General features: G+C 70.6%; 50 protein-coding genes and 2 tRNA genes (2 of these 52 only partly in view). 25 read left to right on the forward strand and 27 right to left on the reverse strand.

Annotated elements, in window-relative coordinates:
- Positions 1–119 carry the beginning of a 5-(carboxyamino)imidazole ribonucleotide mutase gene (gene purE, locus IE262_RS20585; RefSeq protein WP_134042731.1) on the reverse strand. Its footprint begins 421 nt before the window's first position, so the window shows 119 of its 540 coding nt (coding positions 1–119); the start codon lies at positions 117–119; the stop codon falls past the left edge of the window.
- The gene (locus IE262_RS20590; RefSeq protein ID WP_134042733.1) at positions 116–1258 is read right to left on the reverse strand and encodes a 5-(carboxyamino)imidazole ribonucleotide synthase; all 1143 of its coding nucleotides are present in this window, start codon (positions 1256–1258) and stop codon (positions 116–118) included. The genes purE and IE262_RS20590 overlap by 4 nt, the downstream gene beginning before the upstream one ends.
- 238 nt (positions 1259–1496) lie before the next feature.
- Here IE262_RS20590 and IE262_RS20595 point away from each other — a divergent pair, with 238 nt between their 5' ends.
- From IE262_RS20595 to IE262_RS20615, 5 genes are all read left to right on the forward strand, one after another.
- Positions 1497–2066 carry a GtrA family protein gene (locus IE262_RS20595; protein ID WP_134042735.1) on the forward strand — a complete coding sequence of 190 codons (570 nt, stop codon included), beginning with the start codon at positions 1497–1499 and terminating at the stop codon, positions 2064–2066.
- 206 nt (positions 2067–2272) lie between these two features.
- Entirely contained in the window at positions 2273–2788 is a 516-nt protein-coding gene (locus IE262_RS20600) for a toxin-antitoxin system HicB family antitoxin (RefSeq protein WP_134042737.1), read from the forward strand.
- 85 nt (positions 2789–2873) lie between these two features.
- On the forward strand, positions 2874–3716 hold the full coding sequence (locus IE262_RS20605) for a DUF4097 family beta strand repeat-containing protein (protein ID WP_189875492.1): 843 nt from the start codon (positions 2874–2876) through the stop codon (positions 3714–3716).
- A gap of 95 nt (positions 3717–3811) precedes the next feature.
- Positions 3812–4810, forward strand: coding sequence for an ATP-binding cassette domain-containing protein (locus IE262_RS20610; RefSeq protein WP_166681839.1), 999 nt, complete (start codon positions 3812–3814; stop codon positions 4808–4810).
- Positions 4807–5589, forward strand: coding sequence for an ABC transporter permease (locus IE262_RS20615; protein WP_189875494.1), 783 nt, complete (start codon positions 4807–4809; stop codon positions 5587–5589). Before IE262_RS20610 ends, IE262_RS20615 begins: the two co-directional genes overlap by 4 nt.
- Before the next feature lie 76 nt (positions 5590–5665).
- Here IE262_RS20615 and IE262_RS20620 read toward each other — a convergent pair whose 3' ends face one another.
- Positions 5666–6937 carry a sensor histidine kinase gene (locus IE262_RS20620; RefSeq protein ID WP_189875496.1) on the reverse strand — a complete coding sequence of 424 codons (1272 nt, stop codon included), beginning with the start codon at positions 6935–6937 and terminating at the stop codon, positions 5666–5668.
- Positions 6938–7108: 171 nt separating this feature from the next.
- Complete coding sequence (locus IE262_RS20625; protein ID WP_134038938.1) at positions 7109–7786, reverse strand: response regulator transcription factor; 678 nt, start codon at positions 7784–7786, stop codon at positions 7109–7111.
- A gap of 385 nt (positions 7787–8171) precedes the next feature.
- Between IE262_RS20625 and IE262_RS20630 the strand changes: the two genes are divergently transcribed.
- Positions 8172–9668, forward strand: a complete 1497-nt coding sequence (locus IE262_RS20630; protein ID WP_189875498.1) for an oligopeptide:H+ symporter — start codon at positions 8172–8174, stop codon at positions 9666–9668.
- 80 nt (positions 9669–9748) lie between these two features.
- On the opposite strand, the gene IE262_RS20635 is transcribed toward IE262_RS20630, so the two are convergent.
- From IE262_RS20635 to IE262_RS20660, 6 genes are all read right to left on the reverse strand, one after another.
- Complete coding sequence (locus IE262_RS20635) at positions 9749–11029, reverse strand: hypothetical protein (protein WP_189875839.1); 1281 nt, start codon at positions 11027–11029, stop codon at positions 9749–9751.
- 62 nt (positions 11030–11091) lie between these two features.
- Positions 11092–12288, reverse strand: a complete 1197-nt coding sequence (locus tag IE262_RS20640; protein WP_189875500.1) for a hypothetical protein — start codon at positions 12286–12288, stop codon at positions 11092–11094.
- Positions 12285–13142, reverse strand: coding sequence for a COG1470 family protein (locus IE262_RS20645; RefSeq protein ID WP_189875502.1), 858 nt, complete (start codon positions 13140–13142; stop codon positions 12285–12287). Before IE262_RS20645 ends, IE262_RS20640 begins: the two co-directional genes overlap by 4 nt.
- A gap of 66 nt (positions 13143–13208) precedes the next feature.
- Entirely contained in the window at positions 13209–13952 is a 744-nt protein-coding gene (locus IE262_RS20650; RefSeq protein WP_134038933.1) for an LPXTG cell wall anchor domain-containing protein, read from the reverse strand.
- Between the two features lie 245 nt (positions 13953–14197).
- A complete protein-coding gene (locus tag IE262_RS20655; protein ID WP_134038932.1) occupies positions 14198–14770 on the reverse strand; it encodes an ATP-binding protein in 573 nt (190 codons plus the stop codon).
- A gap of 276 nt (positions 14771–15046) precedes the next feature.
- Entirely contained in the window at positions 15047–15415 is a 369-nt protein-coding gene (locus IE262_RS20660; RefSeq protein WP_134038931.1) for an STAS domain-containing protein, read from the reverse strand.
- A gap of 247 nt (positions 15416–15662) precedes the next feature.
- On the opposite strand from IE262_RS20660, the gene IE262_RS20665 reads away from it, so the two are divergent.
- Entirely contained in the window at positions 15663–16565 is a 903-nt protein-coding gene (locus IE262_RS20665) for an RNA polymerase sigma factor SigF (protein ID WP_134038930.1), read from the forward strand.
- A 119-nt stretch (positions 16566–16684) separates the two neighbouring features.
- On the opposite strand, the gene hutI is transcribed toward IE262_RS20665, so the two are convergent.
- From hutI to hutU, 4 genes are all read right to left on the reverse strand, one after another.
- Positions 16685–17899 carry an imidazolonepropionase gene (gene hutI / locus IE262_RS20670; RefSeq protein ID WP_229877369.1) on the reverse strand — a complete coding sequence of 405 codons (1215 nt, stop codon included), beginning with the start codon at positions 17897–17899 and terminating at the stop codon, positions 16685–16687.
- A 68-nt stretch (positions 17900–17967) separates the two neighbouring features.
- Positions 17968–19305 (reverse strand): formimidoylglutamate deiminase, encoded by a 1338-nt coding sequence (locus IE262_RS20675; protein WP_189875504.1) that lies wholly within the window; start codon positions 19303–19305, stop codon positions 17968–17970.
- A complete protein-coding gene (locus IE262_RS20680) occupies positions 19302–20525 on the reverse strand; it encodes an allantoate amidohydrolase (protein WP_189875506.1) in 1224 nt (407 codons plus the stop codon). The genes IE262_RS20675 and IE262_RS20680 overlap by 4 nt, the downstream gene beginning before the upstream one ends.
- Positions 20522–22186: a urocanate hydratase gene (gene hutU / locus IE262_RS20685; RefSeq protein WP_189875508.1), complete on the reverse strand. Its 1665-nt coding sequence runs from the start codon at positions 22184–22186 to the stop codon at positions 20522–20524. Before hutU ends, IE262_RS20680 begins: the two co-directional genes overlap by 4 nt.
- Before the next feature lie 230 nt (positions 22187–22416).
- Here hutU and IE262_RS20690 point away from each other — a divergent pair, with 230 nt between their 5' ends.
- The 6 genes from IE262_RS20690 (at position 22417) to IE262_RS20715 (ending at position 28079) form a co-directional block, all read left to right on the forward strand.
- The gene (locus tag IE262_RS20690) at positions 22417–23811 is read left to right on the forward strand and encodes a type III PLP-dependent enzyme domain-containing protein (protein WP_189875510.1); all 1395 of its coding nucleotides are present in this window, start codon (positions 22417–22419) and stop codon (positions 23809–23811) included.
- A 324-nt stretch (positions 23812–24135) separates the two neighbouring features.
- On the forward strand, positions 24136–24534 hold the full coding sequence (locus tag IE262_RS20695) for a hypothetical protein (RefSeq protein WP_189875512.1): 399 nt from the start codon (positions 24136–24138) through the stop codon (positions 24532–24534).
- 80 nt (positions 24535–24614) lie between these two features.
- Positions 24615–25394, forward strand: coding sequence for a transcriptional regulator (locus IE262_RS20700; protein ID WP_373305095.1), 780 nt, complete (start codon positions 24615–24617; stop codon positions 25392–25394).
- Between the two features lie 38 nt (positions 25395–25432).
- Positions 25433–26083, forward strand: a complete 651-nt coding sequence (locus IE262_RS20705) for a roadblock/LC7 domain-containing protein (RefSeq protein WP_189875514.1) — start codon at positions 25433–25435, stop codon at positions 26081–26083.
- A 16-nt stretch (positions 26084–26099) separates the two neighbouring features.
- Positions 26100–26474, forward strand: a complete 375-nt coding sequence (locus IE262_RS20710; RefSeq protein WP_134038922.1) for a roadblock/LC7 domain-containing protein — start codon at positions 26100–26102, stop codon at positions 26472–26474.
- Positions 26475–26714: 240 nt separating this feature from the next.
- The gene (locus IE262_RS20715; protein WP_189875516.1) at positions 26715–28079 is read left to right on the forward strand and encodes an APC family permease; all 1365 of its coding nucleotides are present in this window, start codon (positions 26715–26717) and stop codon (positions 28077–28079) included.
- Positions 28080–28088: 9 nt separating this feature from the next.
- Here the strand turns inward: IE262_RS20715 and IE262_RS20720 are convergent, their stop codons facing one another.
- Positions 28089–29462: a lipase family alpha/beta hydrolase gene (locus IE262_RS20720; protein ID WP_134038920.1), complete on the reverse strand. Its 1374-nt coding sequence runs from the start codon at positions 29460–29462 to the stop codon at positions 28089–28091.
- Entirely contained in the window at positions 29459–33856 is a 4398-nt protein-coding gene (locus tag IE262_RS20725; RefSeq protein WP_189875518.1) for an NACHT domain-containing protein, read from the reverse strand. The genes IE262_RS20720 and IE262_RS20725 overlap by 4 nt, the downstream gene beginning before the upstream one ends.
- 155 nt (positions 33857–34011) lie before the next feature.
- Here IE262_RS20725 and IE262_RS20730 point away from each other — a divergent pair, with 155 nt between their 5' ends.
- On the forward strand, positions 34012–35031 hold the full coding sequence (locus IE262_RS20730; protein WP_189875520.1) for a translation initiation factor 2: 1020 nt from the start codon (positions 34012–34014) through the stop codon (positions 35029–35031).
- Between the two features lie 33 nt (positions 35032–35064).
- Here the strand turns inward: IE262_RS20730 and IE262_RS20735 are convergent, their stop codons facing one another.
- The 4 genes from IE262_RS20735 to IE262_RS20750 form a co-directional block, all read right to left on the reverse strand.
- Entirely contained in the window at positions 35065–35499 is a 435-nt protein-coding gene (locus IE262_RS20735) for a DUF4231 domain-containing protein (RefSeq protein ID WP_229877370.1), read from the reverse strand.
- A 108-nt stretch (positions 35500–35607) separates the two neighbouring features.
- The gene (locus IE262_RS20740; protein WP_189875522.1) at positions 35608–36213 is read right to left on the reverse strand and encodes a hypothetical protein; all 606 of its coding nucleotides are present in this window, start codon (positions 36211–36213) and stop codon (positions 35608–35610) included.
- A gap of 102 nt (positions 36214–36315) precedes the next feature.
- On the reverse strand, positions 36316–37158 hold the full coding sequence (locus tag IE262_RS20745) for a MurR/RpiR family transcriptional regulator (protein WP_189875524.1): 843 nt from the start codon (positions 37156–37158) through the stop codon (positions 36316–36318).
- Complete coding sequence (locus IE262_RS20750; protein ID WP_229877371.1) at positions 37155–38756, reverse strand: aromatic amino acid ammonia-lyase; 1602 nt, start codon at positions 38754–38756, stop codon at positions 37155–37157. Before IE262_RS20750 ends, IE262_RS20745 begins: the two co-directional genes overlap by 4 nt.
- A 142-nt stretch (positions 38757–38898) precedes the next feature.
- Here IE262_RS20750 and IE262_RS20755 point away from each other — a divergent pair, with 142 nt between their 5' ends.
- From IE262_RS20755 to IE262_RS20775, 5 genes are all read left to right on the forward strand, one after another.
- On the forward strand, positions 38899–40089 hold the full coding sequence (locus IE262_RS20755) for an ABC transporter ATP-binding protein (RefSeq protein WP_189875525.1): 1191 nt from the start codon (positions 38899–38901) through the stop codon (positions 40087–40089).
- Positions 40086–40730, forward strand: a complete 645-nt coding sequence (locus tag IE262_RS20760) for an ABC transporter permease (RefSeq protein ID WP_134038914.1) — start codon at positions 40086–40088, stop codon at positions 40728–40730. Before IE262_RS20755 ends, IE262_RS20760 begins: the two co-directional genes overlap by 4 nt.
- 4 nt (positions 40731–40734) lie before the next feature.
- Positions 40735–41433 carry an ABC transporter permease gene (locus IE262_RS20765; protein WP_134038966.1) on the forward strand — a complete coding sequence of 233 codons (699 nt, stop codon included), beginning with the start codon at positions 40735–40737 and terminating at the stop codon, positions 41431–41433.
- A gap of 62 nt (positions 41434–41495) precedes the next feature.
- Positions 41496–42428, forward strand: coding sequence for an ABC transporter substrate-binding protein (locus tag IE262_RS20770; protein WP_189875527.1), 933 nt, complete (start codon positions 41496–41498; stop codon positions 42426–42428).
- Positions 42429–42531: 103 nt separating this feature from the next.
- The gene (locus tag IE262_RS20775) at positions 42532–42984 is read left to right on the forward strand and encodes a hypothetical protein (RefSeq protein ID WP_189875529.1); all 453 of its coding nucleotides are present in this window, start codon (positions 42532–42534) and stop codon (positions 42982–42984) included.
- A gap of 351 nt (positions 42985–43335) precedes the next feature.
- Here IE262_RS20775 and IE262_RS20780 read toward each other — a convergent pair whose 3' ends face one another.
- On the reverse strand, positions 43336–44730 hold the full coding sequence (locus tag IE262_RS20780; RefSeq protein WP_134038911.1) for a cystathionine beta-synthase: 1395 nt from the start codon (positions 44728–44730) through the stop codon (positions 43336–43338).
- Between the two features lie 148 nt (positions 44731–44878).
- On the opposite strand from IE262_RS20780, the gene IE262_RS20785 reads away from it, so the two are divergent.
- The 3 genes from IE262_RS20785 to IE262_RS20795 all read left to right on the forward strand — a co-directional run bounded on the left by IE262_RS20785 (position 44879) and on the right by IE262_RS20795 (position 48971).
- The gene (locus tag IE262_RS20785; RefSeq protein ID WP_189875532.1) at positions 44879–45913 is read left to right on the forward strand and encodes an SGNH/GDSL hydrolase family protein; all 1035 of its coding nucleotides are present in this window, start codon (positions 44879–44881) and stop codon (positions 45911–45913) included.
- A 713-nt stretch (positions 45914–46626) separates the two neighbouring features.
- Positions 46627–47847 carry an acetyl-CoA C-acetyltransferase gene (locus tag IE262_RS20790; protein WP_189875534.1) on the forward strand — a complete coding sequence of 407 codons (1221 nt, stop codon included), beginning with the start codon at positions 46627–46629 and terminating at the stop codon, positions 47845–47847.
- 338 nt (positions 47848–48185) lie between these two features.
- The gene (locus IE262_RS20795; protein WP_189875844.1) at positions 48186–48971 is read left to right on the forward strand and encodes a hypothetical protein; all 786 of its coding nucleotides are present in this window, start codon (positions 48186–48188) and stop codon (positions 48969–48971) included.
- 71 nt (positions 48972–49042) lie between these two features.
- On the opposite strand, the gene IE262_RS20800 is transcribed toward IE262_RS20795, so the two are convergent.
- Positions 49043–49354, reverse strand: coding sequence for a hypothetical protein (locus tag IE262_RS20800; RefSeq protein ID WP_166681689.1), 312 nt, complete (start codon positions 49352–49354; stop codon positions 49043–49045).
- Between the two features lie 102 nt (positions 49355–49456).
- Here IE262_RS20800 and IE262_RS20805 point away from each other — a divergent pair, with 102 nt between their 5' ends.
- Positions 49457–49687, forward strand: a complete 231-nt coding sequence (locus IE262_RS20805) for a DUF4287 domain-containing protein (RefSeq protein ID WP_134038908.1) — start codon at positions 49457–49459, stop codon at positions 49685–49687.
- A gap of 117 nt (positions 49688–49804) precedes the next feature.
- Here IE262_RS20805 and IE262_RS20810 read toward each other — a convergent pair whose 3' ends face one another.
- The 3 genes from IE262_RS20810 to IE262_RS20820 all read right to left on the reverse strand — a co-directional run bounded on the left by IE262_RS20810 (position 49805) and on the right by IE262_RS20820 (position 51623).
- On the reverse strand, positions 49805–50686 hold the full coding sequence (locus IE262_RS20810; protein WP_134038907.1) for a Bax inhibitor-1/YccA family protein: 882 nt from the start codon (positions 50684–50686) through the stop codon (positions 49805–49807).
- 278 nt (positions 50687–50964) lie between these two features.
- Positions 50965–51038 (reverse strand) — tRNA-Leu (locus IE262_RS20815).
- Between the two features lie 502 nt (positions 51039–51540).
- Positions 51541–51623, reverse strand: a tRNA-Leu gene (locus IE262_RS20820).
- Positions 51624–52015: 392 nt separating this feature from the next.
- Between IE262_RS20820 and IE262_RS20825 the strand changes: the two genes are divergently transcribed.
- On the forward strand, positions 52016–52786 hold the full coding sequence (locus tag IE262_RS20825) for an ABC transporter ATP-binding protein (RefSeq protein WP_189875536.1): 771 nt from the start codon (positions 52016–52018) through the stop codon (positions 52784–52786).
- Positions 52787–52979: 193 nt separating this feature from the next.
- Positions 52980–55508: an ABC transporter permease gene (locus IE262_RS20830; protein ID WP_189875538.1), complete on the forward strand. Its 2529-nt coding sequence runs from the start codon at positions 52980–52982 to the stop codon at positions 55506–55508.
- A 125-nt stretch (positions 55509–55633) separates the two neighbouring features.
- On the opposite strand, the gene IE262_RS20835 is transcribed toward IE262_RS20830, so the two are convergent.
- Together IE262_RS20835 and IE262_RS20840 are read right to left on the reverse strand one after the other, a co-directional pair.
- Complete coding sequence (locus IE262_RS20835; protein WP_134038904.1) at positions 55634–56926, reverse strand: class I SAM-dependent methyltransferase; 1293 nt, start codon at positions 56924–56926, stop codon at positions 55634–55636.
- 205 nt (positions 56927–57131) lie between these two features.
- A protein-coding gene (locus IE262_RS20840; protein ID WP_134038903.1) for an NAD(P)/FAD-dependent oxidoreductase crosses the window boundary here: on the reverse strand, positions 57132–57360 show its end. It continues 1160 nt past the right edge of the window; only the last 229 of its 1389 coding nucleotides appear in the window; the start codon falls outside the window, past its right edge — the gene reads right to left on this strand; it ends in the stop codon at positions 57132–57134.

Below are 57360 nucleotides of genomic sequence, written 5' to 3' on the forward strand. Positions count from 1 at the left end.
TGCGCGGAGACGACGTCGACCTCGTACGCGATCTCGAACTCGTCGAGGGCCTGCGCGGCGGCCTCCATGACGGGCCAGTCGGAGTCCGACCCCATGACGATGCCTACAACTGGGCTCATTCGGTGATCGTCCCTCTCAGGTATCCGGCTGCGTGACGGGCGCGCTCCAGCACGTCGTCGAGGTCGTCGCCGTATGTGTTGACGTGGCCCACCTTGCGGCCGGGCTTCACGTCCTTGCCGTACATGTGGATCTTGAGCTGTGGGTCGCGGGCCATGCAGTGCAGGTACGCGGAGTACATGTCCGGGTAGTCGCCGCCGAGGACGTTCACCATGACCGTCCAGCGGGCACGCGGGCGCGGGTCGCCGAGCGGCAGGTCGAGCACGGCGCGCACATGGTTGGCGAACTGGGAGGTGATGGCGCCGTCCTGCGTCCAGTGGCCGGAGTTGTGCGGGCGCATGGCGAGTTCGTTGACGAGGATGCGGCCGTCGCGGGTCTCGAACAGCTCGACGGCCAGGTGGCCGACCACGCCGAGTTCCTTGGCGATCCGCAGCGCCATCTCCTCGGCCCGCAGGGCGAGGGCTTCGTCCAGCTCGGGTGCCGGGGCGATCACGGTGTCGCACACGCCGTCGACCTGCCGGGACTCCACCACGGGGTACGCGACGGCCTGGCCGTGCGGCGACCGTACGACGTTCGCGGCCAGTTCCCGTACGAAGTCGACCTTCTCCTCGGCGAGCACGGGGACACCGGCCCGGAAGGGGGCGGCGGCCTCCTCCTCGGACCGTACGATCCACACGCCCTTGCCGTCGTAGCCGCCGCGGACGGTTTTGAGGACGACCGGGAAGCCGTCCCCTTCCTCCTGCGCGAACGCCACCACGTCGGCGGGATCCGTCACGATCCGGTGCCTGGGGCACGGCACGCCGATGGCGTCCAGCTTCGCCCGCATGACGCCCTTGTCCTGGGCGTGCACGAGCGCCTCCGGGCCGGGGCGCACGGGGATGCCGTCCGCCTCCAGCGCGCGCAGGTGCTCGGTGGGCACGTGCTCGTGGTCGAAGGTGATCACGTCGCAGCCGCGTGCGAAGGCGCGCAGCGTGTCGAGGTCGCGATAGTCGCCCACGACGACATCGCCGACGACCTGCGCCGCGGAATCCTGCGGAGTGTCACTGAGGAGCTTGAACCTGATGCCCAACGGGATGCCCGCCTCGTGTGTCATACGAGCGAGCTGACCACCGCCGACCATGCCGACTACCGGGAACGTCACCCCACCAGGGTATCGGCCACCGCGTTGGGCCTTCCGGCGGCCGGTTCCCACACCTTGGCGACGCCTGTGAGGTCGTACACGGGCATCCCCAGGGACGCCTGGTTAGCATGGCGGAGTCGGCGCACCCTTCCGACGGACCGAGCGAAGAACCGAGCGACCAACCGAGCGACGGACCAACCGACTATTCCGACCCACGATTCCGACCTACGAAAACCGATACGACGGGGGCCCGCACACGATGGGCAGTATCTCCTCGGGGCCGAAAGCCGGTCCCGCCCGCGGCGTCCTGCGCCGGCAGTTCGAGCATCTCGCGCGTGAGATCGCCAAGTTCGGCGCGGTCGGCGGCACGGGGCTGCTGGTCAACCTCGGCGTGTTCAACCTGGTCCGGCAGGTCACCGACCTCCCGGTGGTGCGGGCCAGTGTCGTCTCCACGTTCGTCGCCATCGTGTTCAACTACGTCGGCTTCCGCTACTTCACGTACCGCGACCGCGACAAGAGCGGCCGGACGAAGGAGCTGACGCTCTTCCTGTTCTTCAGCGTGATCGGCCTCGTGATCGAGAACGGCGTCCTCTACACGGCGACCTACGGCTTCGGCTGGGACAGCCCCCTTCAGAGCAACGTCTTCAAGTTCCTCGGCATCGGCATCGCGACCCTCTTCCGCTTCTGGTCCTACCGCACCTGGGTCTTCCGCGCCCTTCCGGCGAAGGAGGCGGTGGCCAGCGCCGAGTCGTTCCTGGAGGGCGGCCCTCCGCACAGGCCGGCCCTGTCGGGCAGCACGGCGTACAGCCAGACGGACCGCCCCAAGTAGGGGAGACTCCCGGCTTGGCGCCATCTGGCGCCATCCGGCGCCACTCGGTGCCACTCGACGCCACTCAGTTGCCGCCTGGTGCCATCTGGTGCCACACGGCTCCACCGCAGCTGGCAGCCGCCCTGACCGCCGCGCCTTGAGTCTGCGCCAATCCATGACACCGCCAACGCTTGCACATGGCGCCATAGTGGTGCCACTATAGCGCCATGGACCTCACTCCGTATGTCGACACCCTGCGCCGCGAACTCGCGGTAGCCGCCGAAGCCGGCGGGGAGGACGCCCGCGAGCTGGCCGAGCGGCTCACCGCTCCGCTGGAGTCGGCGACCCGGCTGACCATGCTCCATGTGCTCTCCGCCGCGATGGACGAGATCACCCGCGAGCTCGCCCCCGGCTCGGTCGACGTACGGCTGCGCGGACTGGACCCCGACTTCGTGGTGACGCTGCCGTCCCGCGACGACGACCGTTTCGACGCGGTGGCCGCGCCCGCCGAACCGCTCGCGCCCCCGGCCCCCGTGGACGGCGACGAGGGCACCACTGCCCGGGTCAATCTGCGGCTCCCGGCCCACCTCAAGGCACGCGCCGAGGAGGCCGCGGCCCGCGAGGGCCTGTCGGTCAACGCCTGGCTGGTGCGCGCCGTGTCGGCCGCGGTCGACGGCGGCACCCTGCCCCGTACGCCACAGAAGACCCGCTCCGGACAGAGCTTCACGGGCTGGGTCCGCTGACCGCGCCCGACCCACACCACCTGCACCACCCACACCGCGTCCCACCTGCGGGGACGTCTCGACGAGTCATGAGGACGGTACAGCCATGCCTTCTTTCGACACCCCCGAACCGATCACCGTCACCGCCCACGTGGGCGCCGGCTCCCTCCGGTTCACCGCGAGCGACCGCAGCGAGACCACTGTCCAGGTACGGCCCGGCAACCCCAAGCGGGACAAGGACGTGCGGGCCGCCGAGCAGACCGAGGTCACGTACGCGAACGGCGTGCTGACCATCAGGACGAAGGAGCGCCGCTTCATCGGCCCCTCCGGCATCGTCGACGTGACGGTCGACCTGCCCGCGCACTCGGACATCGACGTCACCGGCTCCTGGGCCCACGTGGCCGCCGAGGGCCGGCTCGGCAAGGCGCAGGTCAAGACCTCGGGCGGCGACGTCCGCCTGGACACGACCGGACCGCTCCACCTGACCGTCTCCCACGGCTCGATCGTCGTCGACCGGGTCGAGGGCACGGCCGAGATCACCACCAGCTCCGGCAGCCTGCGCGTCGGCACCGTGGGCGGTCCGGCAATCCTGAAGAACTCGAACGGCTCCACGACCGTCGGCGCCGTGATCGGCGAGCTGCGGGTGAGCGGCGCCAATGGCGGCATCGACATCCAGCGCGCCGAGGGCTCGGTCACCGCGACCACCGCCCACGGCGCCGTACGCGTGGGCGACGTGGTCCGCGGCACCGTCCAACTGGAGACCTCCACCGGCTCCATCGATGTCGGCATCCGCGAGGGCACAGCCGCCTGGCTCGACGTCAGCTCGGGCAAGGGGCAGGTCCGCAACGCGCTCAGCTCGTCCGAGAGCCCGGAGCCGACAGAGGAAACGGTCGAGGTCCATGCCAGGACCCGCTGGGGCAACATCGACATCCGCCGCGTCAAGGCCTGACCTCCCCGCGCCCGTCGCCCCCTCCTTCTCTCCCCCTCCCTCTCTCCCAACTCCAGCACATCCCCACCACTTCACTCCTCAAGCCGGAGGACTCCATGGCTTCATCTGTCATGTCCACATCCAATACCGCCACGGCCTCCCCCGCCGTCTCCACCGCCGATCTGCGCAAGTCGTACGGCGACAAGACCGTGCTCGACGGCATCGATCTGCGTATCCCGGCCGGGACCGTGTTCGCGCTGCTCGGGCCGAACGGCGCCGGGAAGACGACGACCGTACAGATCCTGTCCACGCTGATCGCCGCCGACGGCGGCCGGGCCCAGGTCGCGGGCCACGATGTCGCCACGTCACCGGCCGGGGTGCGGGCCGCGATCGGCGTCACCGGGCAGTTCGCCGCGCTCGACGACCTGCTCACCGCCGAGGAGAACCTGCTCCTCATGGCCGACCTGCTGCGCCTCGGCAGGCGTGAAGGGCGCAAACGGGCCCAGGAGTTGCTGGAGCGGTTCGGCATCGCCGATGTCGCCAAGAACCGTGCCGCGACCTTCTCCGGCGGTATGCGGCGCCGGCTCGACATCGCCATGACGCTGGTCGGCGACCCGAAGGTGATCTTCCTGGACGAGCCGACGACCGGGCTCGACCCGCGCAGCCGCCGCACCATGTGGGAGACGGTGCGCTCGCTGGTCGCGGGCGGGGTCACCGTCTTCCTCACCACCCAGTACCTGGAAGAGGCCGACCAGTTGGCGGACCGGATCGCCGTGCTCGACGGCGGCCGGATCGTCGCCGAGGGCACCGCCGACGAGCTCAAGGCGCAGATCCCCGGCAGTCACGTACGACTGCGGTTCGACGACATCGACGAGTTCGAGCGCGCGGCCACCGCCTTCCCCGGCGCCGCCCGGGACGACGAGAACCTCGCCCTGCGGGTGGCGGGCGACGCCGGCATCGACGCGCTGCGCGCCCTGTTCGACCGGCTCGACGCGGCCGGAGTGCGGGCCGCCGACTTCTCCGTGCACACCCCCGACCTCGACGACGTGTTCCTCGCCCTGACCGGCGAAGGCACCTCCGCCCACCCGCTCCACGTCAAGGAGACCCTGCGATGAGCACCCTCACCTACGCCGTGCACGACTCGATGACGATGCTGCGGCGCAACCTCAAGCACGCGCTGCGCTATCCCGCCGTGTCGCTCGGGCCGGCCATGATGCCCATCCTGATGCTGCTGCTGTTCGTGTACGCCTTCGGGGACTCGATCGGCGCCGGTATGGGCGGCGGCCGGGACGCGTATCTGGAGTATCTGACGCCCGGTGTCATCATCATGGGCGTGGCGGCCGGAGCCATGTCGACCTCGATCGCGGTCTGCCAGGACATGACCGAGGGCATCATCAACCGCTTCCGGACCATGAACATCACGCGCTCGTCGTTCATGACGGGCCATGTCGTCGGCAGCGTCCTCACGACGGTGGTGAGCCTGGTCCTGGTGGTGGGCGTGGCGGTCGCGCTCGGCTTCCGCCCGGACGCGAACCCGCTTGAGTGGCTGGCGGTGGCCGGGCTGGTCGCGGCCATCGCGTTCGCGGTGGCCTGGCTGTCGGCGGCGCTCGGCCTGATCTCCAAGACCGTCGAGTCCGCGAGCAACAAGCCGCTGCTGATCCAGTTCCTGCCGTTCCTGGGCTCGGCGTTCGTGCCGGCCGACTCGATGGCCCCGGGCCTGCGCTGGTTCGCCGAGAACCAGCCGTTCACACCGATGACCGAGACGCTGCGCGGACTGCTCTCCGGCTCGGAGATCGGCAACAACGGCTGGATCTCGCTCGCCTGGTGCGCCGGCATCACCCTGGTGGGCTACGTCTGGTCGCGCTCGCTGTTCAACAGCACGACCAAGCGCTGAGAGACCGTCTCGCCGGCTACTGGTCCGTCCCGCTCCCGGCCCCGCGCCCGGCCCTTCCCGCGCCCGGTTCTTCCCGCTACCGAACCGTCCGCTCGTCCCCGGAGGCCGCCGACTTGAGTGGCGTACGGGACAGGAACAGCCCGAAAACCGGCGGCTGGAGCTGGAGCATCTCCAGCCGCCCACCGTCCGCCTCGGCCAGATCGCGGGCCACGGCCAGCCCGATCCCCGTCGAGTTGCGCCCGCTGATCGCCCGCTCGAAGATCCGCGCCCCCAGATCGGCGGGGACGCCGGGTCCTTCGTCGGTCACCTCGATCACCGCCTGGTTACCGGTCACGCGCGTCCGCAGCGCCACGGTCCCGCCCCCGTGCATGAGCGAGTTCTCGATGAGCGCCGCCAGCACCTGGGCCACCGCCCCCGGCGTCCCCACGGCTTGCAGATGCCGCTTTCCCGAGCTGACGATCGCACGGCCCGCGCTGCGGTAGGCCGGCCGCCACTCCTCCAGCTGCTGCTTGATCACCTCGTCGAGGTCGAACGAGACGGCGGAGCCGTTGCGGGGATCGCGGGAGTTGGTCAGCAGCCGCTCCACCACGTCGGTCAGCCGCTCGACCTGCGTCAACGCGATGGTGGCCTCCTCCTTCACCGTGTCCGGATCGTCGGTGAGGGTGATCTCCTCCAGCCGCATGGAGAGCGCCGTCAGCGGCGTACGGAGCTGGTGGGAGGCGTCGGCGGCCAGGCGCCGCTCGGCGGTGAGCATACGGCCGATGCGCTCGGCGGAGGCGTCGAGGACGTCCGCGACCCGGTCCAGCTCCGGGACGCCGTACCGCTTGTGGCGTGGCCGCGGGTCGCCCGAACCGAGGCGCTCCGCGGTCTCCGCGAGGTCGGTGAGGGGGGAGGCGAGACGGTTGGCCTGGCGCACGGCGAGGAGGACGGCCGCGATGACGGCGAGCAGCGCGACCAGGGCGATGATCAGCAGCGTGCGGCCGACCTCCCGGGTCACGGACGACCGCGGCTCCTCGACCGTGACCGTCTCGCCCTGGTCGCCGGTCTCCTCGGAGTGGATGACGTCACCGGTGGGCCGCTTGCCGATCTCGATCGGGGGCCGGCCCGGGATCTCGATGAGCGCGTACCGCCCGTCGGCTACCTGATCCCTGAGGACGCCCGCGCTGACCCGCTCGTCCCCGAGGATCCGGCTGTCGACGATGCTCACCAGGCGCACCGCCTCGGAGTCGACGCGCTCCTGGGCGCTGTTGCTGATCGTGCGCGTCTCGACGATCACCAGGGAGACCCCGAAGACCGCTATCACCACGAGCACGACGGCGAGCGTGGACTGAATGAGACGACGACGCACAGGTCCCTCCGGGCAGATGTCTTACGGGGACCAGTGTGCCGCGCCCCAAAGGGGCGCGGGGCTGTGTACCTATGCGGCTCCGCCGCGTGGGCGCGACCAGCCACAACGAACCCGCAGCCGCAGAGCCCACCGCAGATACAACGGCGGCGACGCGATCAGCGAGACGGCACGTCAACTCTTCTCGAACCGGAACCCGACACCCCGCACCGTGGCGATGTACCGCGGATTGGCCGCGTCGTCACCGAGCTTCTTCCGCAACCAGGAGATGTGCATGTCGAGGGTCTTGGTCGACGACCACCACGTCGTGTCCCAGACCTCCCGCATCAACTGGTCCCGGGTGACGACCCGCCCCGCGTCCCGCACGAGCACCCGCAGCAGGTCGAACTCCTTCGCCGTGAGCTGGAGCTCCTCCTCGCCCATCCACGCCCGGTGGGACTCGACGTCGATACGGACGCCGTGGGTGGCGGGCGGCTGCTGGGGCTCCGCGGCGCCGCGCCGCAGCAGGGCCCGCACGCGGGCGAGGAGCTCGGCGAGGCGGAACGGCTTGGTGACGTAGTCGTCGGCGCCCGCGTCGAGTCCGACGACGGTGTCCACCTCGTCGGCGCGCGCGGTCAGGATGAGGACCGGGATGGTGTGGCCCTCGGCGCGGAGTCTGCGGGCCACCTCCAGGCCGTCCATGCCGGGCAGGCCCAGGTCCAGGACGACCAGGTCGACGCCCCCCTGCATTCCGGCGTCCAGCGCGGTGGGGCCGTCCTCGCGGACCTCCACCTCGTACCCCTCCCGGCGCAGTGCGCGGGCCAGCGGCTCCGAGATGGACGCGTCGTCCTCGGCGAGCAGTACTCGGGTCATGGGGTGATGGTAGTCCGCCCCGGACGCGACCAGGAGGGTGATCGGCAACCGCGATTCATACCCTTCACACCCCGCGCTCTTACCTTCGCACGCGACGATCGCGCCGCGCTCCCGCCGCCGTGTCCCGCACTCTCCCACCCTCACCGTGACGCACAGTGATACTCCAGGAGTTGAGGCCTACGGCCATGCGATTCGATCTTCAGTGCGACCTTCGAATAAGAGGTCGAAGTTCCGTTCTTACCTGTGATTCACATCTCAGAGCGCCCAGGGCTGTCACTGGTTTGACGTATGGTGAAACAACGCCTGTAGCAGCACACGGGGACCTTCGGCGGACTTGACGCTGAAGGTCTCTTTTGTGTGCAGGAACCACCAGCAAGGAACGACCATGGCCCCCAGCCTGACGAAGGACTCGGTCTCCCCGGGCACCCCCGGTTCCGAGAGGACCTTCTTCGGCCAGCCCCGCGGGCTGGCCACCCTCTTCATGACCGAGATGTGGGAGAGGTTCTCCTACTACGGCATGCGGGCCCTGCTCCCGCTGTACCTCGTCGCCCCCGGCGGCCTGCACCTGAACGCGGCGGCCGCGACCGCGATCTACTCCGTCTACGTGTCGCTGGTGTACCTGCTCGCCATGCCGGGCGGCTGGTTCGGTGACCGGGTCTGGGGTCCGCGCAAGACCGTCGCCGTCGCCGGCGGCGTCATCATGCTGGGCCACCTCACGCTGGCCCTGCCGTTGTCCGGCACCTTCTACATGGGCCTCGGTCTCGTCGCGATCGGCTCAGGTCTGCTGAAGGCCAACATCTCGACGATGGTCGGCCACCTGTACGACGGCCCGGACGACCCGCGCCGCGACGGCGGCTTCACCGTCTTCTACATGGGCATCAACCTCGGCGCCTTCGCCGCGCCGCTGGTCATCGGCACCATCGGGGAGAACGTCAACTGGCACCTGGGCTTCGCGCTCGCCGCGCTCGGCATGGCGCTGGGCCTGGCCCAGTTCCTGATCGGCAGCCGCCACCTCGCCCCGCGCTCCAGCGTCGTCCCGACGCCGCTGTCCGCCGAGGAGAAGGTCTCGACGCTGCGCAAGGCCGCGATCTGGGCCGGCATCGCCGTCGTCTTCTACGCGATCGTCGGCTTCTCCGGCCACTACACGCTGAACTGGATCCTGGTCCCGCTCACCCTGCTCGGGGTGATCATCCCGACGATGGTGCTGGTCCGCATCAAGCGCGACAACAGCCTCGACCGCGTCGAGCAGTCGAAGATGTCCGCGTACATCTGGTTCTTCGTCGCCGCGGCCGTGTTCTGGATGATCTACGACCAGGGCGGCTCGACCCTGGCGATCTTCGCCGACTCGTCGGCCGAGAACAGCGTCTTCGGCTGGTCGTTCCCGGTCTCCTGGTACCAGTCGGTCAACCCGGTCCTGATCATGGCCCTGGCCCCGGTCTTCGCCTGGTTCTGGCTCGCGCTGAACCGGCGCGGCAAGGAGCCGAGCACGATCGTGAAGTTCGCCTCGGGTCTGGTCCTGGTCGGCGCGTCCTTCTTCCTCTTCCTGGCCCCGCTGTCGATCGCCGAGGGCGGTCACAAGGCGGCCGCGATGTGGCTGGTGGCGATCTACTTCGTCCAGACCGTCGGTGAGCTGCTGCTCTCGCCGGTCGGCCTGTCCGTCACCACGAAGATGGCCCCCGCCAAGTACGCCTCCCAGATGATGGGCGTCTGGTTCCTGGCCGTCACCGCCGGCGACGCGACCACGGGTCTGCTCTCCATCGCGGGCGTCGGCCTGAACGGCATGAACGTGGTCGCGCTTGAGGCCACGCTCGCGGTGGTCGCGGGTGTCGCGGTGTGGATGTACCGCAACCGGGTCAAGCAGTTGATGGGCGGCGTGCACTGACGGACATGCGCTGACGCAGAAGAGCCGGAGGGCCGCCCCACCGTCGCGGTGGGGCGGCCCTCCGGCTGTCCCCGGAAACGTCAGCGCATACGTCGACGCGGCAGGAACGTGAACACGGCGCCGCCCAGCAGCGTCACCGTCCCCGCGACCAGGCCCAGCGCCCTGAGCGAACCGTGGTCCTCGGCCCCCGTGTCGGCGAGACCGCCCGACGTGCCGCCGGAGCCCGACGCCGAGCCTCCCGCCGTCCCCCCGGCCGAGCCTCCCGCCGAACCGCCGCCCGAGGCACCGCCCGGCTGCTCCGTCGTGTCGAGAGTCAGCGACACCTCGCTCTTCGACGGAGTGCATGTCGTCGTGGTGCCCAGCGCCTCCACCGTCAGCACCCCCGGCGAGAGCGTCGACTCACCGGTGGCCCCCGGCTTGTACGTGCCCTTCAGATCGGGGACCTCGATCGGGTCACCGGACTTGATCGCCTCGGAGTTCGTCGGCCCCTCCACACGCACGGTGCCCTGGTCGGAACCGCCCAGGACCACCTCCATCGACGGCTTGACCGAGTCCGCGGGGATGTCCGCCGGACTGTCCATCACCGACTTCTTGAACTGCACGGTGAGGTCGTAACTCCCGCCGTTCTTCTTGGCGTTGATCTGCACGGGCGAGGTGGCGTCCTTGTCGCCGATCGGTGTCTTGCACTTGTAGGGGACCTGGACCTCCTTGCCGGTGAAGTCGGTCTGCCCGCCGTCGTCGCCTCCCGTGCTCCCGCCGCTCCCGGAACTGCCGCCGCCTCCGTTCGTGCCGGACGTCGGCGTGGGCGTCGGCGTCGCGGTCTGGGTCGGCGGCTGGGTCGGGGTCGACGTACCCCCGTTGCCCTCGGTCACGTTGATGGTGGCGGCGGACTTCACGGCCTCGGTCGGTGCGCACTTGGTGTCCGTCGACATGACGTTGATGGCGTACTTGTCCGGCGTCAGCGTCACCTGCCCGGCCTTCGTCAGCTTCAATTTCCCCTTCATGTCGGACAGCACCATGGCACCGCCCTTGGGAATGGGAGGGTTCTCCCGCGACCCCTGCATCGCGAGGTCGGCGGTCTGCGCCCCGGCCGCCTTGAGCGTGCCGCTCGGCTGGACGGAGTTCGCGGGCAGGTCGACGAGGTCGGGGTTCTTGGACGCCGCCTGGACGAACGTCCACACCACCTCGACCTCGTCCCCCACCTTCGCCGTGGCGGGCGCGGTCACCTCCACCTCGGTGGTGCCCTGGACGGGCGGCAGCCCCGAGATCGCGGGCGGCACGCACTCCGTCGCGTACGACACCTCCGCCGCCTGCGCCGGGACCGCGGCCACCCCGAGCAGGAGCCCGGCCCCGCCCAGCATCAGCGCCGCCCCGGCCGCGGTCGCTCTCCCACTCCGTACCGTGCGAACTCTCCGTTGCGCGCTCACGTGTGTCCCTTCCTGGTCGGAGTCGTCGAACCGTTCTCTTTCGGTGCGGAGAGCTGTCCGGCCGCCGCCGTCCCCGGGTCGGTGTCCGGCGAGAACCACGGCAGGGTCGAGGTCGTACGCGACGTCGCTCCGGCGGGGGACGCCGCTGAGGGCCTGGACGGCTCGGTCTGCTGCGCGGTCGACCCGGAGTCGGTCGCAGCGCGCCTAGGCACCGGCCCCAGCAGCCGTACGCGCAGTTCGGGCATCCGTAGCCCCCGGTGCCGCCCCGACACGCGGGCGCGCGGCCGGACATGGTCGACCACGGCCATCCCGACGCGGAACACCGCGGCCGGTACGACGACGGCGAGCAGGATCCAGAAGAGGGTCACGCCCCAGGGCCGCCCCACGCCCCAGGGCTGTTCCGCGAGCACCTTGCCGCCGTACTTGAGCGAGACGGTGTAGGCCCCGTGCGCACCGGCGGCCAGTTCGACCGGCAACGCGATCCGCGCCTTCTTGCCCGGCTCGACCGTGCCGCGCCACTGCTGCTCCTCCCACTCAGGGGCGAACACCCCGTGGGAGGTGCCCACCCGGAAGACGGGGTCCTTGACGGGAGACGTGCCGACGTTGCCGACGGTGAAGACGAGCCGACGCTGCGGCGGTGCCCCGAACCACGTCAGCAACCCGCTCGAACCGTCCAGCCGCGTGTCCGTGAGGACCGAGAGCCGCCCACCGGCCGTCTCGTCCGGCAGCGGCTCCACCGCATGCCCGGCCACCTGGAAGGCCGCGTCCGCCTCCGCCTTCTGGCCGGTCACCGTCGCGACGTGGACCACGCACGGGCACGGCACCGGCGGCTCCGCCACGGGCACCTTCTTGCTGAAGGCTCCCTTGTCGTCGGTGGTGACGGCCCGGCCGTCGGCGTTGGCGCAGGAGTTGGTCCCGCCGATCACCCCTCGGTCCGGTGTGGACTGACCGCAGATCAGCAGCATCAGCAGCGCCCCGGACCGCCATCCGCTGCCGCTCACGGTGATCGAACCACCGGTCCCCGCCTGGGGCTTGGACAGCTTGACGGTCGGTTCGGCGGTCGAAATAGCGGTTGATTTGGCGGGCGGTTTCTCCGCGCCCCACGCTGCCGTTCCCGTCCCCAGGCCCGCCAACGGGGCCAGGACGAGCGCGAGCACCGCCACCAGCGCCGAGATCCGCCCCTTGCCGCTCACGTCACCGCTCCCGCCATCTCGACTTCGCCACGCGGCGGTTCCTCCGCTCGCGGTGGTGCCCCTCGGCGCCGCCTCCACCGCCGTACGAGGAAGAAGGCGCCCACCGCCGCGCCCCCGCCCGCGATCCCGGCCACCGCCCGCCAGGGCACGAACCGCACCTCCACCGCCTCCGCGTCACGTGCCGCGCCGCCGCCCGCCGTGACCGTCAGCCGTAGGCCGACCGCGTCCAGCGCGGGCCGGTCGGGCCACGGTTCGGCGAGCCGTACGCGACGCCCCGGCGCCAGTTCGACCGGCAGGGCGCGGGGCGCCCGGTCGAGGAGGCGCCGGCCGAAGAGACCCTCGGCGCGCACCGCGAGGCTCGGGGTCAGCGTGGTGGTACCGCGGTTGACCAGCTCGTACGTGATGCGCTCGCCGCGCACCGCGACGCGCTCGACGGTGAGCGCGGGCAGTTCGGGTCCGCCGACCCGCAGTCGCAGCCGTACGGTCCTCGACCGGCCGTCGGACGAGCGGGCGGTGAGGGTGTCCGCGTGGTCACCGGGAGCGGCGCCGGCCGGGACGTTCACCGTGAACGGCACCTCCGCGCGCGTGCGGGCGGGCACCTCGACCGAGACCGTCCGCGCGGGCGCGCCCTCGCCCGCGAAGACCACCCAGTTCTCTCCGCTCAGCCGCACCCTGACCGGTTCGGCGGACGGATTGCGCACCGACACCGTGTCCTGGAGGACCGCTCCGGGCACGCCCTCCGCGTAGAAGGAAGGCCGCCCACCGCCCGACGGCACGACGGACCAGCCGTCGTCGGCCACGGCCACGGGCGCCGTGGCGGCCAGCAGGAGGGCAACGAGAAACAGGACACGCATCGGCGGCTCCAGCGGGACGGGTCGTACGACTCCGCGGCGGCTCCCGGCCGGGGGAATCGTCGACGGTCAGCGGCGTACCGTCTGGTTCCTGCGGGTCAGCCAGAGCACGCCCCCGGCGCCCACGAGCAGCACCGTGCCGCCGAGGGTGCCGAGCGCGACGGCCGAGTCCTCGGGGCCGGTCTGCGGGAGTTCGCTCCCCGAGCCGCCGGAGCCGCCCGCGCCGACGGACGCGGAAACGCCCTGGGAGGACCCGGCCGACGAACCCGAACCCCCGCCGGCCGCCGTGACGTCGAGCGTGAGCGCCGGTCCGGGGTTGTTGCCGGGCGTGCAGGTCGTGGTCGTGCCGAGCGCCTTGATGGTGAGCACGCCCGGTGTGAAGGTGACCTTGCCGGTCTTCTTCGGGCTGTACGTGCCGCTCAGGTCGCTGATCTTGATGGGTGTGTTGGCGGGGATGGCCTCCGCGTTGGCGGGACCGGTCACCGCCAGCGTGCCGCTTTCGGCGCCGCCCAGCTTGATGGTGGCGCTCGGGTTCATCGAGCCCTTGCCCAGCTCCACGGGGCTGGACGAGACGCCCTTCTGCCACGACATGGTGATCTTGTAGCCGCTGCCGCTCTTGACGCCCTTGATGTCGATCGGCGAGACGGCGGACTTGTCGCCGATCGGTGTCTTGCAGTTGTACTCGACGTCCACGACGTCGGCCTGGGCCGCGGGGGCGGCCATCAGCACCGCCGAGCCGGCCAGTGCCGCGGCGATCGCGAGCGCGGCGGTTCGTTTCTGGTACGTCCGGTACGACACCTCGGGACCCCACATTCTGACGCAACATCAGATTGGCGCCTCAAGGTACGCCCGCCCCCTTGTAGAGGGAAGACAAAGTGTGTGCCGGTTTCATGAGGAGGGGCAGCGCCCCACAGAAGGGGCGGGGCTCGTATCGACATGCGGCTCCCCCGCGATGGGGATCGCCCCTGTTCGAGCGAAGCGAGAACTTAGGGGCGCGGGGAACTGCGCGCCCAGCCACAACGCACCCGCAGTCAACCAACAACCCGCAGTCGTCCGGTTCAACCCAGCGGAGCGCCCGGCCCCCCGACCTCCGCCCACACCGTCTTCCCCGTGGCCCCGGACGTACGTATGACCCCCCAGTCCAGGCACAGCCGTTGGACGATGAACATCCCGTGCCCGCCGGGCCGCCCCGCGCGGTGCGGAGTGCGGGGTGCGGGCTCGCCCCCGCCGCGGTCGGAGACCTCGATGCGGAGCACCTTGTTGTCGCAGGTGATCCACAGCTCGTCCGGGCCCTCGGTGTGCAGGCAGGCGTTGGTCACGAGTTCGGAGACGACCAGCAGGACGTCCTCGGCCGCGGCCCGCTGGTCGGCGTTCGCGGCGGGCAGCCAGCCCCACGCGTAGAGCGCCTGGCGGGTGAAGTCCCGGGCGAGCGGTACGACCCCGCTCTCGCCGTCGAAACTCATCCTGCGGGTCCGCCCCCCGCCGACGGGCGCGGAGGCGGGCGTGCCCTTGGGCACACCTTCCGCGATCGCACCCTCTCGGGACGCGCCCCCTCCGGACGCCCCGGAAGCGCCGCCGGCGCCCGGTTCCGGGCCGCGGTCGCCCGGCGAGTAAGGCCGGGTGGTGCTCATCAGCGCTTCACCTCACCGATTCACCAGTTCACGATTCAGGATTCAGTACGTGGATCCGGGGATCCCCCCAGGGCCCCCGCGGCGCACCCGCCGTTGTGGTTTCCGACATGTTCAGGATGTCTCCTGCCCGACCGAACCGTCCGAACACCCATCTCTTCGGTGCGGAGCATGTGACAGGAGTAACGCGCTGCTCACGCAGGGGCAGACGGGTCAGCCGCCGTGTCCGGTCGGCCGGTCCGACCGGAGGAGCGACGAGCGGATCCGGGACCAGCGGTTCTAGCCACCCAGTGCGGCTTCGAGCGTGTCGTGGACGGTGAAGACGGCATCCGCTCCTGTGATCTCGAACACCCTGGCCACCACCGGCTGCATCCCCGCGAGATGAACCCCGCCGCCGGCCGCCTCGGCCTTCAGGCGGGCACCCAGCAGGACGTTGAGCCCGGTGGAATCACAGAACTCCAGGCGCGAGCAGTCAACAACGAGACGTGCGAACCCGTTGTCAAGACAGTCGTCGAGTGGTTCTCGCAACAAATCGGCGGTGTGGTGATCCAGCTCACCCGCGGGGGTCACGATGGCGCTGGCGCCTTCTTCCCGCACCTCGACCAGAAGCCGGCCCGACTGTGCGCTGCCGAGCGTCCCGCGGTCCATGCCGTCCCTCTCTCGACCGTCGTGGCTGTTGACTCGACATCGAACACTACGCCTTCCCCGCACGCTCCGACAGCCGAACAATCGCCCATAACTGGACATTTCGCCATGGAGCGCACTTGCGATGAGACGAGGAAAGCAGGTAGGGCTAGTAAGGACACCCGACAACACGGCCGGCTTTGGAGGCGCCGCACACCGCAGTGCACGTAGAGGCATCGGCGGCCATATGCCGAGAACGATGGAGGACACCATGTCACCCCGGCTCGACGCATCGCATACCCAGAGGGCTGCGTCGACACCCTCTCTGGAAGACACGCAGGACGAGCTCGCCCACGAGCTGCCCGACGGGCTTGAGGGACTTCCGGAGATACCCCCCTACGACGAGGTGGGGCCGGTAGACGCACGGGCCCTGTCCAAGACACTCTTCGAGCGGCTGGAGTCCCTTGAAGAGGGCACGTACGAATATTCGTACGTACGCAACACCCTGGTCGAACTCAACCTCGCCCTCGTGAAGTTCGCCGCCTCCCGGTTCCGCTCCCGCAGCGAGCCCATGGAGGACATCATCCAGGTCGGCACGATCGGCCTGATCAAGGCGATCGACCGGTTCGAGCTCAGCCGCGGCGTCGAGTTCCCCACCTTCGCGATGCCGACGATCATCGGTGAGATCAAGCGCTTCTTCCGCGACACGAGTTGGTCCGTGCGCGTCCCGCGTCGGCTTCAGGAGCTGCGCCTGGACCTGGCGAAGGCCGGCGACGAACTCGCCCAGAAGCTCGATCGCGCTCCGACGGTGGGAGAGCTGGCGGAGCGCCTGGGCCTCTCCAACGACGAGGTCGTGGAGGGCATGGCGGCGTCCAACGCGTACACCGCCTCGTCACTGGACGCACAGCCGGAGGAGGACGACTCCGAGGGCGCGCTGGCGGACCGGATCGGCTACGAGGACCACGGGCTCGAAGGCATCGAGTACGTCGAGTCGTTGAAGCCGCTGATCGCCGAACTCCCGCCGCGCGACCGGAAGATCCTGTCACTGCGCTTCGTCGCCAACATGACGCAGTCCGAGATCGGGGACGAACTCGGCATCTCCCAGATGCACGTGTCCCGGCTCCTGTCCCGCACGCTCGGGCGATTGCGGAAGGGCCTGACCGTCGAGGAGTGAGCCCCCGCGCCCGTGGCCCGCGCCCGGTGCTCCGACTTCGGTCGGGCATCGGGCGTTTGTCGTAGGACGGCTCCCACTCCCCTGGCGGCTCGGGCGCTCCACGCCCACGGCGCTACGGCTCACACCACCCGTACGCCCCTCCGCCACACCCCCGACACCAGCGGCACCCCCGGCCGGTAGGCGAGGTGGACGTGGCTCGGCGCGTCCAGGAGGGCCAGGTCGGCGTACGCGCCCGGCGTCAGCCGGCCGATGTCGTCACGCCGGAGCGCCGCCGCTCCGCCCGCCGTCGCCGACCACACCGCCTCGTCCGGGGTCATCCTCATGTCCCGTACGGCGAGGGCGACGCAGAAGGGGACGGACGACGTGAAGGACGAACCCGGGTTGCAGTCCGTCGACAGGGCGACCGTGACACCCGCGTCGAGGAGGCGGCGGGCGTCGGGCCATTCGGCGCGGGTGGAGAACTCGGCGCCGGGGAGGAGGGTGGCGACGGTCGAACTGTTCGCCAGGGCGTCGATGTCCGCGTCCGTCAGGTGCGTGCAGTGGTCGGCGCTGGCCGCGTCGAGTTCGACCGCCAACTGCACACCGGGGCCGTAGGACAGCTGGTTGGCGTGGACGCGTGGGTGCAGGCCCTTCGCCTTGCCTGCGGTGAGGATGGCGCGTGCCTGGTCGCCGTCGAAGGCGCCCCGCTCGCAGAAGACGTCGATCCAGCGGGCGTACGGGGCGCAGGCGTCGAGCATCTCTCCGGTGACCAGGGCCACGTACGCGGCCGGGTCGTCGGCGTGGTCGGGCGGCACGATGTGGGCGCCGAGGTAGGTGACCTCGTCGGTGTGGCGGGCGGCGATACGCAGGGCTCGGGCCTCGTCGGCGACGGTGAGGCCGTAGCCGGACTTGGTCTCGAAGGTGGTGGTGCCCTGGCGGAGGGCCTCGGCGAGGTAGCGGGTGAGGTTGGCCTCCAGCTCCGCGTCCGTCGCCGCGCGGGTCGCCTCCACCGTCGTACGGATGCCGCCGGCGCTGTAGGGGCGGCCCGACATGCGGGCGTTGAACTCCTGGGTGCGGTCGCCCGCGAAGACGAGGTGGGAGTGGGAGTCCACGAAGCCGGGGATCACCGCGCGGCCCTCGGCGTCGACCCGGTTGTCAGTGGCGGGTGCTTTGCTTGATTCACCGGTCCACGCGACGCGGTCGCCGTCGATGACGACGGCCGCGTCCTGGATCAGCCCAAGGGGGGATCCGTCACCTAGAGAGGGGTCGTTGGTGACCAGGGCGGCGATGTTGGTGATGACGGTGCTGGCGGTGCTCGCCGACTGGGCGGGGCTGGCGGTGCTCGGGCTGCTCATGGCGTCCTTGGTGGCCTGGTCTGCGGTGGGGTCGGGGGAGGGTGGCTCCGGTGGCCGTGGGCCGGTGATCAGTCGCGCAGGGCTTCGACGGCTGCTGCCAGCGCCGACGGCACGTCCGGCACAAGGGTGTGCACCCCGTCGCGTACGACGTGCCGTCCGCCCACGACCGTATGGCGCACATCCGCTGCCGACGCGGCGAATACGGCCGTCTCGGCAGCGAGTCGCGGCGACGGCCCGGCTGTCCTGACCGAGTCGAGCGCGACCGTCGTGAAGTCGGCGAGCGCGCCGGGCTCCAGGGCGCCCGCGTCGTCCCAGCCGAGGGCCGCGTGGCCGTCGGCCGAGGCCGCCCGCAGGAGGGCCGCCGCCGTCCAGTGACCGCGTGTGCGGGTGCGCAGCCGCTCGTTCAGCTCCATCGCGCGGGCCTCTTCGAGGAGGTCGATCACGGCGTGGCTGTCGGAGCCGAGGGAGAGCGGAGAGCCCGCCCGTTGCAGGGCGGCGGCGGGTCCGATGCCGTCGGCGAGGTCGCGTTCGGTGGTGGGACACATGCAGGTGCCGGTGGAGGTGGAGCCGATCAGGGAGATGTCCTGGTCGGTGAGGTGGGTGTTGTGCACGCCCGTCGTACGCGGCCCGAGGACACCGTGCTCGGCGAGGAGCTGGGTCGGTGTGCACCCGTGCGCGGCGAGGCAGGCGTCGTTCTCCGCCGTCTGCTCGGACAGGTGCACATGCAGCGGGGCCCGCCGCTCCTCGGCCCACCGCGCCACGGCCGCCAACTGCCCTGCGGGCACGGCCCGTACGGAGTGGACGGCGGCACCGATCCGCAGGTGATCCCGTTCCTTGAGAAGTGAAGAGCGTTCCGCCCATGCCTCCGCCGTGCCGTCGGAGAAGCGGAGCTGGTGCTGGTTGGGCGGCTGTCCGAAGCCGGAGGACAGGTACGCGGTGTCGAGGAGGGTGATCCGGATGCCGGCTTCGGCGGCGGCCGTGATGAGCGCCTCGCCCATGGCGTTGGGGTCGGCGTAGGGGGTGCCGCCGGGGGCGTGGTGCAGGTAGTGGAACTCGCCGACGACCGTGATGCCGGCGAGGGCCATCTCGGCGTAGGTCGCCCGTGCGAGGGCGTGGTACGTCTCGGGGGTCAGCCGGTCAGCCACGCCGTACATGACCTCGCGCCAGGTCCAGAAGGTGCCGGTCCCGACCTGGACGGCGCCGCGCAGGGCGCGGTGGAAGGCGTGGCTGTGGGCGTTGGCGAGCCCGGGAAGGGTGAGCCCGCGCAGCGCCTCGGCGCCGGGCGGCAGGGCTCCCGTGTCCTGCCGCACGGCGGTGATGCGTCCGTCCGCGACGTCGACGGCCACGCCCGCCGCGACGTGGTCGCCCATCCAGGCGTGCTCCAGCCAGTACGTAGTCCGCGTCACCTGCAGGCCAGCCCTTCCAGTACGTCGGCGAGTGCGGTCACCCCGGCCACGCAGTCGTCCTCGGCGGCGTGCTCGGCCGGGGAGTGCGAGACGCCCGTGGGATTGCGCACGAACAGCATGGCGGTCGGGATGCTTCCGGACAGGATCCCTGCGTCGTGTCCGGCACCGGTGCCGAGGACCGGGACCTTGAGCCCGGGGTCCGTGTCCTTGCCGAGGATGCGGGCCAGTTCGTCGCGCAGGGCGTGGTCGAACTCGACGACGGGCGTGAAGGACTCACGGACGATGTCGAGGTCGACGCCGTGGGCTTCGGCGTACGCGCGGGCGGCCTTCTCGATGCCGCCGACGACGGTGTCGAGTCTCTCCTGGTCGGCGGCGCGGGAGTCGAGCCAGCCGCGCACCAGCGAGGGGATGGCGTTGACGCCGTTCGGCTCGACGACGATCTTGCCGAAGGTGGCGACGGCACCGGCGAGTTCGGCCTCGCGGCGGGCGGCGAGCACGGTCTCGGCGTACGACAGCATCGGGTCGCGCCGGTCGGCGAGCCGAGTGGTGCCCGCGTGGTTGGCCTCGCCCCGGAAGTCGAACCGCCACCGTCCGTGCGGCCAGATGGCGCCGGCGATGCCGACCCGGTCGCCGGACAGGTCGAGCGCGCGTCCCTGCTCGACATGGAGTTCGACGAAGGCGCCGATGCGGGCGAGCCGTTCGGGGTCGGCGCCGATGGTGTCGGGGTCGTACCCGGCGGCTTCCATGGCGCGTGGCAGGGTGATCCCGTCGCCGTCGGTGAGCCGGTGGGCCTGCTCGACGGTGAGCTGCCCGGCGGTGAGCCGCGAGCCGACGCAGGCGAGCCCGAACCGGGCGCCCTCCTCGTCGCCGAAGTTGACGATGGCGAGGGGCTTGGTGAACCGCGCGTTCCTGCTCCGCAGTTCATCGAGGGCGGCGAAGGAGGAGACGACGCCGAGGGGCCCGTCGAAGGCGCCGCCGTCGGGTACGGAGTCGAGGTGTGACCCGGTGACGACGGCGTTCCCGGCGGCTGGGTCCCCGAGCCACGCCCACTGGTTGCCGTTCCGGTCGACCTCGTAGGTGAGCCCACGGGCCTCGGCCTGCTCCTGGAACCAGGTCCGGCAGTCGGCGTCGGCACCGGTCCAGGCGTAGCGGCGGTAGCCGCCGGAGGCGGAGTCGCGGCCGATCGGCAGCAACTCCGCCCACATGCTGTGGAAGGTCACGCGTCGTCACCCTCACGCATCGGCACCCGGACCCCGCGCTCGTCCGCCACCGACTCGGCGATGTCGTACCCGGCGTCCACGTGCCGGATGACGCCCATGCCCGGGTCGTTGGTCAGCACCCGCCGGATCTTCTCCCCGCCGAGCTTCGTGCCGTCGGCCACCGTCACCTGGCCGGCGTGGATGGACCGTCCCATGCCGACGCCGCCGCCGTGGTGGAGGGAAACCCAGGACGCGCCCGAAGCGACGTTGACCATGGCGTTGAGCAGCGGCCAGTCGGCGATGGCGTCGGAGCCGTCGAGCATGGCCTCGGTCTCGCGGTACGGCGAGGCCACCGACCCGCAGTCGAGATGGTCCCGCCCGATGGCCAGCGGGGCGGCCAGCTCACCGCTCGCGACCATGTCGTTGAAGCGCTCGCCCGCGCGGTCCCGTTCCCCGTATCCCAGCCAGCAGATGCGCGCGGGAAGGCCCTGGAAGTGGACGCGCTCCCCGGCCATCTTGATCCAGCGGGCGAGGGACTCGTTCTCCGGGAAGAGGTCCAGGATCGCCCGGTCGGTCTTCGCGATGTCCGACGCCTCACCGGACAGGGCCGCCCAGCGGAAGGGGCCCTTGCCCTCGCAGAACAGCGGCCGGATGTAGGCGGGCACGAAGCCGGGGAAGGCGAACGCCCGCTCGTACCCGGCGAGTTGGGCCTCCCCACGGATGGAGTTGCCGTAGTCGAAGACCTCGGCGCCGGCGTCCATGAAGCCGACCATGGCCTCGACGTGCCGGGCCATCGACTCGCGGGCACGGGTGGTGAAGCCGGCCGGGTCCTTGGCCGCGTAGGAGGCCATGTCGTCGAAGTCGACGCCCAGCGGCAGGTAGGCCAGCGGGTCGTGCGCGGAGGTCTGGTCGGTGACGATGTCGATGGGCGCGCCCTCGGCGAGCATGCGCGGCAGCAGCTCCGCCGCGTTGCCGAGCAGCCCGATGGACAGCGGGCGGCGGGCGTCGCGGGCCTCGACGGCGAGCTGGAGGGCGTGCTCCAGGGAGTCGGCCTTCACGTCCAGGTAGCGGTGCTCGATGCGGCGCTCGATGGCGCGCGGGTCGCAGTCGATGCAGAGCGCGACGCCGTCGTTCATCGTCACGGCGAGCGGCTGGGCGCCGCCCATGCCGCCGAGCCCGGCGGTCAGGGTGATCGTCCCGGCGAGCGATCCGCCGAACCGCTTGGCGGCCACGGCGGCGAAGGTCTCGTAGGTGCCCTGGAGGATGCCCTGGGTGCCGATGTAGATCCACGAACCGGCGGTCATCTGCCCGTACATGGTGAGGCCGAGCTGTTCCAGCCGTCGGAACTCCTCCCAGTTGGCCCAGTCGCCCACCAGGTTGGAGTTGGCGATCAGGACGCGCGGCGCCCACTCGTGGGTCTGCATGACGCCGACGGGACGGCCCGACTGCACGAGCATGGTCTCGTCCTGCTTCAGGGTCCGCAGCGTCCGCACCATCGCGTCGAAGGAGCGCCAGTCACGGGCGGCCTTCCCGGTGCCGCCGTACACGACGAGCTTGTCGGGGTGCTCGGCGACCTCGGGGTCGAGGTTGTTCTGCAGCATGCGCAGCGCGGCTTCCTGCTGCCAGCCCAGGGCGCTTCGTTCCGTACCGCGCGGGGCTCGTACGGGTCGGGGTCCTGACACGGTCTGCCTCCTGGCGGTCTGGCGGGCCACGGCTGCTGCTTCGCGCTGCATCACCATGTTGCATTACTTATTCACATCCTGAACCACTGAATAGAGCTAGTCAATACAGCTCTACGTCAGCGAGGACGCGCCGCGGATGTTTGGGTGGACACACGGGACGCATCAGCACGCACGAAGACCACGCACGAAGAACGCGCACGGACACGACAACGGGGGCCACCATGGGGGACATGGAGCACGAGTTCGCACACGGCTCCGACGAGGGGCGCGCCGCACGCGGGGCCGACGCCACCGACGGGGAGCGGGCCGCACGGCGGGACGAGGCGATCCGCGCCGCCGTGGAGCGGGGACTGCTGGGGCCCGGCAGCCCCGTCGTCGGGCTCCTCGACGTGGCGGGCATCCGGACCTCGGCGGCGGCGCTGCGGGCGGCGTTCGACGCCGTGACCGCACCGGGCACGCCGGTCCTGCACGCCTTCGCGGTGAAGGCCACACCCCTCGTGCCCGTACTGCGTCTGCTGAACGAGGAGGGCATCGGCGCGGAGGTGGCCAGTCCCGGCGAACTGGCACTCGCGCGGGCGGCGGGCATCGCCCCGGCCCGGACGGTGCTCGACTCCCCGGCCAAGACCCCGGCCGAACTGCGCGAGGCGCTGGCCCTGGGCATCGCGGTCAACGCGGACAACCCCCAGGAACTCGACCGCATCGACGCCCTCGTCCACTCGGCGCCCACCCGCTCCCCCATCGGCATCCGGGTCAACCCGCAGGTCGGCGGCGGCACCATCGGCGCGACGTCCACCGCCACGGCCACGTCGAAGTTCGGGGTGGCCCTCCAGGACGAGGGCGCCCGGGAGTGGGTCGTCCGCGTCTGCACGGAGCGCCCCTGGCTGACCCGGCTGCACGCGCACACCGGCTCCCAGGGCGTCCCGCTCTCCCTGATGGCGCGAGGCGTGGAGGAGACGTACGCGCTCGCCGAGGAGATCAACCGACGCCTCGGGCGGCACCAGATCGACACGATCGACATCGGTGGCGGCCTGCCGGTCAACTTCGCCTCGGACGCCACGACCCCGACGTACGCGCAGTACGCCCGTCTGCTCTCCGAGGCCGTACCGGGACTGTTCGACGGGCGGTACGGGCTGGTCACCGAGTTCGGGCGGTCACTGCTCGCCAAGCACGGCACGGTCGTGGCGCGCGTGGAGTACGCGAAACGCGCGGGGGGCCGTCCCATCGCGATCACCCACGCCGGGGTCCAGGTGGCGACCCGCACGGTCTACGCCCCGGCCTCCTGGCCCCTGCGCATCGCCGCCTACGACCCGAAGGGGCGCCCCAAGGAGGGGCCCTCCGTCGTCCAGGACATCGCCGGCCCGGCCTGTTTCTCCGGCGACCTCCTGGCCGAGGGCCAGACCCTGCCCCTCCTCGACCAGGGTGACTACGCGGCCGCCCTGGACACGGGCGCGTACTACTTCGCCCACCACTACGCCTACAACTCCCTCCCCCGCCCCGCGATCCACGGCTTCGCCCCGGCCGAGCGGGGAGAGATCCGCTTCGCCCTCGTACGGGAGGCGCAGACCCCGGCGGAGATCGTCGCCGAGTCGGGCGGCGACCACCCGACGGGCCTCCTGGACCTGTAGGAAACGCGGCCCCCAGGGTTCCCCAGGCCCTGTCGGCCCAGGCACCGGCGCACGCGGCGCCGCGTGCTTCAACACGTGCGTCCCAGGGCGCCGAGTTGACGCTCCGCGCCAACAGGCGGGCCACCGGCGTCCGGACTCATCACCGCAGCTCAACGCCCATATCTCCGCACAGGCGTCAACAGCACCCGAATCAGGGGACAACCGACCCACGTTAGCCACTCGGGCGCATGTTCCACTGGAAAATGCCAGAACTCTCACTCCTGGAGCACACGTTGCGTAGCTTCGTGCTCACTGAGCCGTACCCGAGGCGGGAGGGGAGCCACGGTGCCCGGAATCGACGAGTGTCTGGTGGAAGCCATGCGTCTGCCCGGTGCCCTGGGCGCCGCGGTGGTCGACTGGACCAGTGGCCTGGCGCTGGGCACGGTCGGCGAGGCACCCGGCGGCGACCACGAGACGACCGCGGCCGAAGCGGCGGAGCTGGCCCGTATCGCCGCCGAACACCGCGCGTTCGCACCGGAGGGGGGCGCCGGCTGGGACGGCGAGGACCCACCCGTCGAAGACCTCATCGTCAGCAACCGCGACACGTACCACGTCCTCCGCTTCGTCCGGACGACGTTCGACAGCAGCGTCTTCCTCCACCTCTGGCTCTCCCGCGCCGACGGCAACCTCGCCCTCGCCCGCATCCGCCTCGGTGAGATGGCCGGACGGCTGGTGCTGGGATGACCCTGGTCAGATCACCGCGCACGCTCCCGCCCCGGCTGCCCGTACGCCACCGGCCGGTCGGCGGTCCCGCCCTGTCGCCCATGCTCCAGCGGCTCGCCGCCGAGCGAGCCACCGGGGTGCTGCTCCGCGAGCGCGGCACGCTCTACCTCTGTGATGGCCAGGTCGTGCACGCCGAGAGTCCCGAGACCCCGGGCCTCGACGTGCTCCTCACCACCGGCGGCGGCCTGGACGCGGAGGGGTGGCGGGAGGCGGTCGCCCAGGCGGGAGAGCGACGGCGGGTCGGCCGGTACCTGGTCGACAGCGGCCGGGTCGCCGAGGGCGCGCTGGAGCTGTGCCACACGGGGGCGCTGTTCGACGCGGCGTTCTTCGTGCTCGGCCCGTCCAGCGCGCCCGCCCGTTTCCGGTACGGGGACGCGCACTGGCTCGGCGCGGTGCGCCCCGTACCGGTGGCCGCGCTGGAACGCGAGACCGTGCGCCGCCGCGCACTGCTGCACCGCATCTGGCCCGACCCGGCGACGGACAGCGCACCGCTGATACGGGCCGACCGCCGCGCCGAGCCACCGGTCCCGGCCCGCCAGGAGGCCGTCCTCGGCCAGGTGGACGGGGTGCGCACGGCCGCGGACATCTCCCGGGCCCTGGGCCGCCCGGCCTTCCACACCCTGGTCGACCTGCGCAGGCTCGCCGCCGCCGGCATCGTCACGACGGCACCGCCCGCCCCCCGTCGGCACCACCCGGACCGGATGCCCCCGGCGCATCCGTCCCCCCACCCCGACCCCGTGTCCGCCCTGCTCGCCCCGTCCCCGGCGGACCCCGATGTCGCCTTGCTGCGTCGGCTCCGAGACGCCCTGGAGGCCCTGTGATCCGCGCGCTTCGACAGCGTGCCGAGAGGAGACTGCTCATGGCAGCGGAGGCCGAAGTCCTCGACGAACTCCGACGGCTGCGTGCCCGTGTGCCCCAGCTGACCGGCGCGCTCGCGGCCAGCGTCGACGGCCTGGTCCTCGCCCAGGACACCCCCGGCGTGGAACCGGAGGGCGTGGCCGCGCTCACCGCCGCCCTCCTGGGCGTGGCCGTACGGATGACGGACGCCACCGGCCAGGGCGACTTCCGTGAGCTGCTGGTCCGCGGGGCGCAGGGCTACGTGGCGACGTACGCGGCGGGCTCCGCCGCCGTGCTGACGCTGCTGGCCGAGGACCGGGTCAACGTAGGCCGGCTGCACCTGGAGGGCCGCCGCGCCGGTACCCGGATCGGCGAACTGGTCGACGCCGTGGCGGCCCGCGCCGAACCACCCCCGCGCACCACGTCCAACCCGAAGTCCACCCCGACGTCCGCACCCACATCCGCGCCGGCATCCGCACGGACATCCGCGCCCAACACCACCGCCATTCCGGCCCCGCCCCCTGTGCCTCCCTCTGTGCCTCCCCCTGTGTCTCCTTCTGGGCCTCCTTCTGGGCCTCCCCCCACCTCCCTCCCCACCCGGACCCGAACCACCCGGACCGTGCGGGCCACCGCCCGCCCGGCTCCCCCCACCACAACCACCAGCGAAAGTTGAAAGGACCCGGCACACCATGGCCAACACCGAGACCGCGTTGAAAGAGGCCCTCTCTTCCATCGAGGGCGCGACCGGCGCCGCCCTCGTCGACTACACCAGCGGCATGGCGCTGGGCACGATCGGCGGCAGCAAGAGCTTCGACCTCACCGTCGCGGCGGCCGGCAACACCGACGTCGTACGCGCCAAGCTGCGCACCATGGAGCACCTGGGCCTGAAGGGTGAGATAGAGGACATCCTGATCACCCTGAGCGACCAGTACCACCTGATCCGTCTGCTCACCGGGCGCGGCGGCAACGGCCTCTTCCTCTACCTCGTCCTCGACTCCAAGCGGGCCAACCTGGCGATGGCCCGGCACCAGCTGAAGAAGATCGAGAGGGACCTGGAGGTCTGAGGGCCCGCTGACGGATCCCCCGCGGCGGCGCGGCCCCACCCGGGGACGCGCCGCCCGACAGCCGCCTAACAGCCTCGCATCAGCCGCCCATCAGCCACCCATCAGCCGCACACCACCCGAATGCCGCACCCCACCCGCCAAAACCTCTGGTGAAGCTCTGAGAATCCCCGGGTCGCGCATCCATGGCCGGGCGGCCGGGCAGAACTCCCCCGGACAGATCACCGATCGGGGGAGGTTCTCTTGTCCACCACCGAAACGACCACGGGGGCATCGACTCCCGCCCAAGAACCAGGTCTCAAACGCGTCCTCGGCCCCAAGCTGCTGATCCTCTTCGTGATCGGCGACATCCTCGGAACCGGGATCTACGCGACCACCGGCAAGGTCGCCGGGAAGGTCGGGGGCGCGCTGTGGCTGCCGTTCGTCATCGGGTTCGTCGTGGCGATCCTGACGGCGGCCTCGTACGTCGAGCTGGTCGGCAAGTATCCGAAGGCGGCGGGCGCGGCCCTCTACACGCAGAAGGCCTTCAAGCTGCCGTTCCTGACCTTCATCGTCGCGTTCATGGTGATGTGCTCGGGCCTGTCGTCCGCGAGCGCGGCGGCGCGTGCGTTCAGCGGTGACTACCTCGGCGAACTGACGAACGGCGCGCTGCCGCCGACTCTCATCGCGATCCTTTTCATCGTCCTCCTCGCCGCCCTGAACCTGCGGGGCGTCTCGGAGTCGGTCAAGACGAACGTCGTCCTGACCCTCGTCGAGCTCACCGGCCTGCTGATCATCCTCGCGATCGGCGCGTGGGCCGTCGTGACCGGCGACGGCGAACCGTCCCGCCTGACCGAGTTCGAGGCGAGCGGCACGGGGTACGCCCTGATCACGGGTGTGCTGGGCGCCACGGCCCTCGGATTCTTCGCGTTCGTGGGCTTCGAGGACTCGGTGAACATGGCGGAGGAGACGAAGGACCCGAACAGGACGTTCCCGCGAGCGATCTTCATCGGTGTGGCGGTCACGGGGACGATCTACGTCCTGGTCGCGCTGGTCTCGTCCCTTCTCGTCGACCACAAGACGCTGGAAGGGTCGAGCGGCCCCCTCCTTGAGGTCGTCAAGGCGGGCGGCGTGGACTTCCCGCACAAACTCTTCGCCCTGATCGCGCTGTTCGCGGTGACGAACTCGGCGCTCATCAACATCATGATGGCGTCCCGCCTGTGCTACGGCATGGCCAACGAGCGCATCCTGCCGCGCGGCATGGCCCGCGTCCTGCCCCACCGCCGCACACCGGTCGTCGGTATCGTGTTCGTCACCCTGCTGGCCATCGGCCTGGTGTCCACGGGCGAGATCGAGGGCCTCGGCGACACCACCGCCTTCCTCCTCCTCTGCGTCTTCGCCGTGGTCAACGTCGCGGTCCTGGTCCTGCGCCGCGACCGGGTGGACCACGCCCACTTCCGCACCCCCACGGTCCTCCCGGTCCTGGGCGCCATCACGGCCCTGATCCTCGCCAGCCCCCTCGCCGACCGCCCGGCCGACGTCTACATCCGCGCCGGCGTGCTCCTGGCCATCGGCATCGGCCTGTGGGCGGTGAACAAGCTGGTCCTCAGGGTGCGCGAGGAGTCCTGAGAGCGGTCGCTACAGGGCGAGCACCGTGTCACTGCACTTGTAGTCGGACGTTTTCGACGCCACTTGGATGATCCACAGGCCCGGTTCCGTCTGGAGCAGGGCCCGGAACTCGCCGTCGCCGCAGCGCTCCATCGGCACCTCCGCGACGATGCGGCCATCCTCCGTCAGCCGTTGGACCACCAGCTTCCTGGCGGCATCGGTGCGGGTGGCCCGTACCTCGAATTCCTCTCCCGCCGAAACGGTGTCCGGCAGTTCGATCCCCGTCTCGTCGTCATCGGCCAGCTCCCGCAGCAGGGGTTGACCGTCACACACCCTGCGCATCTGCCTCATGACCGGCCCGGCGTCGAACAGGTACGTGTGCCGGTAGCCGTACCACAGCGTCCGGGTCTTCTCGTCCATCGCCGGCGGTTCGGCCGAGCGCTTCGGAACGGTGCCGTCGCCGAACCAGTCCGCGGCTTCCCACGGGCTGTCCGAGGAGCGGTCGAGGTAGGTGAGCGGTCGGCCCTGGCCGTGACGCACCCCGTAGGTGGTGGGGTGCCTGGCACCGCCCACGACGACCAGTTCGTACGACGGGGCGCCCGCCTCCTCGTTCTTTTCCATGGCCGTGTTGATGTTGTCCGCGAACCGGGACGCGTCCTCCACCATCCCGGACGAGACCCCGTCGATCGGCATGACGACCTCAAGGGGTACCCGCCCGAAGATGTCGTTCTCCACGGCGTCGTACGTGGGCAGGAGCTGACCCATCGACGGGTACGTGGAGCACACGTCACGAATCAGCGAGCGCCACGGCCGGTAAAGGCCGGACGCATGGCCCGTCAGCATCCTCATCGTCTTGACGCTGCCCTGGTACGGGGTGCCCAGAGTGACGACCGACCTGGCCACTTCCCGCCCTCCGCAGGCTTCCAGGTAGTAGCGGACGACCAGGCCTCCCATGGAGCGGCACAGGAAAACCACCTTGGCGTTCCGAGCCGCCTCCGGGTAATGCCGCGGATCGGCGGTCTCCTGCCAGCGGGAGAGATGTCTCTCGACGAACGTCTTCAGCTTCTGCGCGGAGTTGCGGTTGCTCAGCCGCCAGTCGTAGGTGAACACGGCCAGGCGTCGAGGATCGATTCCCAGCCGCTTCGCCAGATTGCCGTGCCCGGCATGGCCTCCGAGGTCGGGCAACTGTCTCAGCGTCCTGATCGGCTCGCCCACCTCAAGCGCGTAGCGGTCCTCCGGCTCCCCGTCACCGATTCCGCTCTGCAGCCGGAGCCGTTCCACGGCTGCGGCCGGGTCCGCGAGTCCACGCAAAGCCTGGAAGCTGATGTCCCATACGTCGACACCATCTCTGGTGAGAGTGGTGCCCATGATGCCCGGCACCACCACGACGAGATCATGCTTCACGGAGTGTCCCCCTCGCTTCCTTCGGGAGAGGCGATCCGCTGCTGCGGAAACCCCTCCGGCCTCCACCACCGCTCGATGTCCTTCGTGCGGAGCAGCACCTGGTCGCAGCGCATGCCCGCGTCCTCCGTCCCCTGAATCAGAAGCGTGGTGCCCCTGTCGTCATGGACGGAGGCCACGTCAGCGACGGGATAACCACGGGATTCGAGGGGCGGCAGATCCCGCCGGCCCACCAGGTCCCGCAGCATCAGCCGACCGGAGTCCCTGCCCCAGCTCACCAGGACCAGCCGTTCCGGCGGCCCCGCCAACGCCAGCCCCTGGACCTCCACGCCACCGGGGGGCCGGATCCTCTTGTGCAGGGGACGCCCGTTCAGCCACTCGACGACGTGCACCCATCTCCGCCCGGCATAGGCGGCCAGGGGTACCTGAACGGTGCCGCGTCGCACCAGTCCGGTGACAGCGGCCCGGATCACGTCGTCGTCGCCCCCGTAGGGTCTGGCGCCTGGGTCGGTCAGGTCCCAGACGCGGATGGCGGAGCCTCCCCAGGCGGCAAGCCGGACGGCGTCTCCGGGGCCGTCCACGACGGCAACTCGCTGCACGGCTGCGGCGCCTTGCAGGTACCTGACTGCCCGGCCGTCGTTCTGCCACTCCGCGTGCGCGCCGGCCGGCCGCTCCCAGCACCGCACGGCCTGCCTCTGCGGCCAGTACAGACTGATCCGTCCGTCGCTCCCGGCGCGCAGCGCGACCGAGAGCACCGCATCGTCGCCGGCCCCCTCCAGCGTGAGCCGGTCGCGGTACCTTTCCCGCAGGTCCGTGCCGAGTGTCCATGCCATCGCCTGTCTACGGCCGACGGCGACCACGAGCCACCCTTGCTCCGTCCACACCGCGGACAGCGCCTTCACCGGGTACTGATGCTCCAGTACGGGACCGTCGACGACCCGTCCGCTCGACGTGTGCCGGCTGACCAGGACGGCCCGGCCCTGTGATCTGACCACCAGAAAGGTGCCGTCCCGGCTGGGCACCGCCTGCACGAGGGGGTTGCCGTCCGCGGTCAACGACCGATCCACCAGCCCGCGCCCGGATCCCGTGTCGTCCGGTGCATGCGGGTTCCAGACCCTGACCCGTGTGTCGTCGGCCACTGCCAGGCGCCCGGAGCCGGACGGGTCGAAGGCGAGTGAGCCATGCTCGTGGTCGCAGGGCAGCGGCACCTGCTCCACTCCGTCAGCCGACCAGATGCGGATCTGCCTGTCCTCTTGGACGGCCACCACAAGGCCGGAGGGCCGTCGGCCCAGCGCCAGCGACCTGGCCGCGCTTTTCCGGCTGAACAGCAGATCGCATCGGTCTTCGTGCACGTCGTCCATCGTCCAGACCCGCAGCATCTGCCCGTCCAGCGCGGCGATCACCGCTCCTCTGCCCTCGTCCGACGCGAGGGCGCCGACCGCCTCGATCCACTGGGCGCCTTCCCACAGACGCATCAGGACCGTCGGCTGGGGCTCCTTGCCGGTGAGCTTCCACAAGGTGAGTCCTCCGGGACCCCCGGTCACCGCGAGGAGGTCGTCTTCGAGCGGCAGCAGCGCGGCTCGCCGGACGCCGCCGATCCTTCGCAGCCTGACCTTCTCCCGTGCGTACGGGGCACCGCTGTCCCAGTCCCACAGCCACATCTGCTCGCCCTCCACGGCGGCCAGACAGGCCCTCCCCTCCCAGTGGGCCACCTCCACGGACTTGACGGTGCCGCCCCAGAACAGCTCCTCCGACGGATGGCGTTCGTCGCCCCGCCACACCCGCACCGCCAGGTTGTCGTGCGAGGCGACCACCCGCCGGTCCCCCGCGCCGGCGGCGGCCACCCCGCCCTGACGAGGAGACACGCCGCGGGCTGTCGCCTCCCGACCGCGCACCTCACGGCCGCTCCACGTCCACGACTTGATCTCCCCTTCGCCCGCCGCGTGAATGAGACCGTCCCCGTCGCGTTCCCAGTGGACCGCCATGGCCCCGCCTGCGGGTGCCGGCCAGATCCGCTGCAACGGAAGGCGGTCCGCGCTGCTCCACAGGTCGTCCCAGAAGACCTCCCGTACGCGGGGAACGCGCTTGAACTCCTTCGCCGGGAACATCACCAGGGCCGTGGCTCTCAGCACCGCCCACCGTCTGGTGATCAGCACCTCGCGGCTCACCTCCGCACGGGTACGGAACTGATCGGCGACCCTCAGATACAGCGCGGCGTGCGGATTGTCGGACGCCCGGGCCGCGACCAGCGGTTCCAGTACCTCGGGTGAGGAGTGCACCAGGAAGTGGTGGTCGGCGACGAGCTCCTCCAGCACCTCGTCCCCCGCCAGGGCGGCGTGCGCGGCGAGGTACTGCGACACATAGGGTGCGACGTCCGCCCACCCGTTCCCGGAGGGAGGTGTCAGTGCCCGGTACACCAGGGCGTGCAAGTGCCGCTCGTCCCGGCCGGCCAGCAGGTGGCCGCCGAAGCTCGGGTGATGGAGCCGGTACACCGGTTCGCCGAACTCCTCGTCCGCGGTCACGACCACTCCGGCGGCCTGCCTCGTGAAGCGTCTCAGGTCCTCCTCGGTGTACTGCTCCTTCGCATCGCGCGTCGCGTTCGCCATGGCCAGCCAGATCGCCGAAGGCGGGAGACCGATTCCCTGGGCCAGTGCCAGGGGCCGCATGAGATCCCTGATCCGGGTGGGTTTCTCCGGGTCCAGATGCTGTAGTTCTTCGTCGAGCAGCGCGTCGAGGACCGCCGACTCCTGCCGGAGTTCCGCATCGAGCCGGTCCGCGTCCGGCAGTACGTCCAGCCTCGCCAGACGCCGGGCCCACAGAGTCGCGACAAGGAAGAGGCCGTTGCTGTGCGCCGCGACACGTCGTGCGGCAGCCGCTCGTCTCTCGTACCCCTCCGGTGTCCTGGGAGAGGAAGGCAACTGGCCCAGAAGGTTCTCGACGTGCCGCGCGAGGTCCTGCTCGGTCTCGATGAGCCGGTCCAGTTCCATCCGCCGGTCGCCCTTCAGCACGTCGACCAGGGTTTCCTCGGGCATGTCTCCCGGGAGCACACGCCGGGCGTTCGTCCGGGTGGCCACCACCACCTTCACCCTGGGCAGCGCGGCCAGCCGGTTGAGCAGTTCCCTGGCCATCCGGAACGAGTGTCCGACCGCGGCCTCGTCCAGGCCGTCGAACATCAGGGTGAGCGTTCCCTTGCGGGCAGCGAGCCCGGAGATCTCTTTGACGTAGGTGGCCGCCTCCCCGGGCACCACCGTCGCCCGGTCAAGTCCTAATCGTTCCAGCCTGGCGGCGAGTTCCTCGCACAGCGAGGTCAGGGTCCGGCCCCGGCAGTGAACCGCTGCGTGCACCGAGTGGAGTTCGGGCTGGATCTGCGGAAGCCGGTCCGCCGGAAGCGACGCGGCGAACTTCTTGGTCGTCAGGTGTGCGACATAGTTCAGCAGAGTCGACTTGCCCGATCCCGACGCCCCGGTCACCACGAACATCCCGGTGCTTCGGATGTTCATCCAGGTCACCAGGGACCCGAGGGCGCCGTTACGGGAGGAGAAGTCACGCAGTCGCCAGGTCTCCCCGGCGCCGGAGAACAGGGGGATGAGTTCGCTCCTGAGCTCTTCCCCGATCCAGGACTCGTCGTCCTCGTGCCTCGTCGCGGGGCGCACCCGGTCCGAGCAGTACGGGTTGACCAGGAAGAGCGGACGCAGCGGACGGACCACTTCGATCTTGGGTGCCTGTCCTCGCATACGGGCGGCGACCGCCCGATGCAGGTAGTCGAGCGGTACGTCGGGCTGTTCCCGTGCGAAGAGCCGGTGCTGGTTCTCCTCCAGTTCCGGCGTGTCCAGCACCTGTTCCAGGCAGTCCACCCACCGTGTTTCGGTGGCGCGCTCATCGGCGCCCGCCGTGGCGACGACGACCAGTCCCCCTGCGGGGTCGTCCCCCACTTCCTTCTTCCTCGCTGCCTTGACCTGGGCCTCGACCGCTTCCAGAGCCTGCCCGGAGAAACACGCGTCGAGCACCAGCCAGGTGTCGGTGAAGTCGTTGCCCATCCAGGCGGCAAGCTCCCGCGCCGATACCGCCCGCGAAGGGTCCAGATGACCGTCGACGTAGCTGTCCTCACAGGCAAGGTAAAAGACGTCCCCGTGCTGGTGCCCGTGTCCGGTCCAGTAGAGGATCTTGCGACTGGCCTGCTGGTTCCGCAGTTTCGTCACGAGGCCGCGGATCTGCTCGCGCCCGGCGGTCACCGGGCCTTCGTCGTCCGTGTTGCTGGCCACACCGATCGGCTGTGCTCCGAAGCCCAGCCGCTTGGCCTGCTCCACGAACGTGGCCGCCGCTCCTCGGAGATACTCCCGGTTCCTGCCGAGCCCGATGTTCCCTCGGTATCTGTCCACCACAACCGTGGCCACCATGCCGTCATGCTGGATGTCTTCCACCCGAACTCTTCCCTCCCGAGAGCTCAGTCGGCACAACCATGCCCACACCGCGGAACGACGTGCGCGAACCTGACGTTTCACCATCCGGTCGTACGCGGAGAAACATACTGGACGCACACCAAGGGGGTTTGATGGATCAACGAGACAGGTTCGTCATCGGCAGCCTGATCACGGACTGCCATATTTTCGAGGGCGACGGCACCCGTCCCATCCTGGAGGAGAACGTACGGATCATCTACGAACCCGGGCGGCGCCGGGTCAAGCTGCCGGCCGAGGTGCAGCGATGGCGCCGGGACATCGAAGCCGAGCAGCAGCGCAAGCAGGCCGCCGGTGAGCGCTTCGCCTGGAACAACCCCCGGTTCGCCGTGGAGAACATCATCGTCTCGCGGTCCAACGAGACCGAGGAGCCACTGATCCAGCTCAGTCTGTGCGACGCCGACTATTACGACTTCCTGGCCACCTCGATCAACCTGGACACGCCTCTGCGTGAAGGCGAGGCGGCAACTCTGCGTTCGCAGTACCTGGAGAACAGGGATCCGGTGGAAGCCCCCGCCTTCCTCTCGTGCAGCTTCGGGGTGAACGTGGCGGTGGAGACGGGACCCGATCGAAAGATGGTCTTCGCGCGTCGAAGTGTTGTTGTCGAGGGCCACAACAAGGAACGCTGGAACTCCTCGGTCAACGAGGGGCTGGCAGCGATCCACGACGTCCCCGAGGACGGCTCGCCGATCAGTCTGCACTCCGTGGCACGCCGCGCACTGCGTGAAGAGCTCGCCGTCCAGGACGACGACAAGGTCGAGCTGGAACTTCTTGCCTTCGCCCTCGACGTCCGCAACCACCAGTGGGCGGCGTTCTACCGAGCCGTTCTCACCGATCTGACCGCCGAGGACCTCACCGCCCGCCGAAGCCGGGGGGTGGAGGACAAATGGGAGCACGACAAGTTCGCGTTCGTGCCCGCGGATCCGGACAGCGTGCTCGACTTCGTCCTCGCTCCCGGCCGTAACTGGACTCCGTGCGCCCCGGCTCTCTTCTACCTGGCCCTGGTCCGGGGGGCGGTCCTCGCACGTCAGGGAAACCCGTCCGGACGACTGGACATCGAGGCCGCCGAGCGCAGGGCGATGAAACGCCTCAAGCAGGCGACACTCACCGCGTAGGACTCCGCCGCCGCTGCGCCGACAGCACCCGGGTCAGAAGATGTTGCGTTCCCTGTGCTGTTGGCGCAGCTTGAGGAATCTGGTCCGCACCTGGTCCGTGGCCATACCGTCCTCGGCCTGCATTCTCAGGTCCGCCAGCGCGTCCCGGGACTCCATGAAGCCCCGCCACTTCTGCTGGGGCTTCAGCCAGGTGTCGATCGCGGTCAAAATGGCGACGACCAGGGCCAGGGCCGGCACCCATTTCGTCAACCAGCTCCCGTGGCCGCCGTTCAGGTTCTGGTCGGCGGCCACCACCGCCGTGGCCGCGATCAGAAGGATCCGGCTCAGGTAGTAGGTCACCCCGTAGTTCAACGTCGCGACACGCCAGCGCCGCATCTCGCGGTCCATCTCCCGCGCGAGGACCTCCGTCAGTTGCCCAGTCGACTCACTGCTTCCCGTAGCGATGCTCTCCGGCACGTTCTCGGCCACAGTCCCCCCCTTACAAGCTCTGCCCCTGCGTGAACACAACCAGTGTGGCCGACCTTTGATCTCTTCGGGATTGACTTTGTTCTCAAGAGGGTTGAGCCCCGCACGGAGTCACGGCCGGCCGGAGGGTACCCGGGCCCGGCCGGCCACCGCCCGCCGCCCGCCTCCGGGCGCCGCATCCCCCGCGGCCACGCCCGTGGAGCGGTACGCCTTCACCCGCTTGCCCGCAGGGCCACCGCCCCGCGCCGACAGCCAGTCGACCCGAATCCACAGCAGTTCATCGGCGCCCCGCTCCACGCGACCGATCCGCCCGGCCTTGAGCCGAAGCCCCGCTCCGGCCCCGGCCAGCAGCATCCCGCCCGCAGCCGGCACCGCGAACGCACTCCCCAGCGCCGCCAGAAAGCCCAGCACCAGCCACCACCGGTGCCCGCGCCGCCAGTTCCGTACGGTCACCCGCCGGTCCTGGAGCACGTCCTGCTTACCGGCCCGGACGGCACCGCGGGCAAGCTCCCCGTACCGCTTGCGCCGCGCCCCGCCCACCACGGCGGCCGTCACCAGGAACAGCGCGGCCCCGGCCATGACCCCGATGCGCCGCCCCGTCAGCCCCGGAACCAGCACACCGATACCCGCCGCGACCACCCCGAGCCACCACAACGGCGCGGCCCCGGCCCTCACCACGACGGCCACCCGCGCCAGCCCCTGCCCTCCGCGCGTCACGTCCTGCCTCCTCGGCTCCTCACGTCGTACGACTGCCGAGAGCACGCTAGCCAGCGAAGCTGAGACCTGTCTGAGAAACGCTCACCCGCCTGTGAGAACCGCTCACTCCACGAACAGCCCCCGAGCCGCGGCCCGCGTGTCGAACTCCTCCAACCGCGCCTGAGCCCCCGGCAGGTCGTCGCACATCGCCTCCAGCAACACCCGCCCCAGCAGCATCGGCGCACACGCCGTGTCGAAGGCGAGGCCCGTGCCCACGGCGGCGGGCAGCAGCAGATCCGAGACCTTGGCCACGGGCGCGAAGGGCGAGTCCGCCACCGTCACCACCGTCAGCCCGGACTGCTTGGCATACGTCAGCCCGTCCACGACCTCCCGCGGATGCCGCGGCAGCGCGAAGCACAGCAGCGCGCTCGCCCCGGCCGACACCGCCGCGTCGATCCGGTCGTGCAGCATGGTGCCGCCCTCGTTCAGCAGCCGTACATCCGGGTGGACCTTGGCGGCGAAGTACGAGAAGCCGTACGCCTGGGACGCGGCCGCCCGCAGCCCGAGCACGAGCAGGGGACGCGACGCCGCCAGCAGCCGCCCGGCCCGCTCCACCGGCCGCGGGTCCGCGAGCAGCTCCGCCAGGTGCCGCAGGTTCTCGATCTCGGCCTCGACGGCCTGCTGGTACTCGTTGTACGACGCCGTGTCCGCGGCCGGCTCCGCGGGGGCGACCTCACGCAGGTGCCGCCGCAGCGCCGGGTACCCGTCGAAGCCGAGGGCCACCGCGAACCGCGTGACGGAGGGCTGGCTGACCCCGGCCAGTTCTGCCAGCTCCACGCTGGACAGGAACGGCACGTCCGCGGCCCGCCGCACCATGCTGTGCGCGATGCGCCGCTGTGTGGGCGTCAGCCGGTGCCCCTCGAAGAGCGCCTGAAGGCGCGCCGCAGGGCTGTCGGTCACGCTCATGGCGTGCTTCCCCTCCCAAAGTCCTGACGAACGCCCTGATCACTGTCGTGACGAACGTCCTGATCCAGCTGGTCCTCGCGGGCATTCGTCCAGATCTCGGCATCCGTCCAGATGTCCGTGAACCGGTCGAGCAGTGCGGCCGCCGCGCCCACGTCGTCCGTGAGCGGCCGGTCGGCCTGGTCCGCGTCGAGGACCGCCTCGGCCAGCTCCAGCGCCCTCCCGGCCGGCAGCCCCGGATCGGGCCGCAGGTCGCGCTGGCGCAGGGCCCGCACGGCGGCGACGAGTTCGCAGCCGACGACGAGGCGGTACGCATCGCACGCCCGCAGCGTCTGACGAGCGGCCAGCGACGCGAAGCTGGCCTGCTCCTCGACGCCTCGGGAGAGTACAGCGTGGCCCAGCGACGCGGGCGCCGAGAAGGCCCGCAGATCGCCGAGGGCGGCTCCGGCGGCGTACTCCAGGATCATCACACCCGAGGAGGCGGGCTCCTGGTCGGCGAGGAAGGGGCGCAACCGGGTGTAGGCGGGCTCGTTCAGGGTCGACAGGCGGGAGGTCGACAACCGGGCCACCTGGGTGACCGCGAGCCTGAAGTGGTCCAGGGCCAGGGCGAGCTGGGCCTGGTAGAAGCCGCCGTGGTGGTACGCGGCCATGTCGTCCGGGCAGATCAGGGGGTTCTCGGCGGCGGCGTTGATCTCCACCTCCAGCACCCGTTCCAGAGCGTCCGCCGCGTCGAGCGCGGGCCCGTGTATCTGCGGCACGCAGCGGAAGCCGTACGGGTCCTGGATCCGGCCCAGCGGTGGCGTAGGCCGGTCGTCGGCGCCGATCAACTCCCGCATGCGCCGGGCAACTTCGCGCGACCCCGGGTGCGGGCGGGCCTCGTGCACGGGAGCCGCGTACGCCTCGTGCGACCCGTCGACGGCGAGCAGCGAGAGCGCGGCGACGACCTGTGTGGCGGCGAGCAGGCCGCGCAACTCGTGCAGCGCCAGGGCGGACTGACCGAGAGTGAGGGCGTTGCTGCTGATCAGGGCGAGGGCGTCGTTGTTGTCGAGCGGCTGGGGCTCGGGGCCGCGCGTCCCGCGCCAGGGGTGTTCCCCGGCCAGCGCGAGCCCCACCTGGGCGAGTGCCGCGATGTCGCCGGTGCCCACCGACCCGAACTCGTTCACCACGGGGTACGCCCCGCTCTCCAACGCCTCGCACAGCGCGGTGACCACGCTGGGCCGCAGCCCGGCTCCACCGGCGAGCAGCTGGTTGGCCCGTACGGCGAGCATGGCCCGCACCTGCCGCGCGGGCAGCTCCGCCCCGATGGCTCCCGCGTGGCTGCGCAGCAGACGCAGCCCGTGCCCGGCGGCGGCCTCGGTCGGCACGTCCTCGGTCCGGTTCGCGCCCACGCCGGTGGAGCGGCCGTACACCCTGCCGGTCGCCGCGATCTGCCGGGCCGCGTCCCAGGACTCCTCCATGCGCTTGATCGCGTCCGCGTCGGGCACGGGCCGCGCGGCCCCGCCGGCGAGCCGTACGACGTCCTCGACGCCGGCGCGACGTCCGTCGAGCACCACGATGCCGGCCGACACGACACCCGGGGCGTCCACGATTCGAGACGACATCACACCCAAACTCCCCTCAAACCGGACACGGAATCTTGCCGACCGGCCATTCGTAACCAGCGATTTACGCTCGACCGTTGACAACCCATTCAGACACCAAGAACTCTGCATGACGTTATACAGGCCGGGCAAGGGACACCTCATGATCCAGTTCGAAGCGGTCCACAAGCGCTTCCCGAACGGCACGACAGCGGTCCACGACCTCACCCTGGAGATGCCGGAAGGCGGCGTGACCGTCCTCGTGGGATCTTCCGGTTGCGGCAAGACGACCACCCTCAGGATGATCAACCGGATGGTCGAGCCGACCTCCGGCACCATCCGGGTCGGCGGCAAGGACGTCCTGGCGCAGGACGCCGCCGAGCTGCGCCGCTCCATCGGGTACGTCATCCAGCAGGCGGGGCTCTTCCCGCACCGTACGGTCCTCGACAACATCGCCACCGTGCCGCTGCTGCTCGGCTGGGGCCGGCGCAGGGCACGGGCGCGGGCGGCCGAGCTCCTGGAGACCGTCGGCCTGGCCGCCGACACGGGCAAGCGGTTCCCGCACCAGCTCTCCGGCGGCCAGCAGCAGCGCGTCGGCGTGGCCCGCGCGCTCGCCGCGGACCCGCCCGTCCTCCTCATGGACGAACCCTTCGGCGCCGTCGACCCGGTAGTGCGCACCCAGCTCCAGGACGAGCTCCTGCGCCTGCAGAAGGAGCTGAGCAAGACCATCGTCTTCGTCACGCACGACATCGACGAGGCGGTCCGGCTCGGCGACCGCATCGCGATCTTCCGCACGGGCGGCCACCTCGTCCAGTGCGCGCCCCCGGCCGAACTGCTCGCGAGCCCCGCGGACGACTTCGTCACGGACTTCCTGGGCTCGGAACGCGAACTGAAGCTGCTGTCGCTGACCTCTCTGAAGGACGTACCGCAGACGCGCGCGACACCCCTGCGCGCCGACGAGCCGGTCTCCGCCGTGTCCGGCGACGGCGGCCGCTGGCGGCTGGTCACCTCGGCGGCGGGACGGCCGCTGGGCTGGCTCGACACGGACGCGCTGCCCGCCACCGGCACCGCCGGTGAGGCGCCCCTGACGCCCGCCAGGGCCCTGCGGGACACCGACTCGCTCCTGTCCGCGCTCAACGAGACCATCGCGTCGCCGAGCGGATGCGTGGCGCGGGTGGACGCGGACGGCGCGGTCACCGGGGTCACCGCCCGCGAGGAGATCCACGCCCGCGCGGCCGCGGCGCACGCCGCGGCCGGCGCCGGTGCCGCGCGCACCGCGGATGCCACACGTACCGCGCACGCCGAGAGCCCCTCCTTCGCCACCACCGCCACTCCCACGGAGCGCCCGGCATGACCATCGACTGGTCGTGGATAGGCGACCACACCGACGACCTGACGACCCTCTCCGTCTCCCACCTCCAGGCCGCCCTGTCCGCCGTCTTCCTCGGGCTGCTGATCTCGCTGCCCCTGGCTGTGATCGCGCACCGGATCCGCCCCCTGCGCGGCTTCCTCCTCGGCCTGTCCAACGTCCTCTTCACGATCCCGTCGATCGCGATCTTCGTGCTGCTGCTGCCGGTGAGCGGACTGACCCGCACCACCACCGTGATCGGCCTGACGATCTACACCCTGGTCGTCCTGCTGCGGAACACGGTCGAGGGCCTCGACTCGGTGCCCGCGAAGACGAAGGAGGCCGCGAAGGCCATGGGCACCCGCCCCCTGCGCACCCTCCTCACCGTGGAGCTGCCCCTCGCCCTCCCCGTGATCATGGCGGGCGTCCGGATCGCGACGGTCATGTCGATCTCGCTGGTCTCGGTCGCCACGTACATCGGCGACGGCGGCCTCGGCCAGCTCTTCACGGACGGCTTCCAGCGCAACTTCCCGACCCCGGTGATCGCCGGTGTCGTCCTGACCCTCCTCCTGGCCCTGGTCGCCGACGCGCTGCTGGTGGCCCTCCAGTACGTCCTCACTCCGTGGACCCGGAAGCGGGGTGCCTGACACCGTGTACGAGCTCTTCAAGAACCTCGGCGTGTGGCTGACCAGCGGCGAGCAGTGGTCCGGCGCGGACGGCATCGCTCACCGTCTCGCCGAACACCTCCAGTACTCGCTCCTCGCCACCCTCATCGCGGCGGTCATCGGCCTCCCCCTCGGCCTGCTCATCGGCCACACGGGCAGGGGTGCGTTCGTCGCCATCAACCTCGCCTCGTTCGGCCGGGCGCTGCCGACCGTCGGGCTGGTCGTCCTGGTGTTCCTGGCCAGCGGCCTGTCGATGTGGCCGGTGTACGTCGCGCTGGTCGCCCTGGCGGTCCCGGCGATCGTCACCAACACGTACGCGGGCATGACGGCCGTCGACCCGGACGTGAAGGACGCGGCGCGCGGCCAGGGCATGCGGGCCCACCAGGTCCTCTTCCAGGTCGAACTCCCGCTGGCCCTGCCCCTGATCATGACGGGCCTGCGTCTGGCGCTGATCCAGGTGGTGGCCACGGCCACGATCGCCGCGTACGTCTCCTTCGGCGGCCTCGGCCGCTACGTCTTCGACGGGCTCGCCCAGCGCGACCTGGTGCAGGTGCTCGGCGGCGCGGTCCTGGTCGCCCTGGTGGCCGTCGTCCTCGACCTCGCCCTGAGCGGCCTCCAGCGAGCCCTGTTCCTCCCCCACTCTCGGCTTCGCTCAAGCGGGGGGACCCCCACCCGCCCGGCGTAACGAACGCCTCGCGCCCCTCCCTCGCCTAAGGAACCCTTCCCTGTGCCTAAGGAATCCCTCTCATGAACCGACGCGCTCTCCTCGGCGGCCTCTTCGCCGCCGCCTCCGTGCCCGCCCTCGCCGCGTGCAGCAGCGGCATCACGTCCCTCCAGGGCGAGGGCACCGTCGGCGCGGGCCCCGGCTCCAGCAAGGACGGCATCACGATCGGCACCGCCAACTTCACCGAGAACCAGGTGCTCGGCTACCTGTACGCGGCCGTCCTCGAAGCAGCCGGTGTGAAGACCACCGTCCGCCCCAACCTCGGCACCCGCGAGATCCTCATCCCCGCGCTCAAGGGCGGTGACATCGATCTGCTCCCCGAGTACCAGGGCGCCCTGCTCCACTACGTCGCCCCCAAGTCGACGGCCACGGAGGAGGGCGAGATGCAGAACGCCCTCACCGTCGCGCTCCCGGCCGGCCTCCAGGTCCTGCCGTACGGCATGGCGGAGGACTCCGACGCCTTCGTGGTCACCCGCGAGACCGCCAAGAAGTACGGCCTGACGAGCCTCGCCGACCTCACCAAGCAGAACGGCAAGCTGGTCATCGGCGCGGCAGCCGAGGTGAAGACCCGTGAGGTCGGTGTGGTCGGCCTCAAGGACGTGTACGGCGTCGAGTTCAAGGAGTTCAAGTCACTCGACTCCTCCGGGCCGCTGGTCAAGGGCGCCCTGAAGAAGGGCGACGTGGACGTGGCGAACCTCTTCACCACCGACACCGACATCCAGGCCAACGACTGGGTGGTCCTCACCGACCCGAAGAACCTCATCCCCGGCCAGCACGTCGTCCCCCTGATCGCCGACCGCAAGGCCGACGCCCCGGTCCGCAAGGCCCTCGCCGAACTCGGCAACGTCCTGACGACGAAGGACCTCACCGAGCTCAACCGCCAGGTGGACAAGCACAAGAAGGACCCGGACGACGTGGCGAACGCGTACGCGAAGCGGCACGGCCTGGCGAAGTAACCGCCCGCCGAAGTGGCGGGAGCGGGAGCCGGGGCCCGGCCCAGCCCGGACACGGGGGCTAACCCCAGTGCCCCCGCACCAGCGGCTGCCTACCGTGGACTCCATGACCGGTAACGGAGCCCGCGACGCCGAACTCAAGGACGCCGAAATCAAGAAGGAACTCGCCGCCACCCTGCACGCGCGGAGGGACCTGGGCGAGGAGTACGAGTCGGCGCTGGTCGAGTCGTTCCTGGAGAAGGTCGATCAGCGCCTCGACGACGCGGTGGACCGCAGGGTGCGCCGCCAGCTCGCGGAGCAGCAGATGGTCGTGGCGCGCGGCGGCCGTTCTCCGGGCTCCACCGACGGCGACGCCTGGGGCGAGCGCTTCGGCTTCGGGATCGTCTCCCTCGTCCTGGCGATCCCGCTGTCGGCCATCGGTGGCGGCGTCGCGGATCTGCCCGGCCTGTTGGTGGCCTGGGCGGGCATCGCCGCCGTCAACGGAGCCTGGGCCTTCCGCAACAGCCCGCACTTCGGCCGCCGGGGCAAGAAGCCGACTGACTCGGACTGGGAAGAGTAGCCGTCAGCAAGCGCTTTGGCGGGGACCGCCGCACCCCCGTTACCGGGGGGCGGGACGACGGCGGTCCCCGCAAGGGACGCGGGCCGGGTCAGGGCCGGGCTTACGCGTCCTTGGCGTCCATGGAGGTCCGGGAGCCGCTCCGGAGGTCCTTGGCGCCGTTTCGGTTGTCGGCCGGGGCGGGGAGCCGCTCCCGCCCTGCCGACACCCACCAATCTGCCGGATCCGTGTTAAGCGTGTGCTGCGCGGACGTGACGCCCTCGTACCACTTCCGCGAAGTTCTACGCGGGAAGACCCCGATCGCACGAACAGACCCGCCCCACCCGGCCGAAACCGGAAGAACCCTGCTCGGCGTTACTGCTTGGCGCCTCCCTTGGCGAGGAACGCGAGCAGATCCTGTCGGCTCACGACCCCGGTCGGCTTGCCCTCGACGAGGACGATCGCCGCGTCGGCGGCGCCCAGCACGGACATCAGGTCCGCCACCGGCTCGCCGGAGCCGACCTGCGGCAGCGGCGGCGACATGTGCTTCTCCAGCGGGTCGTCGAGCGAGGCACGCTGGGTGAACAGCGCGTCGAGCAGCTCCCGTTCGACGACGGATCCCACGACCTCCGCGGCCATCACGTCCGGGTGGCCGGCGCCCGGCTTCACGATCGGCATCTGCGAGACGCCGTACTCCCGCAGCACCTCGATCGCCTGACCGACCGTCTCGTCCGGGTGCATGTGGACGAGCGAGGGGATGGAACCGCCCTCCTTGTCGTGCAGGACGTCGCCGACGCGCGCGCTCGGGCCCTCGTCCTCCAGGAACCCGTAGTCCGCCATCCACTCGTCGTTGAAGATCTTGCTGAGGTACCCGCGCCCGCTGTCGGGCAGCAGCACGACCACGACGTCGTCGGGGCCGAGCCGCTCGGCGACCCGCAGGGCGGCCACGACGGCCATTCCGCAGGAGCCGCCCACCAGGAGCCCCTCCTCCCTGGCGAGCCGGCGGGTCATCTGGAAGGAGTCCTTGTCGGACACGGCGACGATCTCGTCGGCGACGGTCCGGTCGTACGCGGTCGGCCAGAAGTCCTCGCCGACGCCCTCCACGAGGTACGGCCGCCCGGACCCGCCGGAGTACACGGACCCCTCGGGGTCGGCGCCGACGACCCGCACCCTGCCGTCACTGACGTCCTTCAGATACCGCCCGGTCCCCGAAATCGTCCCGCCGGTGCCCACGCCCGCCACGAAGTGCGTGATCTTCCCCTCCGTCTGCTCCCACAGCTCGGGGCCCGTGGAGTGGTAGTGGGACAGCGGGTTGTTGGGGTTGGAGTACTGGTCCGGCTTCCACGCGTCCGGGGTCTCGCGCACCAGCCGGTCCGAGACGTTGTAGTACGAGTCGGGGTGCTCCGGGTCCACGGCGGTCGGGCACACGACGACCTCGGCGCCGTAGGCACGCAGCACGTTGATCTTGTCGGTGCTCACCTTGTCCGGGCACACGAAGATGCACTTGTACCCCTTCTGCTGGGCCACGATGGCCAGCCCGACACCCGTGTTGCCGCTGGTCGGCTCAACGATCGTGCCGCCGGGCCTCAGCTCACCGCTCTTCTCCGCGGCCTCGATCATGCGCAGGGCGATGCGGTCCTTCACGGAACCGCCCGGGTTGAAGTACTCCACCTTGGCCAGGACGGTCGCCTGGATGCCCGTGGTCACGCTGTTGAGCCTCACCAGCGGGGTGTTGCCGACGAGACTGATCATCGAGTCGTGAAAGTGCACCGTTGTCTCCGGAGCTGCAAAAAGGACGGGTTGTATGATTCCGCCAGCCTAAGCCCCTCCGGCAGGTGTTAACGCACTGTTGAGATTGGCTGACGCCCTGTGCGGGGCAAGGAGTGGGTGTACGGCTACGAGGAGGTGGCGGCGACCCATGACGAGCATGTCGAGGGCGCGGGTGGCCCGGCGGATCGCTACAGGCGCGGCGTACGGAGGCGGTGGGATCGGGCTGCTGGGCGCGGCGGCAGTGGGTGTGCTGCTGGCCGAGGTGCAGATGGCCAAGCGGGTCGTGGGCAACGGCCACAGCCCGCACCCGCCCAGCGCGGAGGGGCTCTACGGACGCGCGTACGAAACTCCTCACGACCCCCCGATCCTCCTCGCCATGCTCGGCGACTCCACGGCGGCCGGCCAGGGCGTGCACCGGGCGCGGCAGACTCCGGGCGCCCTGCTGGCCTCGGGCCTCGCGGCGGTGGCGGAACAGCCGGTGCGGTTGCGGAACGTGGCCCTGCCGGGAGCCCGGTCGGACGACCTGGACCGCCAGGTGTCCCTGGTCCTTTCGGAATCGGACCGTGCCCCCGACGTCTGCGTCATCATGATCGGCGCGAACGACGTCACCCACCGGATGCCGCCGACCCGCTCCGTCCGCCACCTCTCGGGCGCGGTCCGGCGGTTGCGCACGGCGGGCGCGGAGGTGGTCGTGGGCACCTGCCCCGACCTGGGCACGATCGAGCCGGTCCAGCAGCCGTTGCGCTGGCTGGCCCGGCGGGCGTCGCGCCAACTGGCCGCGGCGCAGACGATCGGTACGGTCGAGCAGGGCGGGCGAACCGTTTCGCTCGGCGATCTCCTGGGCCCGGAGTTCGCGGCGAACCCGCGGGAGCTCTTCGGCCCGGACAACTACCACCCCTCCGCCGAGGGCTATGCCACGGCAGCGATGGCCCTCCTGCCCACGATCTGCGCCGCGCTGGGCCTCTGGCCGGCGGAGGAGGAGCGTCCGGACGTGTCCCGCCACGAGGGGTTCCTGCCGGTGGCACGGGCTGCGGCGGAGGCCGCGTCGGAGGCGGGCACGGAGGTCGCGGCGGCGATGCCCACCGGGCCGCGGGGCCCGTGGGCCCTGCTCAAGCGCCGCCGCCGTCGCCGCGTCTCCGCGTCGGACCCCACCCCGGCCCCCACAGCGGAACCATCAACCTGACACCGCCCCTGCCCGGGGGCATTCCGCCCCCGCCATTCCTCTGCCACCGGGCGGCGCTCCGCCCCCCGCCCCCGACACCGGGTGACGCTCCGAACCGCGCCCCCGACATGCAGGTGGCGTTTCGCCCCCGCCGCCCTGCGGCACCGGGCGGCGCTCCGCCCGCGCCGCCCCCTGGTGTCGGGTGGTGTTCCGCGCCCCGACACCGGGTGACGCTCCACCCCGCCCCCCGCCGGCCCTGACACAGGTCGTGTATTCGCCCCCGCCGCCCCTACCCGTCCCATCCCAGGCTCCGCCCCTTCGACCCCGCCAAGGGGGCTCCGCCCCGGACCCCGGACCCCGTTTCGGGGGCCAGCCCCCGGACCCCCGCTCCTCAAACGCCGGAGGGGCTGGATTGTGCGGCCGGGGCTGGAATGTGCGGCCGGGGCTGGGGTTTTCGGCCGAGGCCGGGCACCCCCAGCCCGTCCGGCGTTTGAGGACGAGGCCGTTCAGGCCGGCAAGCGGGGGTTTGGGGGCGGCAGCCCCCAGGGATGGGACGGGTAGGGGCGGCGGGGGCGAGAAAAGCAAGCGCTTAGAAAAATGCGGCCGGACTCACACCACCACGCCCGTGACCTCGACCGTACGTACGGGTAACTTCCCACACAGCCCTGCCCACCCACCCACTCAACGAATCACCCGCCCCCACCCGACCACCACCCCTCTCGCCTGGAGCCGTGATGCCCGAAGCCGTCATCGTCTCAGCCGCCCGCTCCCCCATCGGCCGCGCTTTCAAGGGCTCCCTCAAGGACCTGCGCCCCGACGACCTGACCGCCACGATCATCCAGGCGGCACTCGACAAGGTCCCCGCACTGAACCCGAAGGACATCGACGACCTGATGCTCGGCTGCGGCCTCCCCGGCGGCGAGCAGGGCCACAACCTCGGCCGTGTCGTCGCCGTACAGATGGGCATGGACCACCTCCCGGGCTGCACCATCACCCGTTACTGCTCCTCCTCGCTCCAGACCTCCCGCATGGCCCTGCACGCCATCAGGGCGGGCGAGGGCGACGTGTTCATCTCGGCCGGCGTGGAGATGGTGTCCCGGAGCGTCAAGGGCACCAGCGACGGCATGCCCGAGACCCACAACCCCTTCTTCGCCGACGCCGAGGCCCGCACGGCCGCCGTCGCCGAGTCCGAGGGCGCGACCTGGCACGATCCGCGCGAGGACGGCCTGCTCCCCGACCCGTACATCGCGATGGGCCAGACCGCCGAGAACCTGGCCCGCCACTGGGGCGTCACCCGCCAGGAGATGGACGAGTTCGGCGTCCGCTCGCAGAACCTCGCCGAGGAGGCCATCAAGAAGGGCTTCTGGGAGCGCGAGATCACCCCGGTGACGCTCCCCGACGGCACGGTGGTGAGCAAGGACGACGGCCCACGCTCCGGCGTCACCATGGAGGGCGTCGCGGGCCTGAAGCCGGTGTTCCGCCCGGACGGACTGGTCACCGCCGGCAACTGCTGCCCCCTGAACGACGGCGCCGCCGCCCTCGTCATCATGTCCGACACGAAGGCGCGCGAACTCGGCCTGACCCCACTCGCCCGGATCGTCTCCACGGGCGTCTCCGGACTCTCCCCGGAGATCATGGGGTACGGCCCGGTCGAGGCCAGCAGGCAGGCCCTCTCCCGCGCAGGCCTCACCATCGACGACATCGACCTGGTCGAGATCAACGAGGCCTTCGCCGCCCAGGTGATCCCCTCCTACCGCGACCTGGACATCCCCCTGGACAAGCTGAACGTGAACGGCGGCGCCATCGCCGTCGGCCACCCCTTCGGCATGACCGGCGCCCGCATCACCGCCACGCTGATCAATTCACTCCAGTTCCACGACAAGCAGTTCGGCCTGGAGACGATGTGCGTCGGCGGCGGTCAGGGCATGGCGATGGTCATCGAACGCCTCAGCTGAAGCACCCCGACCGCACCCCCTACCGCACCCCGGCCGCACCCCCACCGCACTCCGACCGCACCCCTCGGTCACCCCTACTGAACCCAGCGTCACCTTTGGCCCGGAACCTCGACACCACCGGGGTTCCGGGTCGTTTTGTAATCCAATCTCCCCCAGGATGTGACCTATCTCCCCCAGAAGGGTGACTCAGCAGGTCAGACGCACTTTGCCACCAAACATCAGCCCTGGAATCCTGCCCGTTTCGTGACGTTACGCACTGACAGCTGGTTAGTCCGCCCTTCAAGCTGATGTAGGAAGTCGGGGGTCGACTTTGAACCGGGAGTACGTCAGTGAGCGCCATGCCGATTGCTCTGCTGCTCACCACGGCCGCCACCACGGTCGTGGGCGTCGCCGTGCTGCGCAGCCTGCGGGGGCTGCGCCGGCAGATCGCGGCCCTGCACACCGAGCTCACCGCGAGCCGCGCCACGCACGCGCGGCCTCTCGTACCCGCCGCCCGCCAGGCCTCCGACACGGACGAGATACGCACCGCCGTCGCCGAGGCCCTCGCGGAGGAGCGGGAGCGGGAACTGGCGGAGGCCAGGGCCTTCTGGGCCGCCCAGGAGTCGCGTGACGTCTCCGACGCGGCCTCCCCCCTGCTGGGCCTGCCCGACAGCGAGCCGTATCTGCCGCGGCCGTCGGACTTCGCCGGCCTGGAGCACCTGGAGCCGGTGCCCGAGCCCGGCGTGGAGGGCGACGAGTTTCCCGGCGACTCCCCGGAGCTGGCCGCGGCCCGCCGCCGTCACCCCTCCCACCCGGACTTCGTGCCGACCCCCTCGCCGGTCGTGAACGACCATGAGCGCACGGTCGCCTGCCTGGAGGAACTCGCCACCTCCCGCACCGAACTGGCCGACGTCCGCCCGGGGCCACTGGGCACCCTCGACGTGTACGTCTTCACCGACGGCACGACCCTGTGCATGACGCCGGGCCACCGCGAGACCGCCGAACGCCTGGCCTCGGCCCTGCGCACGGGCCACGCCCCCGTCCTCCTGGGCGGCTCAGGCGTCTCGGGCGCCTACACGCTGACGTTCCAGTGCGGCGAGGAGAACGTCTACATCCTGGCGGACAGGGTCATCGCGTCCCTGTAGAGCACCTCGTAGGACGCACCCCCTGAACGCCTTCGCGTAGGACGCACCCCCTGAACCGCCGCGCGCCTCCGCTAAACCGCCGCGCGCCTCTGCGCCTCCTCCACCAGCCCCACCGCCTCGGCCAGCTCGGCCTCGTTTCTCAGCACGATCGCAAGATCGTTCCCGGCGACCATGATCTGATCAGCCGCGGCGAACATCCCCGCATCCGGCATCTCCCGGGGCTCCGCATCCGGCTCCTCCAGCCGCTGGGCACGCCGTGCCAATTCCCTGGCCAGCGCCAGGGCCTCGGCCGCAGCGCCCCGCTGCAACCGGCTCTGTGGAGCGGCCCTCAAACGATCAGCGAAGTGATCCACTGCACGGGTCAGAGGCGTCGTATCAAGCACGTCGCGAGACTACGCGCCCGAACAGGAGTGTTGCCAATACGCCAACGCTCAGGCACGGTGACCTGAAGGACCGGCTTACATTCCATGCGTCCGGAGGCGCCGATGTCCCAAGTCTTCTCCGAGGAGACCCATCGCAATCTGCTCGCCCGCATCCCCCATTGCACCGGTCGTGAAGTCACCGACTGGCTTCGCGCTGTCGACGAAGGCCCTGCTCTCTTCAACTTCGAGGAGAAGGTCAGCTGGCTCCGGCACGAGCACAACCTCGCGTACGGCCACGCCAAGGCACTCATCCACGAGTACGACCTGAGGAGGGCCGCGCGCAAACTGCTCTGAGCGCGCTCCACCGGCACGCCGAGCATCGGACAAGACGAAGGGCCCCGGGAGCAAGCGCTCCCCGGGGCCCTTCACCGTGTCAGGACGTCAGCGGGACGCCGGACCGCTCTGGGCGGATCAGTCGTCGCCGCTGAAGATGGCGACCAGCCGCAGCATCTCGACGTAGATCCACACGAGGGTCATGGTCAGGCCGAACGCGGCCAGCCAGGCCTCCTCGCGCGGGGCGCCGTAGGCGATGCCGTCCTCGATCTGCTTGAAGTCGAGGGTCAGGAAGAAGGCACCGAGCAGGATCGCGAGGATTCCGACGATCGCACCGAGCGGACCCATGCTGCGCAGACCGCCGTCCTCGGCGACGCCGAACACGACCAGCAGCAGGTTGACCGCCATGACCAGCACGAACGCGATGGCGATGGTCATGCCGATGCGTGCGTACCGCGCGGTGACGCGGATCCAGCCCGCCTTGTAGACCAGCAGGGTGGCGCCGGAGACGGCCATCGTGCCGAGCACCGCCTGGAAGGGCGCACCGCTCCACTGCGTGTTGAACATCTCGCTGAGCACGCCCAGGAAGACGCCCTCGAAGGCGGCGTAGGACAGGATCAGCGCGGGCGATGCCTTGCTCTTGAAGCTCTGCACGAGGGCGAGGACCATCGCGATGAGCGCGGCGCCGATGGCCAGGCCGTAGCTGCTGGGCGACACCGGCAGGAGGGCCCACGCCAGGATGGCGCCGACGACGACCGTGCCGAGCGTCATGGCGGAACGGACGACGACGTCGTCCATCGTCATACCGCCGGTGCGGACCGGGGCCTGCGGCGGAGCGCCGTACTGCGGGGCCTGCTGGGCGTACGGGTTCGTCGCGTACGGGTTGCCACCCTGCTGGGCGTAGGGGTTGCCCTGGGTGCCGACGGCTGCTCCCCCGGCCTGCGGCGCGGTGTTGAAGCCCGCGTAGCCGTTGTCGCGGCTGAACCCCCGTCGCGAGAAGACCGGGTTGCTGCTCCTCATTTCACTCCTCCATGGCCACCCTGCGTGGCCTTGGCCTCAAGAGTAATAGGTGGGCAAAGGATTGACCCTAGTGCTTGGGGAGGATCTTTCCCTCGCAGTGACCAGAAACACGCTACGCGTCTGCCTGATTCCCCGCACCGGCCCCCCTCACCCATGACCAACCCGGTACAGACCCGGAACCGTCCGGAGATCAACGGCGGACGCCGGGTCGCGCCCCGCCTGCCCCCGGGCTGGTGCGCCGGTCGGGGCCCGCAGGAGGGGTTCGGCTCCGCGGTCAGTGCCCGGGGTGGGATTCGAACCCACACTCGTCCGCGTTTAAGGCGGTTGCGTCTGCCAGTTGCGCCACCCGGGCTGAGGGTCGTGCGGCGGCCTCCGGAACGGTGCTTCCCGTCCCAACGACCCACGGACAGCGCTGCGTTGCCAAGACGCCGGCACACGACATTACTGAAGCCATGTGACGGGCACTCACATACCCCTCAGCAAAGCATGATTCGGCAGCCACTGAGAGTGGTTTCCCCCGACAGACCCACCAGCTCGGTCATGTTCCCCTGGCATGTGCCCGCTCCGCGTCCAAGACCTGAAGGCTCGGCAGTAACAAAGCCTCCCCTAAGTCGCCCCCTGACACAGGAGGGAATTTGGTCAATGCATGACCGGTTGCCGTCCGGTCACGAAATGAGGACGCCCACCCGGGTGCACGGGGCGGGCGTCCGATCACGGGCCAACCGGATCGTCCGGCGGATGGGGGGGGATCCGGCGGCGCGGGTGGGGCAGGCGGATCCGGCGGCGGGGCGCACGGGTCGGGACAGAGCAGGGCCAACCGGCCGTTTCGCCAGGTCGGACGCTACCCCCGGTTGTGCCCGGAACCGGACTTGAACCGGTACGCCCGCGAGGGGCAGCGAGGTTTAAGCTCGCCGTGTCTGCATTCCACCATCCGGGCAGGCCAAGGGCTCCGCATCGAGGTCCCGAGCCTATCGGGACCCATCCCCCGAACAGCGGACGAGCGGACCGATGTTGTCTTATTTTATTGATGTCTGAGGGTGCATCAGCACTGGGTACACGCCATCCGCACTCGCCAATAGCCTTTCGGACCACCTCGCCGCCCGTATGCGGAATGACGGAATTTCACCGTCCGAACGAGCAGCCTCCACATCCTGCGCCACGGTCACACGCCCTAGGGGCCGTCCGTCATCCCCAGGTATGACACGGCGTCGGCACGTCCGCCCGCAGACGGCCCCCGGAACCGGAGCAGCGGCTGACTACAGGGCGCCCGGCGGCCAGGACGATGGGACACGTACCCCGAAAGCCGTCGTCCCGACAGGAGCACCTTCCGTGACCACCACTCCCATCGCCGAGCGGGCCACCGCCGTGGCTGCTCGGGCCACGGACCTCTCCAAGGTCTACGGACAGGGCGAGACCCAGGTGGTCGCCCTGGACCGGGTCAGTGTCGACTTCGGGCAGGCCCGGTTCACCGCGATCATGGGCCCCTCGGGTTCCGGGAAGTCCACGCTGATGCACTGCGTGGCGGGACTCGACTCCTTCTCCTCCGGCTCCGTCCGTATCGGGGACACCGAGTTGGGCTCGCTGAAGGACAAGCAGCTCACCAAGTTGCGCCGCGACAAGATCGGCTTCATCTTCCAGGCGTTCAACCTGCTGCCGACCCTGACCGCGCTGGAGAACATCACACTCCCGATGGACATCGCGGGCCGTAAGCCGGACAAGCAGTGGCTCGACACCGTCATCCGGATGGTCGGGCTCTCCGACCGCCTGACCCACCGTCCCGCCCAGCTCTCCGGCGGCCAGCAGCAGCGTGTCGCCGTGGCCCGTGCCCTCGCCTCGAAGCCGGACATCATCTTCGGCGACGAGCCCACCGGCAACCTCGACTCCCGCTCCGGTGCGGAGGTCTTGGGCTTCCTGCGCAACTCGGTCCGCGAACTCGGGCAGACCGTCGTCATGGTGACCCACGATCCCGTCGCCGCCGCGTACGCCGATCGTGTGGTCTTCCTCGCCGACGGCCGCATCGTCGACGAGATGCAGCAGCCGACCGCGGACACGGTGCTGGACCGCATGAAGCGGTTCGATGCGACGTCGCGCACCAGCTGAGCAGGGCGTCTCGTCTGCCGGGTCTTGTCGGTGGGCGGCTGCGGGTTCGTTGTGGCTGGTCGCGCAGTTCCCCGCGCCCCTTAAAAGACGCACCACCCGCCCGTAGGCGTCCACCTCCACACCCGAAGGCGCCCGACGACCCGCCACCAGCCCCAGCCTTCACCTCAACCCCAAACCCTGGACAGAGAACCCCATGTTCCGTACCGCCCTGCGCAACGTGTTCGCGCACAAGGCCCGGCTGTTGATGACCGTGCTCGCCGTGATGCTCGGCGTGGCGTTCGTGTCGGGCACGCTGGTCTTCACGAACACCATCTCGGAGGCATTCCAGAAGAGTTCCGCGAAGGGCTTCGACCACGTCGACGTCGCCGTCGCGCCCAAGTACCGGGAGGGCGAGGGCGACACGGTGGGCAAGTCCGCCGAGCTCACCCAGGACCTCCTCGACAAGGCCGAGCAGACCCCGGGCGCCGCGTCGGCCGTCGGCGTCGTCACCGGCTTCACCGCCCTCGCCGACAAGGACGGCAAGCTCATGGGCGACGGCTTCCAGTCGCGGGGCGGGAACTACTGGGGGGAGAAGGACTCCCGGTACCCCCTCGTGTCCGGGCGCGCCCCGAGCGGCAGCGGACAGGTCGCCATCGACTCCGCGACCGCCGCCCGCGCCGGCTACAAGGTCGGCGACACGGTCCGCCTCTCCGTCGACGGCCCCGTCCTCACTCCCACGATCAGCGCGATCTTCACCACGGACGACGGCAACGTCTCCGCGGGCGGCAGCCTCGCCCTCTTCGACACCGCCACCGCCCAGCAGCTCTTCGGCAAGAAGGGCACGTACGACGAGATCGACGTGAAGGCGGAGGCGGGCACCGGCCAGGCGCAGCTGAAGGCCGCGCTCGACAAGGCGCTCCCCAAGGACACGACCGAGACCACCACCGGCAGGCAGCTCGCCGACGACCAGGCCGAGTCGATCGCCGAGTCGATGAGCGGTCTGCAGCAGGGGCTGCTGGTCTTCGCCGGCATCGCCCTCTTCGTCGGCACGTTCATCATCGCCAACACCTTCAGCATGCTGGTCGCCCAGCGCACCAAGGAGCTCGCGCTGCTGCGCGCGGTCGGCGCCTCCCGTCGGCAGGTCACCCGCTCCGTGCTCATCGAGGCCTTCGTCGTCGGCACGGTCGCCGCCGTCACCGGTCTCGTCGCCGGCGTCGGTATCGGTGCCGGGCTGCGTTCCCTCATGGGCTCGTTCGACGCCCCGGTCCCTGACGGGCCGCTGGTCGTCACCCCGAGCACGGTCGGCGCCGCGCTCGCCGTCGGCATCCTCATCACGATGCTGGCCGCCTGGCTGCCCGGCCGCCGTGCCGCGAAGATCCCGCCGGTCGCGGCGATGAGCAGCGTGCACGCCAAGGCCACCACCAAGTCGCTGGTGCTGCGCAACACGATCGGCGCCCTGTTCTCCGCCGCGGGCATCGCCGTCGTACTGGCCGCGACGACCATGGACGGCACGGACGGTCAGGCCCCGATGGGTCTGGGTGCCGTCCTGCTGATCATCGGTGTCTTCGTCCTCACGCCCCTCCTCTCCCGTCCGGTCATCGCGACCGCGGCCCCCGCGCTGCGCGTCTTCGGGATCTCCGGCAAGCTGGCCCGCCAGAACTCGGTCCGCAACCCGCGCCGTACCGCCGCCACGGCCTCCGCGCTGATGATCGGCCTCACCCTGATCACGGGCATGACGGTGATGGCGGGCAGCCTGCAGACGTCCATCGACAAGATGGCCGCGTCGGCGATCAAGGCCGACTACGTCGTGTCGATGGCGAACGGCAATTTCCTCTCGCCGGACGTGGAGAAGAAGCTCTCGGACACCGGCTACGTCACCGCCACCAGCCCGCTGCGCAACGCGCCCTCCCGTATCGACGGCGAGACCGAGTACCTGACCGGCGTCAAGGGCAGCACGATCGGGAAGCTCACCGACCTCAAGGTCGACGACGGGGCCTTCGAGGTCGGCGGCGCCCGGGTCGTCGTGGACGGCGACACCGCCGAACGGCACGGCTGGAAGGCCGGGTCGGACTTCACGGTCTCCTACGAGGACGGCAAGAAGCAGCAGCTGACGGTCGCCGGGGTCTACGAGGCCAACGAGATGATGCGGGGCATCATGCTCGACCTCGGCACGCTCGCCCCGCACCAGTCGGACCCCACCGACATGCAGGTCATGGTGAAGACGTCCGACGGAGCGTCCGCCGCGACGAAGGACCGGCTGGAGAAGGCGCTCGGCAGCAACCCGGGCATCCAGGTCCAGGACAAGAAGGACATCTCCAACCGCATCGCGCAGATGTTCACGCTGATCCTGAACATGGTCTACGGCCTGCTGGCCATGGCGGTCCTCGTCGCCGTCCTCGGGGTCATCAACACCCTGGCCATGTCGGTCTTCGAACGCTCCCAGGAGATCGGGATGCTGCGCGCGATCGGCCTCGACCGCAAGGGGATCAAGCGCATGGTGCGGCTGGAGTCGCTGGTGATCTCGCTCTTCGGCGGTGTGCTCGGCATCGGCCTCGGTGTGTTCTTCGGCTGGGCGGCCGGTGAGCTGCTGGGCACCAGGTTGGCGACGTACGAACTGGTCCTGCCCTGGGCCCGGATGGGCGTCTTCCTGCTCCTCGCGGCCACGGTCGGCGTCCTGGCGGCCCTCTGGCCGGCCCGTCGCGCGGCCCGGCTCAACATGCTGGCGGCGATCAAGTCGGAGTAGGCAGGCCAGAAGGCAGAAAGCAGAAGCCGCAGTGGTCGTACGCGACCGGGGCCCCGTTCCGCACCAGCCGGAACGGGGCCCCTTCACGTACGTACCGTCACATGCGTACCTTCACGCACGCACCGTCACGAACCCCACGTACGGGACCGCAGCGGCATCCGCGCGTCGCCCGTCTCCGGGGTGCGGACCGCCAGGACCTGGTTGACGCCGATCCGGTTGCGCTCGAAGGACAGCGCGGAGGCCGCCATGTAGAGGCGCCAGACGCGGGCGCGGCCGGGGCTGGTGAGCCGGACCGCGTGGGCCCAGTCCGCCTCCAGGTTGGCGACCCAGCGGCGCAGGGTGAGCGCGTAGTGCTCGCGGATCGACTCGACGTCACGCACCTCGAACCCGGCCCGCTCCAGCTGGGTGACCGTGGTGCCGATGGGGGCGAGCTCACCGTCCGGGAAGACATAGGCGTCGATGAACTCGTCGACTGCGTACGTCGATTCGTCGCGCTGCGGGCGGCGGGCGATCTGGTGGTTGAGGAGCCGGCCGCCGGGCTTCAGCAGGCCGTACAGGCGGTCGGCGTACTCCAGGTACCGCTCGGCGCCGACGTGTTCCGCCATGCCGATGGAGGAGATCGCGTCGAACGGGCCGTCCGTGACGTCCCGGTAGTCCTGAACGCGGATCTCGACCCGGTCGGTGAGTCCCGCTTCGGCGACGCGCTTGCGGGCGTACGCGGCCTGCTCCTGGGAGAGGGTGACGCCGACGGCATGGACGCCGTACTCGCGGGCCGCGTGGATGGCCATGGAGCCCCAGCCGCAGCCGACGTCGAGAAGCCGGGCGCCGGGGGTCAGGCCGAGCTTGCGGCAGATGAGGTCGAGCTTGTCGGCCTGCGCGGCTTCGAGGGTGCCGTCCGGGGAGTCCCAGTAGGCGCACGAGTAGACCATCGACGGGCCGAGGACGAGCTCGTAGAAGTCGTTCCCCACGTCGTAGTGATGGCTGATGGCGCGTCGGTCGGTGCGCCTGGTGTGCCGATGGTGGCTTCTGCGGACCTCCTCGCGGGGCGGAGCGGGCGGCAGCGGCGGCCCGGCCATCCGGACGAGGCCGCGGACTGCGGCGCGCACCTCGGGGTCGCGCAGGGCTCCCCCGAGCCCCCGGGCGTCCTCCCCGCGCTCCCATACGAGCCCCGCCAGCAGGTCGAGCGTGGCGTAGAGGTCTCCCTCGATGTCCAGGTCTCCGGCGACCCAGGCCCGTGCCAGGCCCAGCTCGCCCGGTTTCCACAGCAGTCGGCGCAGGGCGCGGCGGTTGCGTACGACGAGGGTCGGGGCGCCCGGGGGTCCTGCCTGCGACCCGTCCCAGGCCCGGATACGCACCGGGAGCGGAGTCCCCAGCAACTGTTCTGCGAATCTGTCCAGCCGCGACGCGGCGTCGGCCATGGCGCACACCTCCGTGACGATCGATCCCGGAATGTCCAGCACCACGTAAACACCCGTGGTGCTGGGCCGCAGTCCCCCATCAGCGTTACAGCTGTGCAAAACGTTTACGCGGCCTCTGGGGCTTCGTCCGGTTCCGCAACGCCGAAGGGGCCGCCCGCACCACGGATGGCGGACGGCCCCTTCGGGGCGTGCTGGTGACCGAAGGTCAGGAGGCCTTGGCCTTCTCCGGTGCGTTCTCTGCCCTCACGGCGTGCGCGGGAGCGGGCTTCGCGGCCTCGTAGAACTCCTCGCGCGGGTTCTCCATGGCGCCGAGGGAGACGACCTCGCGCTTGAGGAACATGGCGAGCGTCCAGTCGGCGAAGACGCGGATCTTGCGGTTCCAGGTCGGCATCGCCATACCGTGGTAGCCACGGTGCATGTACCAGGCGAGACGG

Origin of the sequence: Streptomyces bluensis, from assembly GCF_014650715.1 — a bacterium.
GTDB lineage: Bacteria > Actinomycetota > Actinomycetes > Streptomycetales > Streptomycetaceae > Streptomyces > Streptomyces bluensis.

Bases quoted from the DNA above. Each gene is read 5' to 3' on its own strand.
- IE262_RS20655 (WP_134038932.1), bottom strand. From the start codon at position 14,770: ATGAGCACCACCCGGCCTTACTCGCCGGGCGACCGCGGCCCGGAACCG.
- IE262_RS20700 (WP_373305095.1), top strand. From the start codon at position 24,615: ATGCTCCAGCGGCTCGCCGCCGAGCGAGCCACCGGGGTGCTGCTCCGC.
- IE262_RS20730 (WP_189875520.1), top strand. From the start codon at position 34,012: ATGGATCAACGAGACAGGTTCGTCATCGGCAGCCTGATCACGGACTGC.
- hutI (WP_229877369.1), bottom strand. From the start codon at position 17,899: ATGAGCAGCCCGAGCACCGCCAGCCCCGCCCAGTCGGCGAGCACCGCC.
- IE262_RS20630 (WP_189875498.1), top strand. From the start codon at position 8,172: ATGGCCCCCAGCCTGACGAAGGACTCGGTCTCCCCGGGCACCCCCGGT.
- IE262_RS20830 (WP_189875538.1), top strand. From the start codon at position 52,980: ATGTTCCGTACCGCCCTGCGCAACGTGTTCGCGCACAAGGCCCGGCTG.
- IE262_RS20750 (WP_229877371.1), bottom strand. From the start codon at position 38,756: ATGTCGTCTCGAATCGTGGACGCCCCGGGTGTCGTGTCGGCCGGCATC.
- IE262_RS20745 (WP_189875524.1), bottom strand. From the start codon at position 37,158: ATGAGCGTGACCGACAGCCCTGCGGCGCGCCTTCAGGCGCTCTTCGAG.
- IE262_RS20835 (WP_134038904.1), bottom strand. From the start codon at position 56,926: ATGGCCGACGCCGCGTCGCGGCTGGACAGATTCGCAGAACAGTTGCTG.
- IE262_RS20790 (WP_189875534.1), top strand. From the start codon at position 46,627: ATGCCCGAAGCCGTCATCGTCTCAGCCGCCCGCTCCCCCATCGGCCGC.
- IE262_RS20635 (WP_189875839.1), bottom strand. From the start codon at position 11,029: ATGCTGGGCGGGGCCGGGCTCCTGCTCGGGGTGGCCGCGGTCCCGGCG.
- IE262_RS20610 (WP_166681839.1), top strand. From the start codon at position 3,812: ATGGCTTCATCTGTCATGTCCACATCCAATACCGCCACGGCCTCCCCC.
- IE262_RS20785 (WP_189875532.1), top strand. From the start codon at position 44,879: ATGACGAGCATGTCGAGGGCGCGGGTGGCCCGGCGGATCGCTACAGGC.
- IE262_RS20645 (WP_189875502.1), bottom strand. From the start codon at position 13,142: ATGCGTGTCCTGTTTCTCGTTGCCCTCCTGCTGGCCGCCACGGCGCCC.
- IE262_RS20760 (WP_134038914.1), top strand. From the start codon at position 40,086: ATGACCATCGACTGGTCGTGGATAGGCGACCACACCGACGACCTGACG.
- IE262_RS20775 (WP_189875529.1), top strand. From the start codon at position 42,532: ATGACCGGTAACGGAGCCCGCGACGCCGAACTCAAGGACGCCGAAATC.
- IE262_RS20725 (WP_189875518.1), bottom strand. From the start codon at position 33,856: ATGGTGGCCACGGTTGTGGTGGACAGATACCGAGGGAACATCGGGCTC.
- IE262_RS20665 (WP_134038930.1), top strand. From the start codon at position 15,663: ATGTCACCCCGGCTCGACGCATCGCATACCCAGAGGGCTGCGTCGACA.
- IE262_RS20660 (WP_134038931.1), bottom strand. From the start codon at position 15,415: ATGGACCGCGGGACGCTCGGCAGCGCACAGTCGGGCCGGCTTCTGGTC.
- IE262_RS20600 (WP_134042737.1), top strand. From the start codon at position 2,273: ATGGACCTCACTCCGTATGTCGACACCCTGCGCCGCGAACTCGCGGTA.
- IE262_RS20810 (WP_134038907.1), bottom strand. From the start codon at position 50,686: ATGAGGAGCAGCAACCCGGTCTTCTCGCGACGGGGGTTCAGCCGCGAC.
- IE262_RS20805 (WP_134038908.1), top strand. From the start codon at position 49,457: ATGTCCCAAGTCTTCTCCGAGGAGACCCATCGCAATCTGCTCGCCCGC.
- IE262_RS20625 (WP_134038938.1), bottom strand. From the start codon at position 7,786: ATGACCCGAGTACTGCTCGCCGAGGACGACGCGTCCATCTCGGAGCCG.
- IE262_RS20605 (WP_189875492.1), top strand. From the start codon at position 2,874: ATGCCTTCTTTCGACACCCCCGAACCGATCACCGTCACCGCCCACGTG.
- IE262_RS20710 (WP_134038922.1), top strand. From the start codon at position 26,100: ATGGCCAACACCGAGACCGCGTTGAAAGAGGCCCTCTCTTCCATCGAG.
- IE262_RS20770 (WP_189875527.1), top strand. From the start codon at position 41,496: ATGAACCGACGCGCTCTCCTCGGCGGCCTCTTCGCCGCCGCCTCCGTG.
- IE262_RS20755 (WP_189875525.1), top strand. From the start codon at position 38,899: ATGATCCAGTTCGAAGCGGTCCACAAGCGCTTCCCGAACGGCACGACA.
- IE262_RS20795 (WP_189875844.1), top strand. From the start codon at position 48,186: ATGCCGATTGCTCTGCTGCTCACCACGGCCGCCACCACGGTCGTGGGC.
- IE262_RS20690 (WP_189875510.1), top strand. From the start codon at position 22,417: ATGGAGCACGAGTTCGCACACGGCTCCGACGAGGGGCGCGCCGCACGC.
- IE262_RS20615 (WP_189875494.1), top strand. From the start codon at position 4,807: ATGAGCACCCTCACCTACGCCGTGCACGACTCGATGACGATGCTGCGG.
- IE262_RS20650 (WP_134038933.1), bottom strand. From the start codon at position 13,952: ATGTGGGGTCCCGAGGTGTCGTACCGGACGTACCAGAAACGAACCGCC.
- IE262_RS20595 (WP_134042735.1), top strand. From the start codon at position 1,497: ATGGGCAGTATCTCCTCGGGGCCGAAAGCCGGTCCCGCCCGCGGCGTC.
- IE262_RS20705 (WP_189875514.1), top strand. From the start codon at position 25,433: ATGGCAGCGGAGGCCGAAGTCCTCGACGAACTCCGACGGCTGCGTGCC.